This is a genomic window from Pyruvatibacter sp. HU-CL02332 (assembly GCF_040362765.1).
In the GTDB taxonomy this organism is placed as follows: domain Bacteria; phylum Pseudomonadota; class Alphaproteobacteria; order CGMCC-115125; family CGMCC-115125; genus Pyruvatibacter.
The window spans coordinates 1,586,884-1,644,229 of sequence record NZ_BAABWK010000001.1; the positions used below are offsets into that span (position 1 = coordinate 1,586,884).

General features: G+C 60.8%; 53 protein-coding genes (2 of these 53 running past the window's edge). 40 read left to right on the forward strand and 13 right to left on the reverse strand.

The window, feature by feature from the left end:
* Positions 1–320: the 5' portion of a pyridoxamine 5'-phosphate oxidase family protein gene (locus tag ABXH05_RS07520; RefSeq protein ID WP_353560473.1), read on the reverse strand. The gene continues 184 nt to the left of window position 1, outside the view; the window shows 320 of its 504 coding nt (coding positions 1–320); it begins with the start codon at positions 318–320; the stop codon falls past the left edge of the window.
* A gap of 165 nt (positions 321–485) precedes the next feature.
* Here ABXH05_RS07520 and hisB point away from each other — a divergent pair, with 165 nt between their 5' ends.
* The 9 genes from hisB (at position 486) to ABXH05_RS07565 (ending at position 7,976) form a co-directional block, all read left to right on the forward strand.
* The gene (gene hisB / locus ABXH05_RS07525) at positions 486–1,097 is read left to right on the forward strand and encodes an imidazoleglycerol-phosphate dehydratase HisB (protein WP_043950337.1); all 612 of its coding nucleotides are present in this window, start codon (positions 486–488) and stop codon (positions 1,095–1,097) included.
* Positions 1,098–1,112: 15 nt separating this feature from the next.
* Positions 1,113–1,922: a hypothetical protein gene (locus ABXH05_RS07530; protein ID WP_353560474.1), complete on the forward strand. Its 810-nt coding sequence runs from the start codon at positions 1,113–1,115 to the stop codon at positions 1,920–1,922.
* Positions 1,919–2,584: an imidazole glycerol phosphate synthase subunit HisH gene (hisH, locus tag ABXH05_RS07535; RefSeq protein WP_353560475.1), complete on the forward strand. Its 666-nt coding sequence runs from the start codon at positions 1,919–1,921 to the stop codon at positions 2,582–2,584. The genes ABXH05_RS07530 and hisH overlap by 4 nt, the downstream gene beginning before the upstream one ends.
* Positions 2,585–2,588: 4 nt before the next feature.
* The gene (gene hisA / locus ABXH05_RS07540; protein WP_353560476.1) at positions 2,589–3,320 is read left to right on the forward strand and encodes a 1-(5-phosphoribosyl)-5-[(5-phosphoribosylamino)methylideneamino]imidazole-4-carboxamide isomerase; all 732 of its coding nucleotides are present in this window, start codon (positions 2,589–2,591) and stop codon (positions 3,318–3,320) included.
* A complete protein-coding gene (hisF, locus tag ABXH05_RS07545) occupies positions 3,317–4,090 on the forward strand; it encodes an imidazole glycerol phosphate synthase subunit HisF (RefSeq protein ID WP_353560477.1) in 774 nt (257 codons plus the stop codon). Before hisA ends, hisF begins: the two co-directional genes overlap by 4 nt.
* Before the next feature lie 12 nt (positions 4,091–4,102).
* Entirely contained in the window at positions 4,103–5,851 is a 1,749-nt protein-coding gene (locus ABXH05_RS07550; RefSeq protein ID WP_353560478.1) for a CYTH and CHAD domain-containing protein, read from the forward strand.
* A 98-nt stretch (positions 5,852–5,949) separates the two neighbouring features.
* Entirely contained in the window at positions 5,950–7,107 is a 1,158-nt protein-coding gene (locus ABXH05_RS07555; protein ID WP_353560479.1) for a pentapeptide repeat-containing protein, read from the forward strand.
* 108 nt (positions 7,108–7,215) lie between these two features.
* On the forward strand, positions 7,216–7,575 hold the full coding sequence (locus ABXH05_RS07560) for a phosphoribosyl-ATP diphosphatase (protein WP_348136556.1): 360 nt from the start codon (positions 7,216–7,218) through the stop codon (positions 7,573–7,575).
* Between the two features lie 5 nt (positions 7,576–7,580).
* Positions 7,581–7,976: an HIT domain-containing protein gene (locus ABXH05_RS07565; protein WP_353560480.1), complete on the forward strand. Its 396-nt coding sequence runs from the start codon at positions 7,581–7,583 to the stop codon at positions 7,974–7,976.
* A 136-nt stretch (positions 7,977–8,112) separates the two neighbouring features.
* Here ABXH05_RS07565 and ABXH05_RS07570 read toward each other — a convergent pair whose 3' ends face one another.
* A complete protein-coding gene (locus ABXH05_RS07570) occupies positions 8,113–9,105 on the reverse strand; it encodes an adenosine kinase (protein ID WP_353560481.1) in 993 nt (330 codons plus the stop codon).
* 183 nt (positions 9,106–9,288) lie between these two features.
* Between ABXH05_RS07570 and ABXH05_RS07575 the strand changes: the two genes are divergently transcribed.
* Positions 9,289–9,987, forward strand: a complete 699-nt coding sequence (locus ABXH05_RS07575) for an EI24 domain-containing protein (RefSeq protein ID WP_353560482.1) — start codon at positions 9,289–9,291, stop codon at positions 9,985–9,987.
* 32 nt (positions 9,988–10,019) lie between these two features.
* On the forward strand, positions 10,020–10,433 hold the full coding sequence (locus tag ABXH05_RS07580; protein WP_353560483.1) for a hypothetical protein: 414 nt from the start codon (positions 10,020–10,022) through the stop codon (positions 10,431–10,433).
* Here the strand turns inward: ABXH05_RS07580 and nth are convergent.
* The gene (gene nth / locus ABXH05_RS07585; RefSeq protein ID WP_502947723.1) at positions 10,430–11,194 is read right to left on the reverse strand and encodes an endonuclease III; all 765 of its coding nucleotides are present in this window, start codon (positions 11,192–11,194) and stop codon (positions 10,430–10,432) included. The two genes, ABXH05_RS07580 and nth, sit on opposite strands and share 4 nt — an antisense overlap.
* Before the next feature lie 41 nt (positions 11,195–11,235).
* Between nth and ABXH05_RS07590 the strand changes: the two genes are divergently transcribed.
* The gene (locus ABXH05_RS07590; protein ID WP_353560485.1) at positions 11,236–11,748 is read left to right on the forward strand and encodes a DUF2244 domain-containing protein; all 513 of its coding nucleotides are present in this window, start codon (positions 11,236–11,238) and stop codon (positions 11,746–11,748) included.
* 5 nt (positions 11,749–11,753) lie between these two features.
* Here the strand turns inward: ABXH05_RS07590 and ABXH05_RS07595 are convergent, their stop codons facing one another.
* Both ABXH05_RS07595 and dapB read right to left on the reverse strand, forming a co-directional pair.
* Positions 11,754–12,386 (reverse strand): 2,3-bisphosphoglycerate-dependent phosphoglycerate mutase, encoded by a 633-nt coding sequence (locus ABXH05_RS07595; protein WP_353560486.1) that lies wholly within the window; start codon positions 12,384–12,386, stop codon positions 11,754–11,756.
* A gap of 34 nt (positions 12,387–12,420) precedes the next feature.
* Positions 12,421–13,227: a 4-hydroxy-tetrahydrodipicolinate reductase gene (gene dapB / locus ABXH05_RS07600; RefSeq protein ID WP_353560991.1), complete on the reverse strand. Its 807-nt coding sequence runs from the start codon at positions 13,225–13,227 to the stop codon at positions 12,421–12,423.
* Between the two features lie 292 nt (positions 13,228–13,519).
* Between dapB and ABXH05_RS07605 the strand changes: the two genes are divergently transcribed.
* Entirely contained in the window at positions 13,520–14,584 is a 1,065-nt protein-coding gene (locus ABXH05_RS07605) for a sensor histidine kinase (RefSeq protein WP_353560487.1), read from the forward strand.
* On the opposite strand, the gene dnaJ is transcribed toward ABXH05_RS07605, so the two are convergent.
* Both dnaJ and dnaK read right to left on the reverse strand, forming a co-directional pair.
* Positions 14,581–15,744, reverse strand: coding sequence for a molecular chaperone DnaJ (gene dnaJ, locus ABXH05_RS07610; RefSeq protein WP_353560488.1), 1,164 nt, complete (start codon positions 15,742–15,744; stop codon positions 14,581–14,583). The two genes, ABXH05_RS07605 and dnaJ, sit on opposite strands and share 4 nt — an antisense overlap.
* A gap of 106 nt (positions 15,745–15,850) precedes the next feature.
* Positions 15,851–17,809, reverse strand: a complete 1,959-nt coding sequence (gene dnaK, locus ABXH05_RS07615; RefSeq protein WP_353560489.1) for a molecular chaperone DnaK — start codon at positions 17,807–17,809, stop codon at positions 15,851–15,853.
* A 256-nt stretch (positions 17,810–18,065) separates the two neighbouring features.
* Between dnaK and ABXH05_RS07620 the strand changes: the two genes are divergently transcribed.
* Both ABXH05_RS07620 and ABXH05_RS07625 read left to right on the forward strand, forming a co-directional pair.
* Positions 18,066–18,728, forward strand: a complete 663-nt coding sequence (locus tag ABXH05_RS07620) for an alpha-ketoglutarate-dependent dioxygenase AlkB family protein (RefSeq protein ID WP_353560490.1) — start codon at positions 18,066–18,068, stop codon at positions 18,726–18,728.
* Positions 18,729–18,958: 230 nt separating this feature from the next.
* Entirely contained in the window at positions 18,959–20,140 is a 1,182-nt protein-coding gene (locus ABXH05_RS07625) for a DUF3047 domain-containing protein (protein ID WP_353560491.1), read from the forward strand.
* 72 nt (positions 20,141–20,212) lie between these two features.
* Here ABXH05_RS07625 and grpE read toward each other — a convergent pair whose 3' ends face one another.
* Both grpE and hrcA read right to left on the reverse strand, forming a co-directional pair.
* Positions 20,213–20,986, reverse strand: a complete 774-nt coding sequence (gene grpE / locus ABXH05_RS07630) for a nucleotide exchange factor GrpE (protein WP_353560492.1) — start codon at positions 20,984–20,986, stop codon at positions 20,213–20,215.
* Between the two features lie 149 nt (positions 20,987–21,135).
* Complete coding sequence (gene hrcA, locus ABXH05_RS07635) at positions 21,136–22,224, reverse strand: heat-inducible transcriptional repressor HrcA (RefSeq protein ID WP_353560493.1); 1,089 nt, start codon at positions 22,222–22,224, stop codon at positions 21,136–21,138.
* Between the two features lie 212 nt (positions 22,225–22,436).
* On the opposite strand from hrcA, the gene rph reads away from it, so the two are divergent.
* The 3 genes from rph to hemW are packed head-to-tail and all read left to right on the forward strand — an operon-like array spanning position 22,437 to position 24,948.
* Positions 22,437–23,150, forward strand: coding sequence for a ribonuclease PH (gene rph / locus ABXH05_RS07640; protein ID WP_353560494.1), 714 nt, complete (start codon positions 22,437–22,439; stop codon positions 23,148–23,150).
* A 3-nt stretch (positions 23,151–23,153) separates the two neighbouring features.
* Complete coding sequence (gene rdgB / locus ABXH05_RS07645; protein ID WP_353560495.1) at positions 23,154–23,783, forward strand: RdgB/HAM1 family non-canonical purine NTP pyrophosphatase; 630 nt, start codon at positions 23,154–23,156, stop codon at positions 23,781–23,783.
* Positions 23,716–24,948: a radical SAM family heme chaperone HemW gene (gene hemW / locus ABXH05_RS07650; protein WP_353560496.1), complete on the forward strand. Its 1,233-nt coding sequence runs from the start codon at positions 23,716–23,718 to the stop codon at positions 24,946–24,948. Before rdgB ends, hemW begins: the two co-directional genes overlap by 68 nt.
* On the opposite strand, the gene ABXH05_RS07655 is transcribed toward hemW, so the two are convergent.
* Positions 24,945–26,159 carry a penicillin-binding protein activator gene (locus ABXH05_RS07655; protein ID WP_353560497.1) on the reverse strand — a complete coding sequence of 405 codons (1,215 nt, stop codon included), beginning with the start codon at positions 26,157–26,159 and terminating at the stop codon, positions 24,945–24,947. The two genes, hemW and ABXH05_RS07655, sit on opposite strands and share 4 nt — an antisense overlap.
* 184 nt (positions 26,160–26,343) lie before the next feature.
* Between ABXH05_RS07655 and rsmI the strand changes: the two genes are divergently transcribed.
* The 9 genes from rsmI to ABXH05_RS07700 all read left to right on the forward strand — a co-directional run bounded on the left by rsmI (position 26,344) and on the right by ABXH05_RS07700 (position 37,284).
* Positions 26,344–27,282 (forward strand): 16S rRNA (cytidine(1402)-2'-O)-methyltransferase, encoded by a 939-nt coding sequence (rsmI, locus tag ABXH05_RS07660; RefSeq protein ID WP_353560498.1) that lies wholly within the window; start codon positions 26,344–26,346, stop codon positions 27,280–27,282.
* A complete protein-coding gene (locus ABXH05_RS07665; RefSeq protein WP_353560499.1) occupies positions 27,279–27,641 on the forward strand; it encodes a YraN family protein in 363 nt (120 codons plus the stop codon). The genes rsmI and ABXH05_RS07665 overlap by 4 nt, the downstream gene beginning before the upstream one ends.
* Positions 27,642–28,000: 359 nt before the next feature.
* Complete coding sequence (locus ABXH05_RS07670; protein WP_353560500.1) at positions 28,001–28,930, forward strand: BON domain-containing protein; 930 nt, start codon at positions 28,001–28,003, stop codon at positions 28,928–28,930.
* A gap of 71 nt (positions 28,931–29,001) precedes the next feature.
* Positions 29,002–29,913: a transglutaminase family protein gene (locus tag ABXH05_RS07675; RefSeq protein WP_353560501.1), complete on the forward strand. Its 912-nt coding sequence runs from the start codon at positions 29,002–29,004 to the stop codon at positions 29,911–29,913.
* A gap of 175 nt (positions 29,914–30,088) precedes the next feature.
* Positions 30,089–31,030, forward strand: a complete 942-nt coding sequence (gshB, locus tag ABXH05_RS07680; protein ID WP_353560502.1) for a glutathione synthase — start codon at positions 30,089–30,091, stop codon at positions 31,028–31,030.
* Positions 31,031–31,273: 243 nt separating this feature from the next.
* Complete coding sequence (locus tag ABXH05_RS07685) at positions 31,274–32,806, forward strand: YifB family Mg chelatase-like AAA ATPase (RefSeq protein WP_353560503.1); 1,533 nt, start codon at positions 31,274–31,276, stop codon at positions 32,804–32,806.
* Between the two features lie 146 nt (positions 32,807–32,952).
* Positions 32,953–35,136: a PAS domain-containing hybrid sensor histidine kinase/response regulator gene (locus ABXH05_RS07690; protein ID WP_353560504.1), complete on the forward strand. Its 2,184-nt coding sequence runs from the start codon at positions 32,953–32,955 to the stop codon at positions 35,134–35,136.
* 340 nt (positions 35,137–35,476) lie between these two features.
* Positions 35,477–36,661 (forward strand): l-ornithine N(alpha)-acyltransferase, encoded by a 1,185-nt coding sequence (olsB, locus tag ABXH05_RS07695; protein ID WP_353560505.1) that lies wholly within the window; start codon positions 35,477–35,479, stop codon positions 36,659–36,661.
* 131 nt (positions 36,662–36,792) lie between these two features.
* Positions 36,793–37,284: an SRPBCC family protein gene (locus ABXH05_RS07700; protein WP_353560506.1), complete on the forward strand. Its 492-nt coding sequence runs from the start codon at positions 36,793–36,795 to the stop codon at positions 37,282–37,284.
* A 49-nt stretch (positions 37,285–37,333) separates the two neighbouring features.
* Here the strand turns inward: ABXH05_RS07700 and ABXH05_RS07705 are convergent, their stop codons facing one another.
* From ABXH05_RS07705 to ABXH05_RS07715, 3 genes are all read right to left on the reverse strand, one after another.
* Positions 37,334–38,260 (reverse strand): helix-turn-helix transcriptional regulator, encoded by a 927-nt coding sequence (locus tag ABXH05_RS07705; RefSeq protein WP_353560507.1) that lies wholly within the window; start codon positions 38,258–38,260, stop codon positions 37,334–37,336.
* A gap of 50 nt (positions 38,261–38,310) precedes the next feature.
* Complete coding sequence (locus ABXH05_RS07710; RefSeq protein ID WP_353560508.1) at positions 38,311–39,087, reverse strand: DUF4386 family protein; 777 nt, start codon at positions 39,085–39,087, stop codon at positions 38,311–38,313.
* Positions 39,088–39,269: 182 nt separating this feature from the next.
* Entirely contained in the window at positions 39,270–41,543 is a 2,274-nt protein-coding gene (locus ABXH05_RS07715; protein WP_348136585.1) for an NADP-dependent malic enzyme, read from the reverse strand.
* Positions 41,544–41,803: 260 nt separating this feature from the next.
* Between ABXH05_RS07715 and mutS the strand changes: the two genes are divergently transcribed.
* The 13 genes from mutS to miaB all read left to right on the forward strand — a co-directional run.
* Complete coding sequence (mutS, locus tag ABXH05_RS07720) at positions 41,804–44,611, forward strand: DNA mismatch repair protein MutS (protein WP_353560509.1); 2,808 nt, start codon at positions 41,804–41,806, stop codon at positions 44,609–44,611.
* Between the two features lie 153 nt (positions 44,612–44,764).
* Positions 44,765–47,719 (forward strand): [protein-PII] uridylyltransferase, encoded by a 2,955-nt coding sequence (locus ABXH05_RS07725; RefSeq protein ID WP_353560510.1) that lies wholly within the window; start codon positions 44,765–44,767, stop codon positions 47,717–47,719.
* Positions 47,720–47,760: 41 nt separating this feature from the next.
* On the forward strand, positions 47,761–49,320 hold the full coding sequence (murJ, locus tag ABXH05_RS07730; protein WP_353560511.1) for a murein biosynthesis integral membrane protein MurJ: 1,560 nt from the start codon (positions 47,761–47,763) through the stop codon (positions 49,318–49,320).
* Positions 49,321–49,402: 82 nt separating this feature from the next.
* On the forward strand, positions 49,403–50,437 hold the full coding sequence (gene trpS / locus ABXH05_RS07735; RefSeq protein ID WP_348136589.1) for a tryptophan--tRNA ligase: 1,035 nt from the start codon (positions 49,403–49,405) through the stop codon (positions 50,435–50,437).
* 106 nt (positions 50,438–50,543) lie between these two features.
* Positions 50,544–51,584 (forward strand): DUF2333 family protein, encoded by a 1,041-nt coding sequence (locus ABXH05_RS07740; protein WP_353560512.1) that lies wholly within the window; start codon positions 50,544–50,546, stop codon positions 51,582–51,584.
* Positions 51,585–51,636: 52 nt separating this feature from the next.
* On the forward strand, positions 51,637–52,170 hold the full coding sequence (locus ABXH05_RS07745; RefSeq protein ID WP_348136591.1) for a universal stress protein: 534 nt from the start codon (positions 51,637–51,639) through the stop codon (positions 52,168–52,170).
* A 142-nt stretch (positions 52,171–52,312) separates the two neighbouring features.
* Positions 52,313–52,870, forward strand: a complete 558-nt coding sequence (locus tag ABXH05_RS07750) for a NifU family protein (RefSeq protein WP_348136592.1) — start codon at positions 52,313–52,315, stop codon at positions 52,868–52,870.
* Positions 52,871–53,005: 135 nt separating this feature from the next.
* Entirely contained in the window at positions 53,006–53,599 is a 594-nt protein-coding gene (locus tag ABXH05_RS07755; RefSeq protein ID WP_353560513.1) for a malonic semialdehyde reductase, read from the forward strand.
* A gap of 14 nt (positions 53,600–53,613) precedes the next feature.
* The gene (gene tsaB / locus ABXH05_RS07760) at positions 53,614–54,351 is read left to right on the forward strand and encodes a tRNA (adenosine(37)-N6)-threonylcarbamoyltransferase complex dimerization subunit type 1 TsaB (RefSeq protein WP_353560514.1); all 738 of its coding nucleotides are present in this window, start codon (positions 53,614–53,616) and stop codon (positions 54,349–54,351) included.
* A complete protein-coding gene (gene rimI, locus ABXH05_RS07765) occupies positions 54,326–54,844 on the forward strand; it encodes a ribosomal protein S18-alanine N-acetyltransferase (RefSeq protein ID WP_353560515.1) in 519 nt (172 codons plus the stop codon). Before tsaB ends, rimI begins: the two co-directional genes overlap by 26 nt.
* 70 nt (positions 54,845–54,914) lie before the next feature.
* Positions 54,915–55,340: a Fur family transcriptional regulator gene (locus ABXH05_RS07770; protein WP_353560516.1), complete on the forward strand. Its 426-nt coding sequence runs from the start codon at positions 54,915–54,917 to the stop codon at positions 55,338–55,340.
* Between the two features lie 33 nt (positions 55,341–55,373).
* On the forward strand, positions 55,374–56,177 hold the full coding sequence (olsA, locus tag ABXH05_RS07775) for a lyso-ornithine lipid O-acyltransferase (RefSeq protein WP_353560517.1): 804 nt from the start codon (positions 55,374–55,376) through the stop codon (positions 56,175–56,177).
* Positions 56,178–56,409: 232 nt separating this feature from the next.
* Positions 56,410–57,346, forward strand: partial view of a tRNA (N6-isopentenyl adenosine(37)-C2)-methylthiotransferase MiaB gene (miaB, locus tag ABXH05_RS07780; protein WP_353560518.1) — the 5' portion only. Its footprint extends 485 nt past the window's final position; only the first 937 of its 1,422 coding nucleotides appear in the window; the start codon lies at positions 56,410–56,412; its stop codon lies beyond the right edge, outside the window.

The following is a 57,346-nucleotide window of genomic DNA, read 5'->3' on the forward strand; positions in this document are numbered from 1 at the left end:
GGGTCGCGCAGTGAGCGGATAATGTCCGGATCCGTCACAATCCCGGCCTTACCGCGGATTTTGACGCGCCGCTGAGCGGGATAATCCATGAAAAACAGGAACACATTCTCGTTTTCGCCGAGATTTCCAACCGTGACGTAGCGCCGGTTGCCCGCGTAATCCGCAAAGCCCAGCGTCGTTGGCGACATGACCTTCAAAAAGCCTTCCGGTCCGCCACGGTGCTGCACATAGGGGCGGCCTTTTGCATCAGCAGACGCCATATAGAAATGGTTCTGATGGGCAATGAACTTGGCAACGGCGTCGTTGATCTCGGAGGGCATGAGGGTGTCCGGGGTCTTAGGGGTTCCGTGGGAGAAATGCTGTCATGTAACCCCGCATATGGCACCTTGTGCGCGAAGCTGCTAGACCGCGCTTCACACGAGTTTTTGAAGTCCCGCCCGAGGCCCCGATTCTGGGGGCGAACCGGGCCCTGAAGGCAGACGGACATGGACAGCGAACGCGACGGCCGCATCGCCACTGTTGAGCGCAAGACCAAAGAGACGGAAGTCTTCGTTTCGCTCAATCTGGATGGCACCGGAGAGTATGACGTGGATACCGGCATCGGTTTCCTCGACCACATGCTTGAGCAATTGTCCCGCCACTCGCTGATTGATCTCAAAGTGCGCGCCGAGGGCGACCTGCACATTGATTTCCACCACACCACTGAAGATTCCGGCATCGTGATCGGCGAAGCCGTGCTGCAGGCCTTGGGCGATCTCAAAGGCATTACCCGCTACGGCAATGCCATCATCCCCATGGATGAAACCTGCACGCGGGTGACCCTTGATGTGTCGCAGCGCCCGTACCTGATCTGGAAGGTCGATTTCACCAAGCCCAAGCTTGGCGACATGGACACGGAATTGTTCAAGGAATGGTTCCAGGCCTTTGCCCAGGCGGCTGGCATCACGCTGCACATCGAAAACATGTATGGCGAGAACAACCACCACATCGTGGAAAGCTGCTTCAAGGGTCTGGCCCGTGCTCTGCGTCAGGCCATCGAGATTGACCCGCGCAAGGCTGACGCCATTCCCTCCACCAAGGGCGTGCTTGGTAGCTAACCGGCAGATTCGGCCATGATAAGTGCCGCATTCGAAATCATTGTGGTCTTCCTGTTTCTAGCGGTCTTTGCCGTTAGCGTCAGCGCGTCCGCGTTTCAGGTCTGGCGGTCGGTGGCAGGCCGCTTCCGCGGTGATGCGTGGCGCATAGACTTCTACTTTGTCGCCATCGTTGCCTGCGTGCTGCAATTCATACCGGTTGTTATCTGGCTGGATCCGGCCCTGGTTGGCCAGGTCCGCGAGCTGGGGGCTGATGAACTGACCAGCGAACTCGCGGGTTTCATTCCAGCGGTCATCTCCGCGGTGATAGCAACAGTCGGTCCCATTGCTCTGCCCGTGGCCCGTGCCTTTGCCACTGCCCGCATCGACAGGCTGACCTACATCTTCAGCGCCGCATCGATCATCGCACTCCCCTTTGCGCTCGTTCTGGTGACGCTCTACCTGTCCTACCTTGCCGCCACCATCACCCAAACGCCGGCGGACTACCTCTTCATGTTCAGTCTGCAGACGGATTTTCCTGCGTGTCGGCAAACTTTGATTGATTTTATAGGCCTACCGGTGCCACAGACACTGGCAGCTGTTCCCTCCGAAGCAGCGGCTCTTCTGTGGTTCTGGGTGGATATGTCCCTCGCAGCCATACTCTTGGACTTTATGGAAATTTACGGCTGCGGCGTGTCCTACCTTTCCCACGACAGTGACAGCTTTTTGGTCTCCACCCTGGTGTTTGCCTATCGCAGTTTTGCGTCGGTGATGTTCGCCGCCGTGTTGCTCATGCCCGTGCGTCAGATGCTGGCGGCCCGTGCGGATACGGGAGAAAGCCTGTCATGACCGGCCAAAGCACCGTCGCCATCATCGATTACGGGTCCGGCAATCTGCGGTCCGCGGAAAAGTCGTTTGAACGGGCCGCCCGGGAAATCGGCGCGGACGCGGACATCTGCGTCACCAGCTCTCCGGATGTGGTGGCGAAGGCGGACCGTATCGTACTTCCCGGCGTGGGCGCCTTCGCTGACTGTCGCCAGGGCCTCTATGCGGTGGATGGCATGGTCGAGGCGCTGCGTGAGGCGGTCGAAAATCGCGCCGCGCCCTTTCTGGGCATCTGCGTCGGCATGCAGCTGATGGCCACGCGCGGCCTTGAACACGGCACCCATGAGGGCCTGGGCTGGATTCCCGGCGATGTCACCGAAATCACGCCGGACGACGCATCCCTCAAGATCCCCCATATGGGTTGGAACGCGCTGGAACCTGTCGATGTGGCTGGCCAGCCGCATCCGGTTTTTGAGGGTCTTGAGCATGGCGAGCACGCCTACTTCGTGCATTCCTACGCCATCAAGCCCGAGCAGCCTGCCCATGTGCTCGCCCGCGTCCACTATGGCGGTGAAATCACAGCCGCCGTTGGACGTGACAACATGGTTGGCACTCAGTTCCACCCGGAAAAGAGCCAGCTCGTCGGCCTGCGCCTGATCGCCAATTTCCTGCAATGGACGCCATAAGAATATGATCTTGTTTCCTGCCATCGACTTGAAAGACGGCCAATGCGTGCGCCTCGTACAGGGCGACATGGACCGCGCCACGGTATTCTCTGACACGCCCGCCGAGCAGGCCAAAGTCTTTGAGTCACAAGGCTTTGAATGGCTGCATCTGGTCGATTTGAACGGTGCCTTTGAAGGCAAGCCGGTGAATGGGGCTGCGGTCGAGGACATTCTCAAAACCGTGTCCCTGCCGGCTCAACTGGGCGGCGGCATCCGCTCGCTCGCACAGATCGAAGCCTGGCTCGACAAGGGCATTGCCCGCGTCATTCTCGGCACCGCAGCCCTGCGCGACCCTGATCTGGTCAAGGAAGCCTGCAAGACATGGCCGGGCAAGATCGCCGTGGGCATTGATGCCAGGGACGGCTTTGTGGCCGTCGAAGGCTGGGCGGAGGTCTCTGACATTCAAGCGCTTGATCTGGCAAAGCAGTTTGAGGACGCAGGCGTCGCCGCCATCATCTACACGGACATCGCCCGCGACGGCGCCATGCAAGGCATGAATGTCGAGGGCACAGCCCACCTCGCCAACTCAGTTGGCATACCCATCATCGCGTCGGGCGGCGTCACCAATCTGGATGATCTGCATGCCCTCAAGGCCGCCAGGGCGCCGGGCATCGTCGGCGTGATTTCCGGCCGGGCAATCTATGATGGCCGTCTTGACCCGGCCCAGGCGCTTGCCTTGCTGAAGGATGCCGCATGAGCCTCAAAGCCCGCGTCATTCCCTGTCTGGACGTGAAAGACGGCCGCGTCGTCAAAGGCGTGAACTTTGTCGATCTGCGTGATGCCGGCGACCCGGTAGAGGCGGCAACGGCCTATGACGCCGCCGGTGCGGACGAGCTGTGCTTCCTCGATATCACCGCCAGCCATGAAAAACGCGGCACGCTGATTGACGTGGTGCGTCGGACTGCCGAGCGCTGCTTCATGCCCCTGACCGTCGGCGGTGGTGTGCGAACGGTGGAAGATGTGCGCCAGTTGCTGCTGGCCGGCGCTGACAAGGTGGCGGTCAACACGGCGGCGGTGACAAATCCCGATTTTATCAAGGAAGCGGCCGAAAAATTCGGCTCCCAGTGCATTGTCGTGGCCATTGATGCCCGGCGGGTGTCAAAGGAGGGCGAGGCCGACAAATGGGAAATCTTCACCCATGGCGGTCGCACGGAAACCGGCATTGATGCAGTCGAATTTGCGCAGAAAATGGTCGAGCTGGGGGCAGGGGAGCTGCTCATCACCTCCATGGATCGCGACGGCACGCGCTCAGGCTTCGATGTGGCCCTGACCAGCGCCATTGCGGACAGGGTCCGCGTACCGGTGATTGCGTCCGGCGGTGTCGGAAATCTGGATCATCTGGTCGAAGGCGTCCGCGATGGACATGCCACAGGCGTGCTGGCGGCGTCGATTTTTCACTTCGGCGATCACACCGTCAGTGAAGCCAAGGCGCATATGGCGGAGCAAGGCGTCGCAGTACGACCCTGAGCCTGCCCTTGCGTGACCAGAGCCGGCGCGCCATCTTTGGGCATGTCTTCGGCCCGCAAAAATCCGACAAGTAAAACGTCAAAATCCAGCGCGCGCCAGGAAGCGCCCCGCGAAGCCCCCCGCGAGATTGAGCTCGAGCTTGTGGTGGATCCACCAACACTGGCCCGCATTCGCAAGGCCGGGGCACTGTCGCGCCTGCCGATGGTCTTGGGATCAGCGCGCAGCACGGTCCACAACCTCACCTCGTTGTACTGGGACACTCAAAATCATGCGCTGGCCCGCACCGGCATGGCGCTGCGCGTGCGGCGCGACGGGGGGCGGGTGGTGCAGGCCCTCAAGGCGGCGGACAGTCTGGGTCGATCGGGCGGTCTTGTTGCCAATCGGGCAGAAGATGAAGCCATGCGTCCAGCGGCGGATGCGTTTGCCCCGCCCGATCTGTCCTTGGTGGCGGATGAGCAGCTGCGGGCGCGCGCTGCTGCGGCCATAGGCAATGACGACCTGGTCCCGATTTTCGAAAGCGCCATCTCCCGCGTGGCGCGGGTGCTCAGAAGCTCTGGCAACGGGTCCTTTGAGGCGGCCCTTGATCTGGGCGAGGTGCGTCTGCCGCCGTCAGAGGATGGAACGCCGGGCCTGCGAACACCCATCTGCGAGATCGAGCTGGAGCACATCAGCGGGCCTGTCGAGACTCTGTTTGATGTGGCCCGGGCGCTGGCGGACAAGTACCCGATCAAGGTCGGAACCGTCTCCAAAGTGGAGCGCGGGTTCGCTCTCGCTGCCCGGCGCAGCGGTCTCGATCATCCGCGCAAGGGCCCCTCGGTCAAGGCGGGTAGGTCTCCCGTCGAGCCCGGTATGACCACACACACAGCCTATGGTGCATTGCTGGCGCACTGCGCCCGTCAGATGGCAGCCAACCAGTCGGCCATCCTCATCGACCAGAATTCGTCCGGCATCCATCAGATGCGGGTCGCCATGCGGCGCCTGAGGTCGGTCCATGCGGCATTCAAGCCGGTGCGGCCACCGTCGGGCACCACGGAAGTCATCGAGCAGGTAAAGCGCATGTTCAGGCCGCTGGGAACGGCCCGTGATCTCGATATTTTCTGTACCGAAACAATGCCGACACTCCAAAAGGAGGCCGCTGGAGTAGGGCCGTCTCTGGTCCCCCTGGCGGCAGCAGCCCAAGAATTGCGCCGTGAGGCCTGGGCGCGCGCCATCCGCATTGTGGATGACCGTACCTTCACCCACATGCTGCTGGAACTGGGCCATCTGAGCGCCACGGTGAGTGCACCGGACGACGGTAGTGCCACCTCGCCGGCCGCCACGAAAAAGGATGCCTCGCTCGCACAGTTTGCAGTCTCCCGACTGGACCGGCGCTACCGCCAGGTGCTGACGCAGGCACGCGATCTAGAGACCATGGACGACGAGGCGCGCCATGATCTGCGCAAGCGCCTCAAGAGCCTACGATACGAGGCCGCGTTCTTCGCGCCGCTGTGGCCACGCAACCAGGTGAAGGCATTCATGAAGCCTTTGAAGCGGCTGCAGGATGAATTCGGGGCGATCAACGATGCCGCCACCGCAGCGTCAGTCGCTCGGCTTGCGGCAGACCGGATTGGCGGTGACCGCGCCCATGAAGCAGCGGGCTTTGTTGGAGGGTGGTATGCGGCCCGGGCTGATCTGGCTTTTCGGCAGGTGGTCGAAATATGGCCTTTCTTCGAGGAGCTGCCGCGGTTCTGGCAGACGGATCCGCACATAGACCCGAATTAGAGACAATTTGAGTGATTTGATGCGGGCGCATTTAACGCGTGTGGATGCATAAGGAAGGTGACGCGATCCCGAAACCTTCCAACTCCGTGGACCCCCACATGGCCGACGCCGCCGCACAGACTGCCACAAACCCGCCGCAGGCCGCCGTAAAGCCAGCGGATCAGGCTGAAATCTCGGCCGGCGTGGGGGATATGCTGGACTCGCTCACCCACAAGAGCCGGGCTCCGGAAATTGCGCCTGGCACCCGGATTGAGCTGGAGCTTCTCAAGGCGCTCAATGCGCTGCACATCAAATACATCAATGGCGTGCGCGGTGGCCGCAAGATGATCCTGCGCGCCTGCGACCTGTCAAAACTCGATCTTTCAGGCATGAACCTGGAGGGCGCCGACCTCATGGGCTGCTCATTTCGTGGCGCGCGCCTTGAAACCACACGGCTATGCCACGCCAATCTTTTCGGAGCCGATTTCAGCCGCGCAAACCTGACTGATGCAGACTTTGAACGCGCTGACATGCGCGGCGTGTGTCTTGATGAAGCCAATCTGAGCTACGCCAATCTTGCCCAGGCCGATCTGCGGGCCGGGCGGGTGATTGACGCGGAAGAAGCGGCGGACCGGCCGGATTCCGGCGTTGTTTCGATGATCGGTGCCATGCTGCGCGAAACGGACCTGACTGAGGTCCGCATGAAAGAAGCAGACCTGACTGAGGCGCGGATTGTGTCTGCGCGCATGGTGCAAACCGACGCTCGGCAGGTATCCTTCAAACGTGCTCAGCTCAAAGGGGTTGATATGCATGGTGCACAGCTGGCGGATGCCGACTTTGACGGCGCCAGCGTCGACCGCGCCAGTCGAATGAGTGCCAATTTGATGCGGTCTGGGAACATTGCCGCCCTCCCGTCCAAAAGTCTGATTGATGAAAAGCTGGCGCTCCATGAGCGCTGGGTCAAAAGTGACGGAAAACTGGGAACCCGAGGTGATTTCACCGGCCAGGACCTGTCCGGAATGAATCTGTCGCGCCGCATGTTGGCCGCCGCCATTCTCAAGGATGCGATCCTTTTGGACGCCAATCTGATGGGCAGCCGACTTGCCGCTGCAGATCTTTCCGGCGCCAATCTCGGCGGAGCCAAACTTGATAAGGCGGATCTGCGCGGCGCAGACCTGCGTGGTACCTGCACCCGAGGTGCGGCCATGGGCGACGCCAAATCCGGTGAACTCGTTGGAACCGGCCTGCGGACCCGCACGGCAGAACCAGACGCCTAAAGCCGCTGTTTTCTAGGGCCGTAACGGCGAGTTGGCAGCCTATCCGCAAATCTGGTAGGCCTGCGCGGCAGGCAAAAGCCTGTGTCTCGACCCAATACAGGCGTTTGAATGTCCAATTCCAAACAATCTGCAGGCAACCCGAAGGCAGGAACGGAAGTTCTTGATCGCCTGGCTGCGTCCATTGCCTCCCGCAAGGGTGCGGATGCGTCGGAGAGCTATACAGCCAAGCTGCTGAGCCGTGGCATTGAAAAATGCGCACAAAAGCTGGGTGAAGAGGCCGTTGAGACGGTCATCGCTGCGGCGTCACGCGACAAGCCTGAGGCGGTCAAGGAAAGTGCAGACGTGCTCTATCACCTGCTGGTGCTCTGGGCGGCCCTGGATATTGACCCCAGTGAGGTCTATGGCGAGCTTGCCAATCGCGAAGGCACGTCGGGCATCGCTGAAAAAGCCAGCCGCAAGAAGTCCTGACCGCCATGGCTGAGCCCTACGATCACGACAACATCTTCGCCAAGATCCTGCGCGATGAGATCCCGTGCAAACGTGTCTATGAAGACCCGTTTGCCCTGGCGTTCCATGACATCAACCCGCAGGCACCCGTCCATGTGCTGGTTATTCCCAAGGCCCCCTATGTGAGCCTTGATGACTTTCTGGCTGAGGCAACCGACCCCCAGATCACCGGTTTCTTTCGGGCTGTGGGAAAGGTTTCACGTGCTTTGGGACTCGCTGAGAGCGAAGGCGGACAGGGATTTCGCGCCCTGGCCAATGCCGGCGGGGACGCCCATCAGGACGTCCCGCACCTGCATGTGCATCTGTTCGGCGGCAAGCCACTGGGGCCAATGCTCGCCAAACAGCCGGAATCCCCAAAATGACTCGCTAATCGCGAAGGCTTACGGGGCCTAAGGATTCACGAAACCATTCATTCCGGGGCCGGAATTAGCAAGATTCGCGATCTGCTATCGGCGCAGGCCTTGGAAGATTCACAGGCTCTTCTGGTTTGGTGTGAGCTTAGAGCCCTTTTGACGCCACTAGCTCGGCCAAAGCCACTTCCGGACGCGGGCCCATATGCGAAATCACTTCCGAAGCGCAGATCGAGCCCATGCGGCCGCATTCAACCGGGGACCGACCGGTTGACCAGCCAAACATGAAGCCCGCGGCAAACTGATCACCGGCACCGGTGGTGTCCACCAGCGCAGATGGCTTGTCTGCATCGACCACATGAACCTCGCCATCGACCACGATCACTGACCCGGCAGCGGAACGGGTGAGGGCGGCCACCCGGGCCTCGCCACGGACCGCCTGAAGGGCCTCGTCAAAGGTGTCGACCTGATAGAGCGACATGATCTCGGCTTCATTGGCAAACAGGATGTCCACATTGCCCTTCACCAGATCGCGGAACTCGTCGCGGTAGCGATCAACGCAGAAGGAGTCAGACAGCGTGAGAGCAACCTGGCGCTCTGCGTCATGGGCTGCTTTGGCAGCCTTCAGGAAAGCTTCCTTCGCAGCCGGCGGGTCCCACAGATAGCCTTCGAGATAGGTAATGGCTGACCGGGAGATGACTTCCACGTCCACATCGTCCGGCGTCAGGTCCTGAGCGGCACCCAGATAGGTGCTCATGGACCGTTCTGCGTCAGGCGACACCACAATCAGGCAACGCCCTGTCGCCGGGCCGCGATCCGCAGCGGATGTGTCAAAAGCGACACCAAGGGAGCGAATATCGTGGGTAAAGGCCGTGCCCAGCTGGTCATTGCGGACTTTGCCGATGAAAGCAGCCTTGCCGCCCAAAGAGCCGACCCCGGCAATCGTATTGGCAGCAGAGCCACCTGAAACCTGCACGGTCTGGCCAAGGGCGTCATACAGCTCCGTCGCGCGGGCTTCATCCACCAGCGTCATCGCGCCTTTTTCAATGCCATTGGCGACCAGGAACGTGTCTTCTGCATGGGCCAGAACATCGACAATTGCGTTGCCAAGTCCGACAACGTGAAACTCAGGGGCGCTCATCAGCCAAACTCACTTGTTGCGATAGGTGGGAATACCGGTCTGTCAGAACACCTGCGCCATCGCGCTCGGGCTCTGCATCCAGCAGGTATGAAAGGAGCGCGACTATAGAATCCGGATCATGCCCGCGCCACCACCAAAAGGCGCGCCTTTTGCCCTGCCTTTTACATGCCCAAAAGATGAGGCATGGTGCGCTTCATGATCGGCGCATTCGGTAAAACCCTCTCCCAGATTTTCTCCAAACCCTTCCGCAGCATCCTGTGGCGGTCGCTTGGCATGACCCTGCTGTTGCTGGTCACCCTTGGCGCGGTGGGCCTGTGGGGCACCGGCTACATCCCAAATCTGGGCATCGGCTGGGCCGACACGATCATTGATGTGCTTATAGACGCTGCCGTCATCGTTGGGCTCATCTTTCTGGTGATCCCGGTGACCGCCATCTTCATCCCGCTATTCCTGGACGAAGTCGGGCAGGCGGTGGAAGAACGGCACTTTCCTGCCAGTATCGGACCCCGAAAGCAGGGCATCATTGAAGGCCTGTGGCTGGGTATCAAGGGCCTGTTCGTGCTTCTAGCGGTCAACCTGGTGGCGTTGCCGCTTGTCTTCCTGTTGCCAGGCCTCGGCTTTGTGATCTTTCTGGTCGTGAACGGATTTTTGCTGGGCCGCGAATTTTTCGAAGCAGCTGCGGTCCGCCACTACCCCCCGGCGCAGATCAAGCAGCTGCGCAAACGCCATTCTGGCCGGGTATTTATCGCCGGCATGGCAGTTGCGGCATTACTTGCCATCCCGATTGTCAATATTCTCGTGCCCCTGTTCGGTACTGCCTTTATGGTGCACGTGCTTCAGGGGGTGATGACGCGGGACGCGACACTTACGCCCGCCGCCTGACGGTCAGCCTGACCATCTATTGGGAACAAAAAATGCGATCCAAACCGCTTACAGCCCCCAAAACCATCAAGTCGCTAGCCGTGGTTCTGCTCACCGCCGGATTTCTGGCGGCCTGCGCTCCGCAACCCGGTGTCGGGCAATCAACCCTGGTCAGCCCCACACCTCAGCGCACAGTAGTATTACGCCAGGCCCCTGATCCCAAAAGCCTCATCGGTGTAACGCCGCAGGCGGTGGAGCAGCAGCTGGGTGCTCCCGCCTTCGACGGCAGCGACGGCGAAGCGCGCATCTGGCGCTACTCAGGCAGCAACTGCGCTTTGCTTGTCGTTTTCTATCCAGAAGCGGACGGGAGCATAAAATCCACCCACCTGGATGCGCGTCGTCTGCAGGGAGGCTCGACCCCTATCGAGCCGTGCCTGCGTGAAGTGGTCAACGCGCCCCGCGCCTAAGACCCGGCTTTGGGTATTGCCTTGGCTTTAGTTTTCGTCTTGGTTTTTGGCTTTGGTGCAGTTTCAGCTGTCGTCTTGCCTTTGAAGCTGCACAGATCGGCCACATAGCAGGATGGACATTCCGGTTTGCGCGCCTTGCAGATGTAGCGCCCATGCAGAATGAGCCAGTGATGGGCGTGCTGCATGTAGGGTTTGGGAATCCGCTTGAGCAGCTTGAGCTCAACTTCCAGCGGGGTTTTGCCCGGCGCTAGCCCCAGCCGGTTGGACAAACGGAATATGTGCGTGTCCACGGCCATGGTGTCTTCGCCGAACGCCACATTAAGCACCACATTGGCCGTCTTGCGGCCAACGCCCGGCAACGCCTCCAGCGCCTCCCGGTCCCTGGGGACTTCGCCCCCATGTTGTGAGATGAGTTGTTGCGACAGGGCGATCACATTCTTGGCCTTGTTGCGATAAAGCCCGATTGTCTTGATGTAGTCGCGCACCTTTGCTTCGCCGAGCGCAACGATCTGTTCAGGCGTATCAGCAACCGCAAACAACGGTCCCGTGGCCTTGTTGACGCCGATGTCCGTTGCCTGGGCAGACAGCACCACCGCCACCAGCAAGGTGTAGGTGCTGGAGTACTCAAGTTCAGTTTCGGGGTTGGGGCTCTTTTCCTGAAAGCGGCGGAAAAGCTCTTCGCGTATGGCTGGTTTCATGGGGCCGGACTTTACCTCATGCCTGCGATGGGACCACGCGCAATTTGCGTCATCTGGCCGCATCGCCTTGGCAGCACCCCGCCTGCCGCTCTAGCTTCTTACTCATGACCGGTGACCAACAAGAACACGTCTTCTTTGATGCTGTGCTGCATCCCCATCGCTCCCTGCCGCCCAAAGGGTTTCTGGCGGTAATGGTTGCGATCGGCATCATCAGCTTTGTTGCAGGTGGAGCGTTCCTGCTGATGGGCGCGTGGCCGGTATTTGGGTTCTTCGGTCTTGATGTGGCGCTGATCTATTTCGCATTCCGCATGAACTATCGCTCCGGGCGTGTGGTCGAGCATGTGCGGCTGACTGACAAGTCCCTGACCATTGAGCGCGTGCACCCGTCTGGCAAGGCTCAGCACTGGCGGCTGGAGCCCACCTGGGCGCAGGCGCGCATGACGGTGACGGCGCGTGGCCGCACCCTGCGTCTCAAATCCCGGGAGACCTGGGTCGAGATCGGCAAGTTCATGCCGGAAGAAGAACGCGAAAGTTTTGCCGACGCGTTCACTGCAGCCCAAGTCCGACGTCGCGACAACATCGGACTGCTGGGTGCAGAAAACGTGCAGCTCACCTGAGCGGCTTAAGAATAAGTGCGGTCCGCCAGGATCTTCTTGGACAGGACCTTGCCGTCGTCATCCAGCTCATAGGCAATGGGAACGCCGGTTGCGATATTCACTTCGACGATTTCGTCCGGACCCAGATTATCCAGCTGCATGACAAGCGCCCGCAGTGAATTGCCGTGGGCTGCTACGAGCACGCGTGTGCCTGCCAGCACCTTGGGCATAATCTCCGCGTCGAAGTAAGGCAGCACACGCTCGGCCGTCATCTTCAGGCTTTCGCCACCGGGCGGGGGAATGTCGAATGACCGGCGCCAGATATGCACCTGCTCTTCGCCCCATTTTTCGCGGGCGTCATCTTTGTTGAGACCTGCAAGATCGCCATAGTCGCGCTCGTTCAGGGCTTCATTCTCAATCACCGGAATGTCGCTTTGGCCAAGGGCTTCAAGCGCCAGCTTGTTGGTCTCCTGCGCCCGCTTGAGGCCGGATGTGTAGGCCACATCAAACTCAAGGCCGGCAGCCTTCATCAGCACGCCTGCTTCAGCAGCTTCCTTGCGGCCTTGCTCGGTCAGCTCGACATCGCGCCAGCCTGTGAAAAGGTTCTTTTTGTTCCATTCGCTCTGGCCGTGACGGACCAAAACCAGCGTGTGAGCCACGATGCGTCTCCTGTTGAGGTATCAAGTGTTGTTTCTAGAAGTCAGACAGGCCGAGTACGTCCAGCATGTCGAAAGTGCCGGGTCCCTTGCCCTGTCCCCATAGCGCTGCCTTGACCGCGCCGCGTGCGAAGATCGATCGATCCTCGGCAATATGTGTGAGGACAATGCGCTCTTTTTCAGCTGCAAAAATGGCCGAGTGTTCACCCACCACGGAGCCGCCACGCAGGGCTGCAAATCCAATGTCGCCCTGCTTGCGCGCGCCGGTCTGTCCATCGCGTCCACGGTCCGACACATCGCTCAGACTGACGCCGCGCCCGGTTGCAGCGGCTTCGCCAAGCATCAAGGCTGTGCCCGACGGCGCATCCACCTTGTGCCGGTGGTGCATCTCGACGATTTCGATATCCCAGTCCGTATCCAACGCTTGGGCCACCCGCTTGGTCAGCGCCGTCAGCAGATTGACACCCAAGGACATGTTGCCCGCCCGCACAAGGGTTGCGTGGCGTGACGCCGCTTCAAGGCGCGTGTCGTGTTCCGGTGCCAATCCAGTCGTGCCGATCACATGGACAATGCGTGCCTGAGCCGCCAGATCCGCAAATTCAACCGTTGCACCCGGCGCGGTGAAATCAAGCACCGCATCAACCGACGCGAAAACCTCCAGCGCATCGCTGGTGACAGGAACGCCAATCTCGCCGATGCCTGCCAGCATGCCTGCATCGGCACCGATGTCAGCATGGCCGTCGCGCTCGAGTGCGCCGGCTATGGTGCATCCGTCAGTGTCATTGATCGCGTTCAGCAGCGCGCGGCCCATGCGGCCTGCGGCGCCGGTGACTGCAATGCGTATCGGTGCCATCAGAAAAGTCCACTCAGATTGGCTGCATCCTATGTACAGCGTATGGGCGTGCAGTATTTGGTACGCGCGGTTGTATCAGCCAGACCAGCCGCCGCAAAGTACGGACCCTCACACGCCCGCCATGCACTGAAATACAGGCTTAAGTCCTTTCATTCGAGGTTTAATGGTTTGTTGGTGAGATTTGGGCATTCTACTAAAACGAGCAATAGATTCCCAAGGCCCCCATAACGTGTTGTCCACATCTCTCCCATTTTCGATGCCGATCAGGCGGGCGACCGGGTTCATGACCCGGCCGAGGAAAGATGCGCTGATAGCCATTGTCACAGGCATAGGGGGGTTTTTGATATCCGCCAAATATGACCTTGAAGAACGATGGCATGAGGTTGCGGACCGCTACGAGGGGCATCTGCATCTCAATGAGCTACCCATCGCCTTCTTCCTGGCTGGATTGGGCTTTGCCTGGTTTGCTTGGCGCAGGTGGTGTGATTTCCAGCGGGCGGCCACCCAGAGACGCGCCACAAATGATGCGTTGTCGCAGCAGCTTGACCGCAATCAGGAAATCATCGCCGAACTCAGCACGGCCCGCCGGAAGGCCCTGGAGCTTGATCGGACCAAGACCCGGTTTCTGGCCCATATGAGCCATGAACTGCGAACACCTTTGAACGCGATCATGGGTTTTTCGGAGTTGATGCAGCATCAGGTCTGCGGGCCTTTGGGTGACAAACAATATGAAGAATACGTCTCCACCATTCATGAATCCGGACAGCATCTGCTTGAGCTCATAAATGATCTGCTCGACCTGACCCGGATCGAGTCAGGGGACATGACGCCCCAACACGAAATCTGCACCATGCGTGAAGTGGCCCACAGCGCCTGCAAAATGTTGCAGGACCAGGCCGCCGAAGCCGGGGTGCACCTCAATCAGGTCAGCTTGGCGGCAGCGGACATATCCGTGAATGTTGACCGACGGATGATCCGTCAGGTGTTAATCAACCTGATTGCCAACTCAATTCGCCACACACCGCGGACCGGACAGATCAATGTCACCGCATTCAAGGCACCGACCGGGGAAATAGGATTCTCTGTCACCGACACGGGCGAGGGAATGGACCCGCAGACGGTCAAACGTCTGGATCAGGGCTTTGCGGAAGTCGAGAATGCCTTTCGGCGTGAGCACCATGGTGCAGGTCTTGGCCTGCCCCTTTCACGTGCCATTGCACAGGCACATGGCGGGTCCTTGATCATCTCAAGCGCATTGGGCGAAGGCACGACCATTGAGCTTCTTCTGCCCGAAGAAGTCATCGTCGAAACGGCACCGGTGCTTGCAGATCTGCGGCGCGCCAGCTAGCTGGCGGCACCGTTCAAGAACTCTTTCACCCGCGAAAAGAAGCCTTCTGACTCCGGGCTGGTCTTGTCCGTCGATTCACCCTGAAACTCTTCCAGCAGCTTCTTCTGCTTCTTTGTGAGGTTCATGGGTGTTTCCACATTCACCTGAATGTACAGGTCGCCATGCTGCGATGACCGCAGCACCGGCATGCCCTTGCCCTTGAGCCGGAACTGTTTGCCGCTCTGGGTGCCTTCGGGAACCTTGACCTTTACCCGCGCGCCCTTGAGGGACGGTACTTCAATCTCCCCACCCAGCGCCGCTGTCGGCATGGAGATGGGAACGCGACAGAACAGGTCCGCGCCATCGCGCTGGAAGAACTGATGCGGCTTGATTGACAGGAAGATGTAAAGATCACCGGGAGGTCCACCGCGGCCGCCCGCTTCGCCTTCGTTGGAGAGGCGAATGCGCGTGCCATCTTCAACGCCGGACGGAATGTTGACCTGAAGTGTGCGCTCTTTTTCCGTGCGCCCGGCGCCATTGCAGGTATCGCACGGGTCCTGAATAACTTCGCCACGACCACCACAGGTGGGGCAGGTGCGTTCAACGGTGAAGAAGCCCTGTGACGCACGTACTTTGCCCGCGCCATGACACATGCCGCAGGTGGAAGGCGATGTGCCAGGCTTTGCACCGGACCCGGAGCATGTCTCACACGAGACAGCCGTCGGCACTTTGATCTGTGCCGTCTTGCCTTCATTTGCCTCGTCGAGGCTGATTTCCATGTTGTAGCGCAGGTCCGCACCGCGTGTGCGCCCGCCACCACGACGGCCGCCGCCGCCACCGCGCTGCCCGCCGACAAACTCGCCGAACAGATCATCAAAGATGTCGGACATGGAGGACGCAAAGTCCTGCCCGAAACCAGGGCCGCCCTGTCCACCAGGACCACCCGGGCTGCCATGCTCAAACGCCTGATGGCCAAAGCGGTCATAGGCTGCCCGGCTCTGCGGGTCCTTGAGGGCGTCATAGGCTTCGTTCAATTCCTTGAACTTGGCTTCCGCGTCAGGATTGTCCTGGTTCTGGTCCGGGTGATATTTTTTGGCCTGCTTGCGAAAAGCCGACTTCAGCGCCGCATCATCTGCGTCGCGAGGCACACCCAGAATTTCGTAAAAGTCGCGCTTTGACATGGCGTGATATTCCGTAGGCGGAACACTTGCGAAGTCTCCACCTGAAGGCCCCGGCACTGCGGATCACCGCACCACCGGGGCGTATCAGGGTAGACCGGCCAGCGTGTTAAGCCGCGCCGTCCTTCTTGTTGGCGTCATCGCCAGCGTTGTCATCGACTTCGGTGAAGTCAGCGTCAACCACATCATCACCAGCCGGATTGTCGGCAGCTTCAGAGGCAGCGTCTGCGGCTGCGTCCTGGCTGGCCTGTTCCGCCTGGCTTGCCGCATACATGGCTTCGCCCAGCTTCATCGATGCCTGACCCAGCTCTTCAGACTTGGTCTTGATCAGTTCGGGATCAGGATCTTCTGCCTCAAGAGCGGTTTTAACCTCGGCGATGGCTGCCTCAATGGCACCCTTGGTTTCCGCATCCACCTTGTCGCCGTTTTCTTCCAGCGCTTTTTCAGTGGAGTGAACCAGAGCCTCAGCGCCATTGCGCGCTTCGACTGTTTCACGACGCTTCTTGTCGTCTTCAGCGTGGCTTTCAGCATCCTTGACCATCGCGTCAATGTCAGCGTCTGACAGACCGGACGATGCCTGAATGCGGATCGCCTGTTCCTTGCCGGTCGCCTTGTCCTTGGCGGTCACGTTGACGATGCCGTTGGCATCAATATCGAACGCCACTTCCACCTGCGGCACGCCGCGCGGTGCGGGCGGAATGCCCACAAGGTCAAACTGACCGAGGATCTTGTTGTCCGCCGCCATTTCGCGCTCGCCCTGGAACACGCGGATGGTCACCGCGTTCTGATTGTCCTCGGCGGTCGAGAAGGTCTGAGCCTTCTTGGTGGGGATCGTCGTGTTGCGCTCGATGAGGCGTGTGAACACACCACCCAGCGTTTCAATGCCCAGCGACAGCGGTGTCACGTCCAGAAGCAGCACGTCCTTGACGTCGCCCTGCAGAACGCCGGCCTGAATGGCGGCGCCCATGGCCACAACCTCATCCGGGTTCACACCCTTATGCGGCTCCTTGCCAAAGAACTTCTGCACAACTTCCTGGATCTTCGGCATACGTGTCATGCCGCCGACCAGAACAACTTCGTCGATGTCTGATGCCTTGAGGCCTGCGTCTTCCAGCGCCTTCTTGCACGGGTCAACCGTGCGCTGAACCAGCTTGTCCACCAGCTGTTCCAGCTTGGCGCGGGTCAGCTTCATGGTCAGGTGCTTGGGACCGGACGCGTCAGCGGTGATGAACGGCAGGTTCACTTCCGTCTGCGTTGCGGAGGACAGCTCGATCTTGGCTTTTTCAGCGGCTTCTTTCAGACGCTGCAGGGCAAGCTTGTCGCCCTTGAGGTCAATGCCGTTTTCCTTCTTGAACTCTTCAGCCAGGAAATCGACCAGAATCATGTCGAAGTCTTCACCACCAAGGAAGGTGTCACCATTGGTGGACTTCACTTCAAACACGCCGTCGCCGATCTCGAGGATCGACACGTCAAACGTACCACCACCAAGGTCATAGACCGCGATGGTCTGACCGTCGGATTTGTCCAGGCCATAGGCGAGGGCGGCCGCGGTGGGCTCGTTGATGATGCGCAGCACTTCAAGGCCGGCAATCTTGCCGGCATCCTTGGTGGCCTGACGCTGGGCGTCGTCAAAGTAGGCAGGAACCGTGATCACGGCCTGCTCAACTGTTTCGCCAAGATAGCTCTCAGCGGTCTCTTTCATCTTTTGCAGAATGAAAGCCGAGACCTGCTGGGGAGAATACTTCTCGCCATGGGCTTCTACCCAGGCCGCGCCATTGTCCGCCTCGACGATGGAGTAGGGCACCATGCCCTTGTCCTTTTTGACCGTCGGGTCGTTGATGCGGCGGCCGATGAGGCGCTTGATCGCAAAAAGCGTGTTTTCAGGGTTGGTGACAGCCTGGCGCTTGGCCGGCTGGCCTGTCAGGCGTTCGCCTTCAGCCGTAAAGGCCACCATGGAAGGCGTCGTGCGTGCGCCTTCTGAATTCTCAATAACTTTCGGGTTGGACCCGTCCATGACCGCAATGCACGAATTTGTCGTGCCAAGGTCAATGCCGATGACTTTCGCCATTTACTTCGTCTCCACGTTACTTTTAGGCGGACCAGGAATGCTGCGGCCTTACTCTTCAAGCACCGAACTGCATCCGTGTTGCGGGACCTATACGCGCCTAAACGGCAAACGTCAGGCCCTGCAGGTCCCCTCGTGTTGAACCTACAAAAAAGCGTGTCCAAAAAGACCCGCAACTTCAGAGCGGTATATAAGTAGCGGCAGGGTGCACTGCAACAGGCCTGCGACAGTTTTCCAGCGAAAGAGTGTGATTCAGCCAATGGCCCCAGCGTCAGAGCACCAGGCGGCAAAAGTCCCGATTTCCAGCCAAAAGCTGGAGATTGCGTCCGGGGTCACGCTGCTGTCCGGCGCCTTGGACACAGCCTCACAGACAACCCTGCTGGGCGAAATCCGCAAAATCTCAAGCAAAGCCCCGCTTTATACCCCCACCATGCCGCGCACCGGCAAGCCGTGGACCGTCCGCATGACCAATTGCGGCCCCCTGGGCTGGGTCTCGGACCGCTCAGGTTATCGCTACCAGCCAAATCACCCCGAAACCGGCGATCCATGGCCTGCCATCCCCCAGATGCTGCTGGACCTGTGGGACGAGGTCACCGGCTATCCGGCCCCGCCCGAATGCTGCCTGGTCAATTTCTATGCTGACAAAGCCCGCATGGGCCTGCACCGAGACGAAGACGAGGAGGCACTGGACGCCCCCGTCCTCTCCGTCTCGCTGGGCGACACCGCCACCTTCCGCCTCGGCGGGCTGGAACGCAAAGGCAAGACCCAGAGCTTCAAGCTCCACTCCGGCGACGTCCTCCTCATCGGCGGCGACAACCGCCTCGCCTATCACGGCATTGATCGGGTCTTCCCCAGCACCTCAACGCTGCTCAAGGATGGCGGCCGCATCAACCTCACGCTGCGGCGGGTGACAAAGCCCTGACAGCCCTCTGTTTTGGTGCATGCAGCACGGTGCTGGTCTAAGCTCGTCGCAACAACAGCGGGCGGTGGGTCACCGCAACGCCGCGTGGATTGTCCGGTTAAACCGGACAATGGCGAAATTGGTCTGTTGGTGGTGACCCGCAGCGTGGGCCCTGTCCTGGGGCTCACCAAAGTATCCCCGCCATCCTCCGGCTTGACCGGGGGATCCATGGCGGCAAGAGGGGACAAGAGATGGGTGCAGCGCACGATATCGGTGTGGCTTTCAAACGCTGGCGCTATGTCAGCAAACACGGCAAGGCCGACGCGCCCATGTCCGGCGACGACTTTCGCGCCCAGGCGCAGCCGCTGATTGATGCCGCAGCGGAACATATTGCCGAAGCAGCCTTCATTGATCTGCCGCCTTCGCGGATGCCGTGGACATCAACGGACATTGTGCTGGAAGACGGCGACGAGGTGACGTTGCTGTCGGTCGGGCGGCTGTGGCTGAGCCGGGGCCTGGACATCTGGGTCGGCCCGCAGTTTCAGGTCTGGGGCCGGGTCGGGGAAACAGGCGAGGTCTTCAACGGCACCCGCGAGAGCATGACGGTGACCGCGTCGGACACGGGCGCGACGGGTGGCCGCCTTTATCTTGGCGGACAGTTCCCCGGGCAGTTCTCTGAAAAGACCGGCCGCATGATGCCCGACCTCAATGCCTATGAGGGCGCTGACGGCGAATTCACCGTGCTGGCCATTCGGTGGCGCGGCTTGGCAGCGGATGGACTTGCGGCCATGGCACAAGCGGGTGACGTGAACGGCTTGGTGTCAGGGGAGCAGGATCGCCTTGAAAAACCGAACACGCCGCCGGCCGGCTGGAACCATCTGTGGTTCCTGGGCCAGAATGATATCTATACGGAGCAATCTGGCACCAATGGCAGTTCAGACGACCACGCCTGCATCCACTGCCATACCGACAAGAATGTCGGCATCCTGCAAAAGGAAACCCCGTTCGAGCTGACGCCGGACACGCAGATTTCATGGGACTGGAAAGTAGACGCGATCCCCTCCGCCCTGCCGGAGGATACCGCGGCCAGCCATGACTACATTTCCATCGCCGTCGAGTTCGAAAACGGCCGCGACATTACGTATTACTGGAGTAACGATTTGCCGATAGGCAAAGCCTATTGGTGCCCCTTGCCGACGTGGAAAGATCGCGAGTTCCACGTTGTGGTTCGCTCCGGAGAGGGCGACTTGAAAAAATGGCTCAGCGAAAAACGTAATCTGTATACGGATTATGAGCAGTATATGGGCGCACCGCCCGAACGGATTGTTCGCGTGTGGTTCATTGCCAACAGCCTGTTCCAGCGTATTCCCGGCACAGCGGATTTTCGCAACATCCAGTTGGTGAACAAAAGTGACAGCCTGCGGGTGCTTTAGCCGCGCATGTGAGGACACAAAAAAGGCCAGCTGCGAAGCTGGCCTTTTGCGTGTCGTGAAAGGCCGAGAGCCTTACGCTTTGGTGTCGATCTTTGAGCCCGGTGTTGGCTTTTCCGGGTCCGCTGACTCAGGCGCCGGGTCGGCAGGGGCTTCCGGTGCAGCTTCTGCTGCGGGTTGCGGGGCGACGGCAGGGCCGCCCTTGGAGATGCCGACCATGGCCGGGCGCAGCAGACGATCGCCGATCACATAGCCGGTCGCGACCACTTCCATGACGGTGCCCGCCGGACGGGTGGGGTCGGGGGCTTCAAACATCGCCTGATGCAGATTGGGGTCAAACTTCTCCCCATGCGGATTGATGGCTTTGACGCCGTGGCGCTCCATCACGGACAGAAATTCCCTCTCGGTCATTTCCACGCCTTCGATGAGGTTGCGGACCGGCTCGGGCGCGCCCTGGCGATCTTCCTCAGACAGGGTGTCGATGGCCCGGCGCATATTGTCGCCGACGCTCAGGATATCGCGGGCAAAACTCGTCATGGCGTATTTGCTGGCGTCCTGCTTGTCGCGCTCGGCGCGCTTGCGGGTATTTTCAGCGTCCGCCACGGCGCGCAGCAAGCGGTCGCGCAGGTCATTCACCTGGGACTCAAGCTCGGCAATCTGGGCTTCGGGCGACAGCAGGGCATCAGCCGCTGCTTCCAGCGCTTCCTTGGATGTGGGCTCGCCACCTTCCGCCCATGGCGTGTCGCCTGCAGCATCCTGCGCAGCGGCAGCCTCGTCAGCCGGTGTTTCCGGCGCGCCGTCACTTTCGGGCATGTTCTGGGGGTCTTGCGGGTCTTTGGGGTCACTCATCAGAACGTCACCATCTGGAATACGGGGTGGAATGCCGGGATGCTGGGGCGCTTGTAAGCCAAGCAGCCGCCCGTGTGAACCATCCCGAAAAAACGATTATGGCAGCTATCTAGGGGCACGGAGGCAATCTGTGAAGCCCCCATCTGCCCCTAGCTCACAAGCTGGGTCACCAGCCGGGCGGTATAGTCCACCATGGGGATGACCCGGGCATAATTGAGCCGCGTGGGACCGACCACGCCCAGCACGCCGACAATCTCGTTATCCGCATTTGTGTAAGGCGAGACGATGACCGAAGAGCCCGACAGCGAAAACAGCTTGGTTTCCGAGCCGATGAAGATCCGAACCCCGTCGGCATCTTCCGCCATGGTCAAAAGCTCCAGCAGCTCTTCCTTGGTCTCCAGATCATCAAACAGCTTTCGCACACGCTCGAGATCATCCAGCGCCTGCACGTCTTCCAGCAGATTGCCGCGTCCGCGCACGATCAGCGATCGTTCAGCGGTGCCGGTGACCGAGTCCGTGCCGGACCACACCGCCAGACCTGCTTCAACCACCTGGGCGGTCAGGGCATCAAGCTCGGCCTTGCGGGCGGAGATTTCCTGCCGGACCTGCCGCTGGGCATCGCCAAAGCTGCGGCCTTTGAGGCGCGCATTGAGATAGTTGGAGGCCATGGTGAGTGATGAGGCCGGCATATCCACCGGCGTATCAATGATCCGGTTTTCCACCAGCCCGTCTTCAAAAACGATCACCGCAAGGGTCTGCCCCGGCGCCACCGGCACAAACTCAAGCTGCTTGAGCCGCGCCTCGCGCTTGGGCGCCACCACAAGTCCCGCACACTGGGACAGGCCCGAGAGCGTCTGGGAGACCTGCGCCAGCGCGTCATCCACCGCCTGATTGGAGCCTGTCATCTGGGCTTCAATACCGGCGCGTTCGTCATCGCTGAGATCGCCCACCTGCAGCAGCGCATCCACAAAAAGCCGCAGCCCGGCCTCGGTCGGCATGCGACCAGCGGAGGTATGCGGGGAGGAGAGCAGGCCCAGATCCTCAAGATCCGCCATGACATTGCGAATGGAGGCAGGCGACAGGGACGCGCCATTCACCAGTCCGGTCTTGGACAGGGTGCGCGAGCCCACAGGCCCGCCTGTTTCCAGATAGGTCTCCACAAGCTGGCGGAACACATCCCGCGAGCGTTGATTGAGTTCGAGCAGCGCGTTGGGTCCGTCGGACGTAAAGTCAGACATAAAGCTGTGTCGTCTCCCAAGGGTGCGGGCGGCCAGGCCCGCAAAATGACCTATCTCTCGTCAAATCTAGGAATGCCGCCGCATTCCGTCAATTTCGCGCGCCTCTCATTCCCTGCTTGCCCACAGGCGGTGCGAACGATAGGAAGTGGCCAACTTTGCTGGCCGATCAAGCGCCAGCCTACACGTCTTTTCATATAAGCACTGGAGTTCCCATGCGCCCGTCAGGCCGCCGTCCCGATCAAATGCGTTCCGTATCCTTCGAGCCGGGCTTCTCCAAGCACGCGGAAGGCTCCTGCCTTGTGCGCTTTGGCGACACCCATGTGCTGGTGACCGCCAGCCTTGAAGAGCGTGTGCCGCCTTTCCTGCGCAATTCGGGCCGCGGCTGGGTCACAGCTGAATACGGCATGCTGCCCCGCGCGACGGGCGATCGCATGCGCCGCGAAGCCTCTGCTGGCAAGCAGTCCGGCCGCACTCAGGAAATCCAGCGTCTCATCGGCCGCTCTTTGCGCGCGGTGGTTGACCTTGAAGCCATGGGCGAACGCCAGGTGTCGGTCGATTGCGACGTCATTCAGGCCGATGGCGGCACCCGCACAGCCTCCATCACCGGCGCATGGGTTGCCCTGCACCAGTGCTTCAGCTGGATGAAAGAGCGCGAGATGATCAAGGAAATCCCCTTGAAAGATCACGTGGCCGCCATCTCCTGTGGCATCTATCAGGGCACGGGCGTGTCTGATCTTGATTACGCTGAAGATTCAACAGCCGACACCGACGCCAATTTCGTGATGACCGGCTCCGGCGGCATTGTCGAAATTCAGGGCACAGCCGAAGGCGATCCCTTCACCGAGACACAGTTCAATGAGCTGATGGGTCTGGCCAAGGCCTCGATCCGCGATCTGGTGGAAATGCAGAAGCAGACGGTGGCCTGACCCATGCCGCATCGCCGTTTCGCAGCTGGCAAGCTGGTTGTCGCCAGCCACAATGAAGGCAAGGTCAAGGAGATCCGCGCCCTGCTCGAACCGTTTGGTGTCGAGACGGTGTCCGCGGCAGAACTTGACCTGCCCGAGCCGGAAGAAACGGAAAAGACCTTCAAGGGCAACGCGGAACTCAAGGCGCTTGCCGCTGCACGGGCGGCAGACATGCCCGCCCTGTCAGACGATAGCGGGCTTGCGGTGGATATCCTTGACGGCGAGCCCGGCATCTATTCGGCCCGCTGGGCTGAAACTGGTGAGGGCCGGGACTTCGGCGTTGCCATGACCCGCGTCGAAAAAGAGATGTGCGAGAAGAACGGCGGGCCGGAAGGCAACCGCAAGGCCCGCTTTATCTGCGCACTCACACTGGCCTGGGCCGACGGCCACGTTGAAACCTTCGAAGGCAGTGTCGCAGGCGCGCTTGTCTGGCCGGGTCGCGGCACCCGCGGCTTCGGCTATGATCCGGTGTTCCAGCCCGATGGGCACAAGATCACTTTTGGTGAGATGGATCCGGCGGCCAAACATGCAATCTCCCACCGCGCCCACGCCTTCGAGCAACTCATCGACGCGTGCTTTGCCCGCAAGAGCTGAGCCAGGTTCAGGCCAGAAACGGTCAGGTGAGCAGCCTTTTGGCGTCTACGTCCATTGGCCGTTCTGTCAGGCCAAATGCCCCTATTGTGATTTCAACAGCCACGTAAAACAGGGCGTTGATCAGGCGCGCTATGCCAGGGCCCTGATCCGCGAACTGACGACTATGGCGCAACGCATGCCTGGGCGGACGGTCAGCAGCATCTTCTTTGGCGGCGGCACGCCCTCACTGATGGATGTGACAACTGTCTCGTCATTGCTGGATGCGATCGGCAGCCTGTGGACAGTTTCTGACGACGTTGAAATTACCCTCGAAGCAAACCCCACCAGCGTCGAAGCGGATCGCTTTCGCGGCTACCGCACCGCAGGGGTCAATCGTGTGTCGCTGGGCGTCCAGGCCATGGACGACGCGAGCCTCAAGGCGCTTGGCAGATTGCATACAGCGCAGGAGGCACTGACGGCGGTGGCGCTGGCCCGTGACACTTTTGAGCGCGTGTCGTTTGACCTCATTTACGCCCGCCCTCACCAGACCATCGATGACTGGCGGCGCGAATTGACCGACGCACTTGCCTACACCGCCGGTCACATGTCGCTCTATCAGCTGACCATCGAGGAAGGCACACCCTTTGCGGCGTTGCACGCAGCTGGCCGACTGGAGACACCGTCTGAGGACGTGGGCGCAGCCATGTACGAAGTGACTCAGGAATTGTGCGAGGCGGCCGGGCTTCGCGCCTACGAAGTGTCGAACCATGCAAGGCCGGGAGACGAAAGCCGCCACAACCTCGTCTATTGGCAGGGCGACCCCTATGCGGCCGCAGGTCCCGGTGCCCATGGCCGATTGCTGGACGATGGCAAATGGATCTCAACCCAGACCCATGATGACCCCATGCGGTGGCTGACCGAAGTTGAGAAAACCGGGTCCGGCCTGGCTGTGGATGAACATGTGGATAACCCCGACAGAGCGGTGGAAATCCTCTTGATGGGTCTAAGGCTAACGACCGGCGTGCATCAATCGCAGCTTCCAGCACTTCTGGGTGACCTGATTGACAGCCAGGCTGTCAAAGACCTTGCAGCCGAAGGATTGCTGCTCGCCCATGGGGATAACCTGCGGGTGACCAACAAGGGCCGCCCGGTACTCAACGCCATCCTGCGCGAGATACTGGTCTAGAAAACCGGGCCACCTGTGAGGGACGTTGGGGCCGGGCTTACGACAACAAAGCCGCCCGGGCGCACTTCCATGACCGCAAGGCCACGCTCGTTGAGGCCTTCCTGCGTAAACCGGAACACACCGTCGATTCCGGCAAAGCCGTCTTCGGCTGTCAGCTCGCTGACCGTGTAACGCTGTCCGGGCTGACCGCCCGACAAGGCAATCGACAGGCTCATGGCGTCATAGGCCAGACTTGAAATCCGGTGTGGCTTCGACCCGAACACGCGCTCGTAGCGATCCTGAAAGGCCTTGCGGGTTTCAGGCGGAGGCGCTGCAAACCAGCCACCAACCAGTGATGGTTCACGCAGCACAGAAGGGTCATCCCACAGACCGGTGCCAATGAACTTCACTTGGCGTGGGTCAACATCGTAGTAGGGCAGAAGCGGTGCGAGGCCCTGCAGCTCGGTGCCGCCCGCGGGCAATAGCACAACGTCGTAGGTGTCCTTGAGTTTCGCCAGCCGCTCGGCTGGGGCCAGCATGCCGTCCGTTGTGGGGGTGTAGCTTTCTGTTGCCGCCAGTTCAGCACCACGAGCAATAACCGCCTGGCCAAACTGGTTGCGCACCCGCTGGCCGTACTCGCTTTGCGGCAGCATGGCTGCAAAGCGCTGATGGCCTTCAAGCACCGCAAAATCAACAACGCGCTCTATGTCTTCTTCCGGCAGGAAGCTCAGCAGGTAAACCCCGCCGCCAGCCACATTGCGGTCCGTTGAAAACGCAATGACCGGCACGCCGGCAGATTGGGCAGGACCCGCAACAGCCGCCACGGAGGACGCAAACAACGGCCCCAGAATGATATCGGCGCCCTCGCTGATGGCTTCCCGCGTTGCCTGGGCCGCCTTGGCGGGATCACCGGACGTGTCCTTTGGAATCAGCAACACATTTGGGTTGTCAAACTCAAACAGCGCCAGCTGCGCGGCGTTGAGCATGGCATCGCCGACAGGGGCCGCGCCGCCGGAGAGCGGTAGCAGAATGGCGACGCGCACAGGCTCATTGGCATCCAGATGGCGCGGCTTCAAAAAGCCGCTCGTATTGCGGTCAGCGGGGTTCTGCGGCGGCGGGGTAATCGCTACGTCCGGTGTGGTGGGTCGTTGCGGCGGTGGTGTCGGCTGGTTGCCGGAGCTGGTGCAGGCCACCAGGACCAGAGCCAGGGCACCCACAAGTCCGGTGCGCATTACGTGTTTCGCTGAATTCACCAAATCCGATACTCCAAACCCACATCTTCCAACCCGCCACATGTATGGCGGCCAGCACCCGATCGCATACTGCCCCGATAACCAGTGCTATGCAGCTATATACGCGTCACTTAACAGATAACAGCTTTCTTGCCAGCACTGTCCGCGTACCCTATGGGGCAGCATGACCACGAACAAAGACATATCGTCCGCTTCCGGCAACAATGCGGCAGGAAAGCAGGCGCGTCCCCTCGCGCCGGGCCTGCATATTGCTGCGACCCCCATCGGCAACGCCCGGGATGTCAGCCTGCGGCTGCTTGATGCCCTCGCCGGGGCGGATCTCGTTTTGTGCGAAGACACCCGCGAAACGGCGAAACTGCTGAACATTCATGGCATCTCAGCCAAGCTTGAGAGCTATCACGAGCACAATGCGGAGCGTATGCGGCCGCGCATTCTGGCCCGCCTTGCGGATGGCGCCGCCATTCTTTTGGTCAGCGATGCAGGCACGCCTTTGGTGTCAGACCCCGGCTACAAGCTGGTGCGCGATGTCATTGCAGAAGACCATCCGGTGACCGCATTGCCCGGACCGTCCTCGGTTCTCGCCGCCCTGTGCGTGGCCGGACTGCCCACGGACCGGTTCTTTTTTCAGGGTTTTTTGCCTGCCAAACAGGGCGCCCGCGCCCGCACCATCGCCGAACTGGCACCGGTGCCGGCAACGCTTGTCATTCTCGAAGCCGCCAAACGTATTGAACCGACGCTCGCTGCGCTGGCGGAGGGGCTGGGCCCCCGGGAAGCAGCGGTCACCCGCGAACTGACAAAGCGGTTTGAGGAGGTGCGACGCGGCACGCTGCCGGATTTGGCAGAGCACTACGCCGCTGAAGGCCCGCCGCGCGGCGAGGTGGTTCTCGTCATTGCGCCTCCGCAAGAGCTGGAGGCCGACGACAACGCGCTTGATGCAGCCCTGAAGGATGCCATGCGCTCCCAAAGCGCCAGCCGCGCAGCGGCAGAGGTTGCAAAGGCACTCAACATGCCGCGCAAACGCGCCTATGCCCGCGCGCTGGAGTTGTCTGCGGTGGATGACGCCACCGAAGATGAAGCTCCCGGACATGAAGATGGCGAATGAACAGTAAGCGTCAGGCCGCAGAAGCCCGCGGCCGCCGCGCTGAAACCCTTGCCGCCTGGATGCTGCGGCTCAAGGGATACCGCATTGTTGCCACGCGGTTGCGCACACCTCTGGGCGAGATCGACCTTGTTGCCAAACGGGGCAAGTTGCTTGTCATCGTCGAAGTGAAGACCCGCGCCAGTGCTGACGAGGCCATTGCCTCGGTCTCCGCGCGGCAGCAGCAACGCCTTGCCGCGGCCGCCGGCTGGGTGCCGTCATGGAGGCCTGGTTTGGCCGACTGCGATATCCGGTTTGACGTGGTGGCAATGGCACCGGGCCGATGGCCCCAACACATCCAGAACGCGTGGATTTCCAACTAACGTTTCGCCCCCGTGCTGCGATCTGGTATGAAGGGTTTGTCCAAAACGAATCAGTTGCATGAAGATGCTGCTGAAAGACATGGTCCCGTAACACCTCGCGAACAGAAGGTGGGGGCCGGTCAGTCGGGACATCCGCCCTCAAGAAAAGCAGGGCACGCCACAACAGACAAAAGTCTGGGGCACCTCGGCCAAGGATGGCCATCCAATAGGGACGTCATTATCCGGCAACCACTTGTCCGCGCGCGGCCATCGCGAGCGGGTTCACTGCCGCATGTCACTTCGCTGTTTGCGGGTCGGCGTGCGGTGATCCGTGGTTGAGGCACTCACCCAGTGCCTCCTGTCTGCAGGTGACATGTCTCATGACCAAGTCAATCAACATGACCCGCTTCTTCCCCGTCTTCGCCATTGGTGCAGCGCTGGCCATGGCCGCGTGCTCACCCATCGGCATGGCGGTTGGTGCCGGAGCGACCGCTGGCATCGCAGCCTTTCAGGAGCGTCCCATCGGCGAGGCGCTGGATGACACGGAAATCAAGCTCGGCCTGATGGACCGGCTGATAAAAAGCGACAACGGGCTGTTCTCCGATGTGACGACCAATGTCATGGAAGGCCGCGTCATGCTGACAGGCCTTGTGCAGCACCCTGAAGACCGCGCGGAAGCAGGCAAGATTGCCTGGACGGTGCCCGGCGTCCGCGAAGTGATCAATGAAGTCGAGATTGCCGATCGCTCGACTTTTGAAGCCCTGCCAGCGGATGGCTGGATCGGCACCAAGCTGACAGCCCGGCTGCTGACGGATTTCAGCATTTCAGACATCAACTACGAAACCGATGTCACCAACGGCTCGGTCTACATTCTGGGCATTGGTCAGGACGCCGCCGAGATTGACCGCGTCGCAGCCCATGCGCGCGACATCAATGGCGTCAAACGCGTCGTGATGCACGCCATCACGGTAGACGATCATCGCCGCATGGCGGACGCCCGGCCACCCAGCGCTCCGGCGGTACAGCCATTTGAACGCCAACCGTCTGGCGATCGGCAGGGCCATACCCTGTCTGAAAGCAATGAAACAGCGGATCTGCTCACCGGCCAGCCGCCGCTGCGCACGGACATGTCGGCCTATGAGGATGCTGCGGCCATCGAAACCGCCAGTACCCAGCCCTCTTACTACTCAGCGCCTGCGCGCGAGCCGTATTATGAGCCCGCATACAGCCAGCCCGCCTCGTCCGGCCCGGTATCCCTCTCTCCGCAAAATCGCGGCATTGAGAGTCGCGACTTAGCGCCAATCAGATGAGGGCGCTATCATACACCCGTCGTGGTGACGTCGAGGCCCGGCGGCACCAGTTCTCTGCGGGAAAGCAATCCATGACGCCTGAGCTTGATCGCATTCTGCGCGCTGCCGGTGAGGCGGCTGACGATGCCCTGGACCTGGCGCACACAGCGCTGGCCCTTGGCGCTGCCGACATGCCTGACCTGGTGCTGGACCCCTATCACGCCCATCTCGCCCGCATCGTCAGCGACGTGGCGGCGCGCGCCAAAGCCCTTGAGACACCCGACGCCCAGTCGGCTGATCCCACACGGCGCGAGGCCGCCCGCACCCGCGCGCAGGCACAGGCTCTGGCAGACGTGATCGCCGGTGACTTTGGCTATGACGGCGACCGCGTGACCTATGACGACATGGCGAATGCCAATCTGGTGCGGGTGATTGATCGCAAGCGCGGCCTGCCGGTGGCGTTGGGTCTGCTCTACATCCATGCCGGGCGCGCCAATGGCTGGGCTGTGTCCGGCGTCAATTTCCCCGGTCATTTCCTGGTGCGCCTCAATGGCGTCGTGCAGGGTGGTCCGCCGCCTGTGATGATCGACCCGTTCTCCGGCGGGCAGGTGCTGGACGAGGACGCCATCACCTCGTTGCTGGCCCGGGTTCAGGGTCTTGAGGATGATCAGGACGACCCGAGCATGGCCGATCTTGAGCGCGCTTTGGCGCCTGTCTCAGCGCGCGCCGTTTTGTTACGGCTCCAAAACAATATCTATTCCCGCGCCTCTCAGGCCCGCGATCTCACCCGGGCCGACGCCATCCTGTCCCGCATGACCGCCATTGCGCCACGTGATCCGGCGCTGTGGCTGGAGCGCGGCAGCCTTGATGGCGAGACGGGCAGTTTGATGTCCGCCCGCAAAGCCTATGCGCGCGCCGCCGAGCTGGCGCTGGCAGAGGGCCGTGGCCAGATTGCCCGCGAGGCCAAGTCCCGCGCCGACAAACTGCGTATGAGCCTGAACTAGTCTTCCAACGGGTCCCGAAACCGATGTTTGGCAGCGCATGCACAACGTTGCCCATTGACCTTGGGGGGCCGCACCCCGACATTCCGCCCGAACCAGAACACAACGCAAAATCTGGCCGGGCTTGAACCGGCCCCAGAAGAACCGGCCCAAGACAACCGGTGGAGCAGGGCGGCATATGACTCTCAAAGTAGCAATTCAGACGGACCCGGTAGCAGCCTTCGACATTCAGGGGGACTCAACCTTCCGCCTCGCGCTGGAAGCCCAGGCCCGCGGCCATGAGCTTTCTTATTATCTGCCACGTGACCTGTCGCTGCACGACGGCAAGGTGCTCGCCCACACACGACCGCTTGAGGTGCGTGACACGCAGGGTGATCATTTCACCCACGGCAACTCAGTTGTCACTGACATGCGCGATGTCGATGTGGTGCTCATGCGGCAGGATCCGCCCTTCGACATGAGCTACATCACCGCCACCCACATTCTGGATCACATCCACCCCCATACTCTGGTGGTGAACGACCCGACCCATGTCCGCAACGCACCGGAAAAGCTGTTTGTCACCGAGTTTGACGGTGTGATGCCACCGACCCTGATCTCGTCAAACGAGCAGGATATCAAGGCTTTCCGAGCAGAACATGGCGATATCATCCTCAAACCGCTCTACGGCAATGGCGGTGCGGGCGTCTTTCGCGTCAAAAAGGACGACGAGAACATGGCGTCGCTCCTTGAGATGTTCACCCAGATGTACCGTGAGCCATTGATCGCGCAGGCCTATCTGCCAGCCGTGCGCGCGGGCGACAAACGCATCATTCTGGTGGACGGCGAAATTGCCGGTGCAATCAACCGGGTCCCGGCTGCCGGTGAAAGCCGCTCCAACATGCATGTGGGTGGACGCCCAGAAGCAACCAAGTTGACAGATCGCGAGCGCGAGATCTGCGCCATCATCGGACCGGAGCTCAAACGGCGCGGTCTGATCTTTGTCGGCATTGATGTCATTGGCGACTACATGACCGAAATCAACGTCACCTCACCGACGGGGCTGCGCGAGATCGAACGCTTCGACGGCACCAATATCGCCGCCATGATCTGGGATGTCATCGAAGCCAAGCGGGCCTGAGGCACCGTCTGACACGCCCTTAAGGCTGCCCAATTTCGTTCCATTCGTTAACGCCAAAGGTTAACATACTCCCATCAAGAAGAACGTGCGTTCCTATAATGTTCGTGTTACGGTCCATTTTACAGAAGTGGATTGGGGATAATCCTACTCGGTTGTCAAGTTGACCTCGACTTGCGGAACATTTGCAGGCGACGTCTCAACGAGGCAGCTCGGCATTTAAATCCTGGGTGCGAGGGCAGGACGATGGTGGCGCGGATCAATACTGTCGCCTTTGAAGGCGTTGAGGCACGAGATGTAGGTGTCCAGGTCCAGATTTCGCCTGGCGTCCCCGCTTTCACCGTTGTGGGCCTGGGTGACAAGGCAGTTGCCGAAAGCCGCGAACGGGTACGCGCCGCTCTCACCGCCATCGGTCTGGCGCTGCCGCCCAAGCGCATCACCGTCAATCTGGCGCCCGCCGACCTTCCCAAGGAAGGCAGCCATTATGATCTGCCCATCGCCCTTGCCCTGATGACCGCTCTGGGCGTTATCCCGCAGGACGCCATGGATGGGTTGTGTGTGCTCGGCGAGCTTGGTCTGGACGGCAGCATTGCGCCGGTCACTGGTGCCTTGCCAGCCGCGATTGCTGCCAATGCAGCTGATCGCGGCCTTGTCTGTCCCGAGACCTGCGGGCCGGAAGCGGCCTGGGCCGGGGACATTGAGATCATTGCGCCCGCAACGCTTCTTGAGTTCGTCAATCACATCAAGGGTGTTCAGGTCCTGCCTGTGCCACGGCCCGGCACGCCGCCGCAGGTGGGCACGGTGCCAGACATGGCGGACATCAAGGGCCAGGAAACCGCCAAGCGTGCGCTCGAAGTGGCCGCCGCCGGGGCGCACAATCTGCTGTTCGTTGGCCCTCCGGGCGCGGGCAAGTCGATGCTGGCCAGCCGGTTGCCCGGCATTCTGCCGCCCATGACCCCCAAAGAGATGCTGGACGTCGCCATGGTGGCGTCCGTTGCCGGTGTTTTGGAAGGTGGAGCCCTCAGTCCCGATCGGCCTTTTAGGGCACCGCATCATTCAGCGTCCATGGCCGCCCTTGTGGGCGGTGGCATCAAGGCCAAGCCCGGCGAAGTCTCGTTGGCCCATAACGGCGTGCTGTTTCTCGATGAATTGGCCGAATTTGCCCGCCCGGTGCTTGATGCCTTGCGGCAACCCCTGGAAACAGGCTCTGCCGTCATCGCCCGGGCCAACCACCATGTGAGCTATCCGGCCCGCGTGCAGCTGGTCGCTGCCATGAATCCCTGCCGCTGCGGCTTTGCCAGTGAGCCCGGCTTGGCCTGCGGGCGCCTGCCGCGCTGTGCTCAGGACTATCAAACGAGGGTCTCAGGCCCGCTGATGGACCGAATTGACATCCAGCTTGACGTGCCACCGGTTTCCGCTGCCGACATGCGCCATGGGGTGGCCGGTGAACCAAGCGCTGCCATTGCGGCACGGGTCAAAGCCGCCCGCGAAATCCAGACACAGCGATATGCTGAGCTGACAGACGGACAGAACATCATCACCAACGCTCAGGCGGACGGTCGGGTGTTGGAAAAAGTTGTTCAACTGGATACGGCGGGCCTTGATCTGATGGACAAGGCAGCGGAGTCCATGCGCCTGTCCGCGCGCGGATATGTGCGCGTATTGCGTGTGGCCCGCACCCTTTGTGATCTTGAAGGTGGTGGTCCCGTGACCCGGGCCCATCTGGCTGAAGCCCTGAGTTTCCGCCGGGCGCCCGCGCAGACCATTGTTGCTGCGTGAGGCCGGTTGAGTGACCCAATTTGGCAAAAACGGCAGAATTGCTACGAATTTCGCTCCGAGTTAACGCGATCTTCAGGGGCCCATGACAATTCTAGGCAGATCGTCCGGACGCCGTTTTAGCGGCGGGTTTCAGGAGCTGCCGATTTATGCCTTTTGGCCTTCCCTCCAAATCTGGCCAGACACCGTCACGCCAGCACATGCCGGGTCGGCGTGGGACTGTGGCGCGCGCGTGGCTGGGCTCGCTTGGGGAAAGAACCAAAGCGTTGATCCGCAAGGCAACGGGCCTTGAAGGCGAGTATCGTGAACTCGTGTCCCTGCGCAGCGAAGCGCACCTGCTGCGCGGGCTTCTGGCTGGTCAGGCAGACATCATCTTCAGGCGCAATACCAGAGGCCAGCTGACATTCGTCAACGATGTGTTTTGCGATACGTTCGGCGTGACGCGCGAACAGGTCCTGGGCCGTCCATTCACCCCCCATGTAGATGCCAGCACCGGCGAAGGCCTCCTCGGCAAGGCGCCAACGGTTGAAGCTGCTCAGGGGGCCGGTGGCGCACAAAAGTTCCGCATCCGAACTGATCAGCGCATCAAGACGCTAGGCGGCTGGCGGTGGATTGGCTGGGAAGAGCTTCCGATCCGCGACGACAATGGCCGCCTGGTCGAAATTCAGTGCGCGGGCCGTGACATCACCGAGCGCAAGAACACCGAACGCGACCTCGCCCGGGCCCGCGATGAAGCTGAACAGGCCAATCAGGGCAAGTCCGCCTTCCTTGCCACCATCAGCCACGAAATCCGCACGCCGATGAACGGCATCATCGGCATCTCGGCATTGCTAAGCGAAACAACCCTGTCGCCGGAGCAGGCCAACTATGTGCAGGCCGTGCGGCGCTCCGGCCGTGCCTTGCTCCGCCTGATTGACGACATTCTTGATTTTTCAAAAGTAGAAGCAGGCCATCTGGAGCTGGAGCAACATCCCTTCTCCCTAGAGGAGATGGCGCAGGGCCTTGCGGAGCTTCTTGCGCCGCGCGCCCAGCAACGCGGCATCAGCCTGTCCACGGTTCTGGACCCCACCTTGCCCATGCAGGTCATTGGCGATCAGGGCCGCCTGCATCAGGTGTTTGCAAATCTCGTCGGCAACGCCATCAAATTCACCGACAAGGGCGGCGTCACGCTCGTGCTGCGGCGCGGACAGTCCCCGTCATCGGATGGCCAGACGGCCATTCTCGAAGCGCAGGTCATCGATACCGGCATCGGTATGGGTGAAGAAGACCAGCGCATCGTGTTTGAAGAATTCCAGCAGGCGCGGGCGGCTGCTGCCCAGCGCCGCGGCGGCACCGGGCTTGGTCTGGCAATTTCGCGCCGCCTTGTCAGCACCATGAACGGCACGATCTCTTTGAAGAGCGCACCTGGCCGTGGCACCACTTTCTCGGTGTCCATTCCCATGCCGATTGCTGACGCAGAACCGCTCGGAGATGACACGAGCCTCGCAGACATAACTTGCACTGTGGCGATTGAAGGCCACGAGGCGGAAGCTGTTGCCGAAGTCATCCGCCAGCACGGCGGCACGCCGAATATGGTTGCGGACACGCTCCCGATCCGCGACCAGATTGCCAACACCGAGGTTCTGATCGCCGATGCGGCACTCCTGACCGAAGACGGCGTTGAGACGTTGCGCGGCGCCAATCCCAACCTGCGCATCCTTGCCGCTTCTCTGGCGGGCGATCGGGCGCAGGCTTTGGCCGTGACGACGCGGGCCGACTTCTCGGTAGACGGATATGTTCTGTTGCCTGCGCGCCGTCAGACACTGATTGCTGTCATCCGTGATGACGCAAGCCTTAGTGATGGCGCTGGCGAGCACACTGCGTCACACCTCACAGGCGATGAAGACCCCGACATACTGGTTCCCGATGGCTCTGCCGGCAGCGGTGAGCCGACCGGCCGCCGGGTGCTGTTGGCGGAAGACAATGACGTCAACGCATTGCTGACGGTGAGTGTTCTTGAACGCGACGGCCATGAAGTCATCCGCGTCCTCAATGGGCGGGAAGCAGTTGAGGCCCTCAACACCCAGGCCCGGTTCGACATTGTTCTCATGGACATGCATATGCCGGAGATGGATGGCGTCGAAGCGACCCGTGCCCTGCGCGATCATGGCCATGGCGTGCATGTAGTGGCGCTTACGGCAAACGCCTATTCAGAAGACCGTCAGATGTGTCTGGATGCCGGAATGGACGACTACCTCTCCAAACCTGTCGAGCCTGAAGCCCTTCGCGATATCCTGATCAACCTCGAGGCGGTGGACGTCACCGCAGACGAGAGCCTGCCAAAAGCCGGCTGACAGCGCTTTTGCGCCTCTTTGACGCCCGCAACCCTTTACCCGTAGCCGGCGGAAATCCCAAGAAAACTGACAATAAATTCAATCTGTTAGGCCCTCGGAGCCAACGGTGATAGAATTGTGGGGTCGATTTTGACCGGCAATCGCGCCTGTCAGAGTGACACCGTGGCGTCACATTGACGTGGCAATGCCATCACCGGCTTCAGATATTGAATGTTTTGGTGTCGTTGCCGTGTGCGCGCACAGGCTAATAGGGCTGGACAACGGCCCGAATTCTGCTGACAAGCAGAGAGCAGCACCGGGCGGGAATAATCACCTCCGGGCGCAACAGGGAGTACCGGGTTTGTTCAAGCAGCTTGCCGTGGCCGGACTGCGCCGAGGATTTGGTGCCGTCAAAGCCCTGCGCTCCCGCTATACCCGCCGCCGACGCATGCGCACGCGCAGCTTGCTGCGGTTGACCCGTGGCTTTGTTGCCCGCAGCCGCTATGGCCATCACCTTGGTATGTCCCAGCATGCGCGTACGCCCAAGACACGTCGTGTCTTCTGGGGCTTTGAACCCCGCCACATGAGACCTTCCCAGAATCCGGCTCTTGCCAAACTCTCCGGCAAGCCCGTCAACCGCGCTGCGCGCTACTCGGGCAAATATGGCCCGCCGCCGCGTCCCCTGGCTCGCCGTAAATCTCTGGAAGTGCGCGTCGCGGAAACAGAAGCTGAAGTCCGCGCTGCCCAGCGCCTGCGCTACAAGGTCTTCTATGAAGAGATGTCCGCTCAGGCGAGCCCGCGCATGGCCGCAGAGCGCCGCGACTTTGATCACTTCGATGCCTTTGCAGACCACCTGCTGGTGATCGACCACTCCCGCATCCCCGAGGACTACTCAGGCCGTGGCGTTCCCGAAGATGCCATCGTCGGCACCTATCGGCTGATGCGCCAGGAAGTGGCCGAGGCAAATGGCGGGTTTTACACCGCCAATGAATTCGACATTGAGCCATGGGTTACCGCTGCGGGACCCGACACCCGCTTCTTGGAACTTGGCCGGTCGTGCGTGCACATCGACCACCGCTCGCGGCCGACGCTTGAGCTGATGTGGCATGCCATCATCAGCTATCTGGTGCACTACGAACTCGACATCATGTTTGGCTGCGCAAGTCTTGAGGGCACCAACCCGGACGAGCTGGCGCTGCCCCTGTCCTTCATGCACCACTATTGCCGCGGCGATGTGGAAACCACCCCGCCCGTGCGTGCACGCGACGAACTGTTTGTCGATATGAACCGCATGCCCAAGGACGACGTGGAAGCCAGAAAAGGCCTGCGTGCCCTGCCGCCCCTCATCAAGGGTTATCTGCGGGCCGGTGCCACCATCGGCGACGGCGCGGTGGTTGATGAGCAGTTCGGTACAACCGACGTGCTCATTGTGTTCCCAGCCAACCAGATCAGCGACCGCTACCGCGACAAGTTCGGCAAGGGCGACATGCGCAACGACGGTCTGCCAGCCGACGACAGCCAGACCAGCAAATCGGCCAGTCTCTAGACAGGCATAACCCCGGTGATACTCCCTACCTGCGGACCACAATTGGCGTAATGCTTCAATAGTCAACGAGCAGCAACAGGCAGTCTGAGGGCGTAACCCCCCTGTGTCTGATCGAGCCGTCTGGAGCTGCCATGTCCCCCCGCTTATGCATCACTTCCATATCATTTACCTGCCTGTTGACTGCGTGCACCACGCTGAAGGAAATCGATACAAGCATTGATATCGATGCGCCGCCATGCACGGTCTATGCAACGCTGGCGGACTTTGGGAACTACGCGCTTTGGAATCCCTATCACGTACGTGTCGCGGGCAGCGGCGTTGTCGGAGAAGGTCTGGAGGTGCGTGTTTCGCGCCCGGATGGCGTGGTGGTGGATGTCCCACACGTCCGGTTGCTCGAGGCAGAGCCCTGTCAGTCTTTGGCCTGGGGTGGTGGGATCAACGGCATCTTTGCCGGGGAACATCGCTTCGATCTTGAGCAGCGTGAAGATGGCAATACCCATCTGTCACATACAGAGGTTTTCAGTGGTCTGTTCATTGGCTTTGCCGATTTGCCGGTGCCGGTTCTGACCGAAGGCTACGAGAGAATGAATGAAGCCTTGCGTCGCGAGGTTGAGGGAAAATAGCCACTCGCCACTAGCCACTCGCCACTCGCCACTCGCCAGTCATTGCGCGTCAGCCGGTAGTTGTCTGCGACATATGCCGGAACGCTTGGGGCGTTACATTCGCAGAGCGCAGGAAATCCCGCTGGAAGTGAGCCTGGTCCGCGTAGCCACAACAGTATCCGATTTCTGCTAACCCTATTTCAGTATGCGTAAGGTGACGGGTCGCCACACGAATACGCGCCCGCCGGAGCACGGTCGAGAATGTCCGGTGCTCCGCCAAGAGTCGCCGTTGCAAGGTACGCGGCGACAGTGCCATGCAGTGCGCGGCGTCAGCGACTTTCCAGCTGCGCCCAATGTCAGCAGCCAGCACATCAGTCAGGCGGTCACTGAATGGAACAGTGATGGCCGCATCCTGAGGCGGTTGCACACGATACCTGCTGCTGCTCCAGCAGATTCGGAAATGCGAAAGAGCTTGGTTGCTTGGCAGGTTCAACTGGCGAAGCGTCTCGGGCTTGTGGGTCTTTCCATCCACTTCCAAGCATACTTCCTGCAGGCCGATCAAACCCGCAAGGCCGACAAGCACACCAGCGATAAGGCAGTTTTCTCCGACGGTCGTAGGCGCCTTGGCGCTCTCACTCTCGCGCGTACAATTCCATGCAGCGCTCCCCTCACAGACAATCCGTGTGCGGTGCGCATGGTGGTAGTAGCGCTCCATCCGCATCCACTTGTCTGCCAGTGTTGCTGCCTGCTGAGGTTGCCTCAGGATTGCCAGGGTGGGTGTTTCATCCGCCAGGCCCAGGTGTTGCCCAACGTCCAGCAACAGACCGGTCCCCTGTTCATGTACAGCGCGCTGGATCAGCCGCCGTTTCAGATCATCATCTAAAGTCGCTCGGTCAAAGGGATCTGGCCTCACCAGATCAACCACAAGATCCGGCATCTGGTGTTCAAGAACCCCGATCAAAAGGCTTACAAGGCCCGTATGTGTAAAACTAGCCATCAGCCCATGCTGACCCCGGCCTGTTCAATAATGTCGTTTCCCCAAAGTGGTTATAGAATGGCCGGCACCGTCATGCCCGCAAAAAGCAGGACGCCGATGCTGGCCACGTACGCACCCATCCCTGGAAAGCTGGCGGCATCGTTTCGGCGCCACAGCATGATTGCCAGTAGAATATGCCAGGCTCCCAGCAGCGGGAAGCCAAATGCCACCAGCACATCAAGCACGTCTCCGGATACGCCAATTTGCTCTCCGGCAAGCAGCAGCATCAAGGCAGAAAGCACCAGACCACACCACCCGAATCCAGCGCTTAGACCGGGCATTTTGCGGAGGATGAGGCTGGTGGCCGCAAGCCAGACCGCCCAGCATAAATTGGCAATGTGCTCTCCCACCAACATGCCCGCATAGTGGTTGAAGGCCCCCTCCAACATGGCGGCCATTGCGGCTTTGTCCGGGTCCGCTGCCTCAGAAACCAGCCACGGAATAAGAATGACCCATCGTCCAAAACCCAAAGCCTGACAGAGCCCGGCCAGAGTGCCGAATACAAGCAGGAGAAGAGCCCGGGTTGGGGCATGCGGCTGAAGCAGTTGATGCAGAAGCACCGAAAGCAGGATTTGTGTCAGCCCGGTCATGGTGAGTGCCCAATAGGTCGGGCGGATCACGTCCGAATTGGCTGAGAACAGAGCAAAGCGTTCAGCTGCGGGGTATCGCAACACCTCGGGAAAATCGAATGCAGGTCCAAGGATGGAAAACCCTGCAAACATGATGACGATATGAAGACCGAGAAAGAGCGCGGTGGTGCGGTCAAGACGGCGAGAGGGGCTGTGCATCGGGTGCTCCTAAGAACAATGGTCCCGATAGGGTGCCCGCTTAGGCCGCACAGATATTGAAAGATCGCGCCACCCGTCGCGTCTCGCACCAGACATTTTTTGCCCGTAGTCGCACCCCGGTGGCCTTCAATCGACCGGACTTGAGGGTGCTCATCCGCCTCGTACGGAGATTGCCGTTTTAATTAAGTATCCAGGCCGTAAGCGGCGATTGCTGCAAGGTTCACCAGATCTGAAACCGCAGCCCCCATGGGTGCAATCTGCACGGACTTTTCAAGTCCCACCAGCAGTGGCCCGATGATCGACGCGCCGCCCAGCTCCGACAGCATTTTTGTGGAAATCGATGCCGAGTGGATGGCCGGCATCACCAGCACATTTGCAGGTTCGGTCAGCCGGCAGAACGGATACATGCTCATGGCGTCGCGGTTAAGCGCCACGTCCGCAGACATTTCACCGTCATACTCAAAGTCACGCTGCTTCTGATCCAGGATCTCCACTGCTTCGCGTACACGCTCGGAGCGCTCGCCCATCGGGTGACCGAATGTGGAATAGGCCAGCAGGGCCACGCGCGGCTCATAGCCAAGACGGCGGGCAACATCCGCACTCTCGATGGCAATGTCGGCGAGTTCTTGAGCTGTCGGCATGTCATGCACATTGGTGTCCGCCACCAGTACCGTGCGCCCGCGCGCAACCACCATGGACATGCCCATGGCGCGCTTGCCTGGCGCATCGTCAATGACACGACGTACGTCACCAAGCGCAACGGAGTAGGAGCGTGTCACACCGGTAATCAAGGCATCCGCATCGCCGGCAGAGACCATGGACGCTGCAAAGATGTTGCGGTCGTTGAACACCATGCGCGTACAGTCACGCGCGAGGTAGCCACGCCGCTGCAGCTTGTCATAAAGCGCGTCCGCATAGTCAGGTGCCGCATCAGACGTGCGCTGGTTGATGATCTCGATGCCCGTCTCGTCTTCAAGCCCGACATCTTTCATCTGTCCACGGATGATTTCCTCGCGGCCCAGTAGAATGGGTGTACCCAGTCCCTGGTCGCGGAACGCGATGGCTGCCCGCACGACCTTGCTTTCTTCGCCTTCCGCAAAGACAACGCGCTTTGGTTCGCGGCGCACACGCTCGACGATAAAGCCAAGCGACGCCGCCGTCGGGTCAAGGCGCACAGTCAGCTCATGGATATAGCTTTCCATATCGATGATCGGACGCTGGGCAACACCGGATTCCATCGCGGCTTTTGCAACCGCTGTCGGCACCGTCGTGATGAGGCGCGGATCAAACGGCACGGGAATGATGTAATCCTTGCCGTAACGAGGCCGCATGCCGTGATAGGCCGCAGCCACTTCGTCCGGCACGTCTTCGCGCGCCAGGGTGGCCAGCGCTTCAGCAGCTGCAATCTTCATGGCGTCATTGATGGTGGATGCCCGCACATCCAGTGCACCGCGGAAGATGTAGGGGAACCCAAGAACGTTGTTCACCTGATTGGGGTAGTCCGAGCGGCCTGTCGCCATGATGACGTCATCACGCACTTCATGAGCTTCTTCCGGTGTAATCTCCGGGTCCGGATTGGCCATGGCAAAAATGATCGGGCTGGGGGCCATGGAGGCAACCATGTCCGGTGTCAGCGCGCCTTTGACGGACACGCCAAAGAACGCATCCGCGCCGTCCATCGCTTCTTCAAGCGTGCGTTTGTCGGTGGGGGCAGCGTGCGCTGACTTCCACTGGTTCATGCCCTCCTGGCGGCCCTGATAGATCACACCCTTGGTGTCGCACAAAAGCGCGTTTTCAGTTTTGACGCCCATGGCTTTGACGAGCTCAAGGCAGGCAATGCCCGCCGAGCCTGCGCCGTTGACCACGAGTTTCATGTCTTCAAATTTGCGGCCTGTCAGATGACAGGCATTGATGAGACCCGCAGCTGCAATGATGGCAGTGCCGTGCTGGTCATCATGGAACACGGGAATGTCCATGAGTTCGCGCAGGCGCTCTTCCACCATGAAGCACTCAGGCGCCTTGATGTCTTCAAGGTTGATGCCGCCAAAGGATGGTCCCAGATAGCGCACCGCATTGATGAATGCGTCCGCGTCGTCGGTATCGACTTCAAGGTCGATTGAATCCACATCCGCAAACCGCTTGAAAAGAACCGCCTTGCCTTCCATCACCGGTTTGGACGCCAGCGCCCCCAGATTGCCCAGGCCCAGAATGGCCGTGCCGTTCGAGATCACGGCAACAAGGTTGCCCTTGGCGGTGTAATCGTAGGCAGTCGCAGGATTGTCAGCGATGGCGCGCACGGGCGCGGCCACGCCCGGCGAATAGGCCAGCGACAGGTCGCGCTGACTGGCCATCGGCTTGGTTGGTGTGATTTCCAGCTTGCCCGGACGGCCTTCGGAGTGAAACAGCAGGGCTTCTTCGTCTGTGTAGCGGCGGCGGCCGCCGGAGCCTTCGGTCATGGGTCAAGAAGCCTTGTGTTGGAGGCCGCGCCAATGCTGGCAGCGGTCGCATAAATCAGTGTTGTTTGACGCAGGGGCAGCAAAGGATGGACGCCATCCACGCATGTGCCGGGGCAGGTGGTGTAGCCGAGGGGTGAAGCTATAGGCAAGCCCGCCTTAGGCCACAAGCTTTACGCCCCTCACAATGGGTCAAATATGCACCCCTCAGCGTGTGACGGAGGCTCGCGGTCAGGCCCGCCGCCTGATAGTCTCCGCCGGCTATGACCCCGCCCGTAATCAAAGAAACAGCGCCCGCCGCCCCGCTCAAATCTGAGCCGGTGACGGCGGCTGCCCGCGCTGCTGCGCCCCAGGCCACGCCGATGATGGCGCAATATATGGAGATCAAGCAGGCCCATGAGGACTGCGTCCTGTTCTACCGGATGGGCGATTTCTATGAGTTGTTCTTTGACGATGCGGTCAAAGCGTCAGCGGCACTCGATATTGCGCTGACCAAACGCGGCAAGCATCTGGGTGAGGACATTCCCATGTGCGGCGTGCCGGTGCATGCAGCGGACGCCTATCTCTCCCGGCTGATCCGCAAGGGGTTCCGGGTCGCGGTCTGTGAGCAGACGGAAGATCCCGCAGAGGCCAAGAAGCGTGGCTCCAAATCCGTTGTGGCCCGCGCCGTGGTTCGAATTGTCACACCGGGCACCCTGACCGAAGACGCCCTGCTGGATGCCCGCGATACGAACCTCCTCGCAGCCCTTGCTCGGGTGCGCGCGGATGGCAGCCAGACGCTTGGTCTGGCCTACGCGGATGTATCAACCGGCTCCTTTCATGTGGAAGCGGTTGAGGCGACGGCCCTGGCGGCAGCCTTGGCCCGCCTGAGCCCCAGCGAACTTGTGATGCATGATGGCCTGCTGGCGGATGAGCTGATCGCTGACGCTATTCAGGGTGTGGGCACCCCTCTGACACCTCTGCGGGCCTCGGCGTTTGACAGTGACAATGCCCGGCGTCGCCTTGAGACGCTGTTTGGCGTCAAAGCTCTTGAAGGCTTTGGTGATTTCAGCCGGGCGGAAATCGCCGCCGCCGGCGCGCTGGTGGATTATGTGACGCTGACCCAGGCAGGCGCCGCGCCTGCGCTATCGCCCCCCAAAACCACCAGCGAACAAGGGCTGATGGCGATTGATGCTGCCACCCGCCAAAGCCTTGAGCTGACCCGGGGCCCCGACGGCGGCCGTGACGGCAGCCTGCTCGCCATCATGGATGCAACGGTGACAGCCGCAGGTGCGCGCGCCCTCAAGCAGCGGGTTGCCGCTCCGCTTGCGGACCCGGCCCCGATCAACAAGCGACTGGCGGCTGTGATGCTGTTTGCAGAGCAGACCCGGTTGCGCGCGGATATGCGCGACTGCCTGCGCGGCGTGCCTGATCTTGAGCGCGCCTTGTCCCGGCTTGCATTGGGCCGTGGCGGCCCGCGTGATCTAGGGGCCGTCGCTGCAGCCATCAAAGGCGGTGCGGATGTTGCCGCACTGCTTGACCCACAGGCGGGCAGGGCACCCGATTTTCCGCCCTTGCCTGAAGATGTCAGCGCGGCGGCAACGCGTCTGGAGACGACGCGGACAGGATCAGCTTCTGCACTCGGCGTTCTGCTGGGCCGGGCGCTGGTGGACGAGCCGCCGCTGCTGGTCCGCGATGGAGGGTTCATCGCGCCGGGCTATGACGCAGACCTCGATGAGCTGATTTCCCTGCGCGATGGCAGCCGCAAGGTCATTGCCGGGCTTGAGGCGCGCTATCGCGACGAAACAGGCATCAAGACCCTGAAAGTGCGCCACAACAATGTGCTGGGCTATTTCATCGAGGTGTCTGCCACCCAGGCAGACCGGATGATGGAAGGCGAGCTGCAGGAGACCTTCCGCCATCGTCAGACCCTTGCCAGTGCTATGCGATTTTCAACGGTTGAGCTGGCAGAGCTGGATGCAAAAGTCTCGCGGGCTGGCGACGGTGCGCTGGGCCGCGAAAAAGAGCTGTTTGATCAGCTCACCGCAGAAATCAAAGCGATCCCAGATCTGCCGGACATCGCATCTGCGCTGGCGGAACTCGATGTGGCGGCCGCCCTGGCCGATGCCGCGCAGGGCAATAACTGGGCCTGCCCCAAAATCGACGAGTCACTTGCCTTCCATATTGATGCGGGGCGGCACCCGGTGGTTGAGGCCGCGCTCAAACGCCAGGGCAGCGGGGCGTTTATTCCCAATGACTGCAATCTGTCCGGTGATGGCGCAACCGATGAAAAAACCGGAGAGCCCGCGCGGCCTGTATGGCTGCTCACGGGCCCCAACATGGCCGGTAAATCAACATTCCTGCGCCAAAACGCCCTTATTGCGGTGATGGCCCAGGCAGGCAGCTTCGTGCCCGCGGCTGGAGCCCATATTGGCGTTGTGGACCGGCTGTTTTCCCGCGTCGGCGCGTCGGACGATCTGGCCAGGGGCCGCTCGACATTCATGGTCGAAATGGTGGAAACCGCCGCCATTCTCAACCGCGCGACCGACAAATCGCTCGTCATTCTGGATGAGATCGGCCGGGGTACCGCTACCTATGACGGACTTTCCATTGCCTGGGCAACGCTTGAACATCTGCACGAGGTCAATCGCGCCCGCACGCTCTTTGCCACCCACTATCATGAGCTGACAGCGCTTACCTCCACGCTGGACCGGCTGGCCAACGCCACCATGCGCGTGGCCGAGCACGGTCAGGACATCGTGTTTCTGCACGAAGTAGCACCCGGCGCCGCAGACCGCTCCTACGGCATCCATGTGGCCCGTTTGGCCGGGTTGCCGGACGCGGCTTTGGCGCGGGCCGAAGAGGTCCTCAAAGCTTTGGAAGAGGGGGACACAGGCGGGTCTTCAAAGGGCGATCTTGCCGCCGATCTGCCGCTGTTTGCGGCGGCCCCCCGTCCCAAATCCGCCGGTCACGCGCCATCGGGACCAGACCCCATCCGCGAAACCCTGAGCGAAGCAGCTCCTGACGAAATGACCCCGCGTGATGCGCTGGACCTGATTTACGCCCTGCGTCGCAAGCTGAGCGACGATTAATCCTGACCCGGACGAAACGCCCCAGGCAGCGCCTTATCAAAGCGTTATATGGTTAATCCTCACAAATTGGTTTAACGTCGAAATATCTCCTGACGCGCCAATTTCTCGGTAGAGCCCGCGCATTCTGCCGGCGAAAGCGCTATATGTGATCATATGAGTACAGCCAAAAAATCAGTATCCGCTGCCGTAACCCTCTCCCCCGACAAGATCGTCGATGGAGATGCATTGCGCGTTGCCCTGACCGCCTCATTCCGCGAGCACGCGGGCAATGACATGGAGCAGCGGGCCGCTGTTCTGGAGCTGCTGAAAACAACTATGGCTGATGGCCGTGCGGTGATACGCGAGGCGTTGGAAGCCGGCATGAAGGGCATCAAGACGGCCCAGTGCCTGTGCTACCTGCAGGATGTCATCATCCAGGCCCTCTACGACTACTGTCGGGTGCACGCATTCCCGTCCGCACACCACACCGAGGCGGAGAACATCTGCATCGTGGCCGTGGGTGGTTACGGGCGCGGCACGCTGGCGCCTCAGTCAGATATCGACCTGCTGTTCGTGTTGCCGCACAAGCAGACGCCCTGGGGCGAGAGCGTGGTCGAATACATGCTCTACATGCTGTGGGATCTGGGCCTCAAAGTCGGCCACGCGACGCGCTCCGTGAACGAGTGCATTCGCCTGTCGCGCGAAGACATCACCATCCGCACGACCATTCTTGAAGCCCGTTATCTGTGGGGCCATGAGCCTCTGTTTGACGATCTGATGGACGCGTTCTGGAACCAGCTTGTGCCCGGCACGGGCCGCGAGTTTGTGCGCCTCAAGCTTGAAGAGCGCGACGAACGCCACGCCCGCGCCGGCCAGTCCCGCTATCTGGTGGAACCCAACATCAAGGAGAGCAAGGGCGGTCTGCGCGACCTGCAGACGCTGTTCTGGATCGGCAAATATCTCTACGGCGTGCAGGACCCACGTGACCTCGTGAAGAAGGGTGTATTCCGCCAGAGCGAAATGCGCACCTTCATGAAGGCGGACGAGTTTTTATGGGCCGTACGATGCCATCTGCACTTCGTCACCGGCCGTCCTGAAGACCGTCTGAGCTTCGACATCCAGATCGAGATGGCGCGACGGCTAGGCTACACCAGCCATGGCGGCATGAAGGATGTGGAACGCTTCATGAAGCACTACTTCCTTGTCGCCAAGGACGTAGGTGATCTCACCCGCATCTTCTGCGCCACCCTGGAAGACCAGCAGCGCAAGGCGGCACCCGCCTCCAACGCCGCCAACCGTCTGCGCAACCGGCTAGAGCCGTTGATGCAGGCCGTCGGCTTTGGCGCCAAGGTCCGCCGCGGGGCAGCACCCCTGCCGCCGGGCTTTGTGCTTGATGGCGCGCGCATTAATGCGGATACGGAGGATCTGTTCTCCAGCGACCCCGTCAACATCATTCGCCTGTTTCATACGGCAGAAATGAACGGCACGCATATTCACCCTGATGCGCTGCGCCTTGTGCGCCGGTCGCTCAAGCTGGTGGATGCAAGCCTGCGCAAGGACGAGGAAGCCAACCGGCTGTTCTGCGAAATTCTGGTCTCGGAACACACGCCGGACATTGCCCTGCGCCGCATGAACGAAGCAGGCGTGCTGGGCCGCTTCGTGCTCGACTTTGGCCGCATCGTCGCGCTGATGCAGTTCAACATGTATCACCACTACACGGCCGACGAGCATCTGATCTACGCGATCCACATTCTCTCCGGCATTGAAAAGGGCGTCGATGCCGACCAGCACAGGCTGGCCAATGACCTGATGCAGAAAGTACAGTCGCGCAAGGTGATCTATCTCGCCATGTTCCTGCACGACATTGCCAAGGGTCGCCCGGAGGACCACTCCATTGCCGGTGCCAAGATCGCCCGCAAGCTCGGCCCCCGCCTGGGTTTGACGCCGGCGGAGACAGACACTGTTGAATGGCTGGTCCTCGAACACCTGATAATGTCCGACGTCGCCCAGACCCGTGACATCTCCGACCCGCGCACGGTGAAGGACTTTGCCGACAAAGTGCAAAGCCCCGAACGCCTGAAGCTGCTGACCATCCTCACCACAGCGGACATCAAGGCCGTGGGCCCCGGTGTGTGGAACGGCTGGAAGGCGCAGCTGATCGAGCAGCTCTATGATGAAACCCTGCCGCTCCTGTCCGGCAAGAACAAGGCTTTGAGCCGCACCAGCCGCGTCGATGCTGCCAAGGATGCCTTCCGTATACGGATGGCCGATCTTGGTGCACAGCAGGTCGAAGCGCTCATTGCACGCCAGACACCCAGTTACTGGCTGGTGGTGGACCCGGACACCCAGGAACGCCATGCGCGGCTGATGGCCGGTGCAGATGAATCAGGCGGCCCTGAAAGCGTGCTTGAAATCGGCGTGACGCCGCTACCGGACAATGAAGCCACAGAGATCACCGTGCTGACGCCGGACCATGCAGGTCTGTTCTCGCGCATTGCGGGCGCTGTAGACATGACCGGTGCCAACATCGTTGACGCCAAGATTTTCACCACGACGGACGGCATGGCGCTCGATACCTTCTGGGTCCAGTCCGACAATTCCAAGGTGGTGGACGAGGAACGCCGGGTGGCGCGCCTCAAGGAGCTGATCGAGAAAAACCTGCGCGGTCAGACGGTGCCCAAGGACACGATCGCCCGCGAGCGCAAGCGCACCCGCCGTCAGCAGGCCTTTGAAATTGAGCCGCAGGTCATCATCGACAACACGGCGTCGGAGCGTTTCACGCTGATTGAAGTGAATGCCCTGGACCGTCCGGGCATCCTCTATGACCTGACCCGCGCCCTGTTCCACCTGAACCTCACCATCACCTCCGCCCACATCGCCACCTATGGCGAGCGCATCGTTGATGTGTTCTACGTGAAGGACGTGACCGGCGGCAAAGTTGTCCAGGACGGCAAGAAGGAAGCGGTGACCACCGGCCTCATCTCAGCCATCAACTCCCGCCTCAGCCCGCAACCCAAAGACGTCAAGGACCGCGTCCAAAAACGCACCGAACGCCGCGAAGCCGCCCGCGAAACGGGCAAGAAGGCCCGCGCGGCACGGACCAAACGACTCAAGGGTGCGGCTGAATAACGGCCTTGCCTTCGCCCACAAACACCCGCAAGCCTTAGCCCATGAACCTGCTCAAATCCTTCGCCACGGTTGGTGGCATGACCATGATGAGCCGGGTGCTTGGCTTTGTGCGCGATATATTGATCGCGGCGGTGCTGGGCACCGGGCCGGTGGCGGACGCGTTTTTTGTGGCGTTCAAGTTTCCCAATCTGTTTCGGCGCCTGTTTGCGGAAGGGGCGTTCAACTCGGCCTTTGTGCCGCTTTTCGCCAAGCGGCTGGAAGGCGAGGGGGAAAAGTCGGCGCGGCAGTTTGCCGAAGAAGCTTTTGCCGTCCTGCTGACGGTGCTGATTGTCTTTACCGCCATCGCCCAGCTCGCCATGCCCTGGCTGATGTACGGGATTGCGCCGGGCTTTTCCGACACGCCTGACAAGTTCGACATGGCGGTGGTGTTCACCCAGATCGCCTTTCCCTATCTGCTGTTCATGTCGCTGGTAGCGCTTCTCTCCGGTGTGCTGAACTCTCTTGGCAAGTTTGCCGCCGCCGCCTTTGCGCCGGTGCTGCTCAACATCATCCTCATTTCAACGCTGCTGTTTGCAGCGCCCTATTTCGAGAATGCCGGTCTCGCGCTCGTCTGGGGCGTGTCGGCAGCGGGTGTCGCGCAGCTGGCCATGCTCATGTGGGCCGCCCATCGCGCAGGCTTCATGCCGCGCCTGCGGATGCCGAAAATGACGCCCGGCGTAAAGCGCCTCATTGTGCTGGGCATTCCCGGTGTCATCGCTGGCGGCATTGCACAGATCAATCTGCTGATCGGGACGATCATCGCCTCGCTTCAGGACGGGGCCGTCTCGTGGCTCTATTACGCGGACCGGGTCTATCAGCTGCCGCTGGGTGTCATCGGCATCGCCATTGGCATTGTGCTGCTGCCGGATCTGGCGCGGCGGCTGCGGGCGGACGATGAGGGCGGGGCCATGTGGTCCCAGAACCGTGCCATGGAGTTTTCCATGCTGCTGACGCTGCCAGCTGCGGCAGCGCTGATCGCCATTCCCGGTCCCATCATCGAGACCTTGTTCGAGCGCGGTGCGTTTGACGCCGCCGACACCCTCAAGACGCAGATGGCGCTGGCCGCCTTCGCCGTGGGCCTGCCTGCCTTCGTGCTCATCAAGGTGTTTTCGCCTGGCTTCTTTGCGCGGGAGAACACCGTGACGCCCATGCGCTTTGCGGCAGCCGGCATCGCCGTCAACATCGCGGGCTCGTTGATCCTGTTCTACCAGATTGGTTTTGTCGGCATTGCCATCGCCACCTCCATGGCCGCCTGGGTTAATGCCGGGCTGCTGTGGTCCCGGCTTGCCGCCAATGGTCACTACGCGGCCGATGAACGCCTGAAAAAGCGCCTGCCGATGATCCTGATCGCCAGCGCTGCCATGGGGGGACTGCTCTGGGCCACGGCCACCTATGCCGGGCCAACGGCTGCCGCCATGATGCCCGGCGGCTGGACGGCCGAGGCGCTGGGCATTCTGGCGCTCGGCGGTCTCGTGGCAGGCGGCGGGCTGGTTTATGCGCTGCTGTGTCAGATCACCGGGGCGGCACGGCTCTCCGACCTCAAGCAGGCCTTGCGGCGCTAGGCTTCGCGCGCCATAAGACGCGCCTCCCCTGAAATATGGGGCCCGGTGTCCACATCCGGGGTTGAAGCAGCAAGGTCATAAAATGTCTTTCCCAGAACGCGTGTTTTCCGGTGTGCAGCCCACAGGCACACTCACCCTTGGCAACTATCTCGGCGCGCTCAGCCGCTTTTCTGATTATCAGGACAAGTATGAATGCCTGTATTGCGTGGTGGACATGCACGCCATCACCATGTGGCAGGACCCCAAGGAACTGCACGCCAACACCCTGGGCGTGACGGCGGCCTATCTGGCCTCAGGCCTCGACCCGGCCAAGAACATCATCTTCAACCAGAGCCAGGTGCCCGCCCACGCTGAAATGGCATGGGTGTTCAACTGCGTGACGCGCATCGGCTGGTTGAACCGCATGACCCAGTTCAAGGAAAAGGCAGGCAAGAACCGCGAAAACGCGTCTGCCGGCCTTTACGTGTATCCAAGCCTCATGGCGGCAGACATTCTGGTGTACCGGGCAACCCATGTGCCCGTCGGCGATGACCAGAAGCAGCACCTGGAACTTGCCCGCGACATCGCGCAGAAGTTCAACCATGACTACGCGGATGCCATCCGTACACAGACGAATGCGGAAGAATTCTTCCCGCAACCCGAGCCGCTGATCGAAGGCCCGGCCATGCGTGTGATGAGCCTGCGCGACGGCACCAAGAAAATGTCCAAGTCGGACCCGTCCGACAACAGCCGCATCAACATGGATGATGACGCGGACACGATTGCCCAAAAGATCCGCAAGGCAAAGACGGACCCCGAACCGCTTCCCGGCGAGGCAGAAGGCTTTGAGGGTCGTCCGGAGGCGGACAATCTGGTGGGCATTTACGCAGCATTGGCGCAGGAGCCAAAGCTGGCGGTGGTGGACCGGTTCGCCGGCGCGCAGTTCTCCGAGTTCAAGAAGGACCTGACAGAACTGGCCGTGACGGCTCTGGCTCCTGTCTCTGACGAGCTGCGGCGCTTGAAGGCGGATCCGGCCTATCTTGAGAGTGTTCTCAAGGCAGGCTCCGAGCGGGCGGCGGAAATTGCAGAGCCGATCATGAAGGAAACCAAGGCAATTGTGGGCTTTGTCGCCTCCTGAACGGGGCAGCAGGTCTCACTCACTTGATCCAAATACCGGCGTTCTTATGTAGAAGTGGACCCGATACAAGGTCCCTGACACCAACCAAAGAGGCCTAGCCACCTAAATGGGCATGCTCGACAAGGCGCGCGACAGCGCGCAATCCCTGCGCAACAAATGGGCGTATCGCGATACCGGCAGCACGGTGGGGACACCGGCGGGCAAATCGGGCCGGTCCTGGGTGCCCAATATTGAAGGCGTGTGGCTGCGCCGTATTGCCATCGCCCTGGCGATCCTGCTCATCGTCTATTACCCGCTGGGGGCCTGGTGGACCCACAAGGTCGACGACAATCTCAATTTTGAAATTCAGACCGAAGTGCTGCCCGGCCAGAGCCGAGCGGTGGCCATCACCGCTGACCTGATCGACCGGGAGGTCAATCAAAACAACTGGGTCGCCAACAACCCGTTCTTCCTGCCCGCTTCCATTCTCGACAACATGCCCAACTTCCAGAAGGGTGTGGTGGCAGCCCTGGCCCGCTTCTCCTTTGAACTGACGGACCAGCTGGGCCGTACCCGTGGCTCCAGCGAGGCGGACTCAGACCTGCAGTCTGCAGCTGGCCTCCTGCAATATCCCGGTGACGTATGGGTGTGGGACCCGACCGTCTCCCTTGCACCCACGGCCACGTCCGAGGCGCAATACCGCCAGGCCATGCGCAAGCTGCGCACCTACAATTCCCGTCTGGCGGCAGGCGATGCCACCTTCCAGAAGCGCGCTGACAATCTGCTGGCCACGCTTGACCGCATTGCGCTGGACATCGGGTCCACATCTGCCGTGCTCGACCGTCACGTGCTGGAGCGCTCCGGCTTTGCGCTGGATTCGCAGGCAGACGATGTCTTCTATTTCACCAAGGGGCAGGTCTATGGCTACGCCCTGATCCTGCGCGAGCTGCGCCGGGACTTTGATGCGCTCATCGTTGAGCGTGAGTTGGGGGATGCATGGGATGAGCTGACGCTGTCCATGGAGCAGACTGTAGACCTCAACCCCTGGGTCATCATCGACGGGGCTCCGGATTCGCAATTTGTGCCCAGTCACCTGTCAGCGCAGGGCTTTTATCTCCTGCGCGCCCGGACCCAGCTGCGTGAAATCACCAATATTCTCTTGAAATAGTCATTAATCTTGCCGCTTGCGGAGGACGGCCATCCTCGGGCAGCCTTGGGGCATGAACGCAAAGTCAAAAACCGAGTGGTCCGAGCCTATGCCGGATAACCCGGCGCCCAAGGCGCCGCCTGCCCGTAAACGCAAGTTTCTGGTCATTGCCGACGGCTCCGAGGAAGCAACCAAGGCGTTGCACTTTGCCGCCCTGCGCGCAGCCCACACTGGCGGTGCTGTCACCCTGCTGGCTGTGCTCAGCCCGGCGGATTTCCAGCACTGGCTCGGCGTTGAAAACATCATGCGCGAAGAAGCCCGTGCGGAAGCCGAGCATGTGCTGCATAAGCTGGCCGCCCAGGCCTATGACCATTGCGGCGTGCAGGCGGAGTTGATCGTCCGCGAGGGCAAGCTGCGTGAACAAATGGCCCAGCTGATATCCGAAGACCCTGACATTGCGGTCATGGTGCTGGGCGCTGGCACCAGCAAGGAAGGCCCCGGCCCGCTGGTCTCCTCTATCGCAAGCGACGCAGCAGGCGGATTTGGCATCCCGGTCACCATCGTCCCCGGCGATTTGTCCGACGACCAGATCGACCTCCTCGCCTAGCATCCCTAAATCCATGTTTTGCTCATGGTTGAAGATGCGCCCCTTTTGGGCCATCTAAGGGATAACCAACGCCATTAGTCAGGTATTTGCCGCCATTTCCTGAGATTTTTCAGGTCGAGGCGGCCAAGTGGAGTGTCCGCGTATGTTTATCCAGACCGAGTCGACCCCTAATCCCGCCACCATGAAGTTCCTGCCCGGGCAGGACGTCATGCCATCCGGCACAGCTGATTTCACTGACGCAGAGGGCGCCAAAGCATCCCCCCTGGCGGACCGGCTGTTTGGACTGGGCGATATTGAAGGCGTCTTCTTCGGCAGTGATTTTGTGACCGTCACCAAGGCGGACGCTGTGGAATGGAACCACATTCGCCCGTCTGTGCTCGGCGCGATCATGGATCACTTCACCTCCGGTGCACCGCTGATGGCGGAAGGCGCTGAGAACGCGACCGGTCATGCCGCCCCGGCAGACGACGATGATCCGCTGGTGGTCCAGATCAAGGACATCCTCGACACCCGCGTTCGCCCGGCAGTGGCACAGGACGGCGGCGACATCGTTTTCCATGGCTTTGAAGAAGGCGTCGTCTATCTCAACATGATCGGCGCCTGTGCCGGCTGCCCGGCCTCGACCGCTACCCTCAAGAACGGTGTTGAAAACCTGCTCAAGCACTTTGTGCCCGAAGTTCAGGAAGTGCGCGCCGTTTAGGCCCGCCTGCCACACCAATCGGTAAGTTCCTGAGTGGCCTGGCCGTCTCAGACTTCTTTGCGACAAGGCCTATGCGGACGGCATTTTATCGCTAGGTTACGCAACAGACGCCTGAGCCGAGCTGGAGGACACACCATGGCTGCCAAAATCAACACCGCTGCGATCGACCAGATTTTCATGGACGCGCGCACACACAATTTCTGGCTCGACAAGCCGGTGAGCGAAGAAACGATTGCCGAGCTCTATGCCATGATGCGCATGGGGCCAACCTCGGCCAATTGCTCACCTGCCCGTATTGTGTTCGTGCAGTCGGATGAAGCGAAAGCCAAGCTCAAGCCGTTGCTGATGGAAGGCAATCAGGAAAAGACCATGGCCGCGCCAGTCTGCGCCATCATCGGTCATGACGTTGAGTTCTACGAAAAAATTCCCGAACTGTTTCCCCATAACCCGGACGCTAAGAGCTGGTTCAACTGGTCGCCGGAATTTGCCGAGCAGACAGCCTTTCGCAACGGCTCACTGCAGGGTGCGTATTTCATGATCGCGGCCCGCGCGCTGGGCCTTGATTGCGGGCCCATGTCCGGCTTCGACCAGGACGGCGTCAACGAAGCATTCTTTGGCGGCACGACGGTTAAATCCAATTTCCTGTGCAATATCGGCTATGGCAACGACGCCAAGCTTGATCCGCGCTCGCCGCGTCTTGCCTTCGGCGACGCCTGCCAGATCGTCTGAATACGGAACACTTAGTGACCACACCTCCCAGCTCACCACCGAACGACGTTTTCGTTCTTGGATTTGATACCGCCATGGATGCCTGTCAGGTGGCCATCGTGTCACGCACGGGCCACATCGTGGCCAAGGCCCATGAAGAGATGAAGCGCGGCCATGCCGAAGCGCTGATCCCGATGATCGGGGCGGTGCTGGAGGCGGCTGAACTTGGTCTTGAAGACCTGACGCGCATTGGCGTCACCGTCGGGCCGGGCACATTTGCGGGGCTGCGCGTTGGCTTGTCTGCGGCGCGTAGCTTTGGTCTCTCGCACGACATTCCCATTGTTGGCGTCTCGACCCTGGAAGCGGTGGCCGTGACTTTACCGGAGCCTGAAGCCGACCAGCCCTTGCGGGCAGGCGTCATCGCGTTTGATGCGCGCAACGACGAAGTCTATCTGCAGATCGTGGACCCGCTGGGCACACTCGTGGTGGCGCCTTCAGTTGTTGATCTTAAGACCGCCGCCGAAGCAGTGCCGGAAGGTCTGGTGAATTTGTCCGGGTCCGGCGCACCCAAACTGGCGGAAGCGCTGGCGGCCCTTGAGCGCAGTAGCGATGTTGCCGTGGTGGACGAAAGCCTGTGGGCACCCCAGGCAGAGTGGATTGCGCGGCTGGCGCTCGTCGCGCCGGATGATCGCGTAGGCCCGCCGTCACCGCTCTATCTCAGGCCACCGGACGCCAAGGAACCAGAAAATGGCGGAGCGCTTCCCCATGCCTGATGGCGCAAGCTGGTCACCACAGGTGCGCCCCGGCGAAGCACAGGATGTGCCTGCCATGGCGCATATCCATGCATCGGCCTTTGACGAAAAATCTGCCTGGAGTGCGCCGTCGCTGCTGCATCTGGTTGAAACACCCAATGTGTTTTCGCTGATGGCCGAGCGTGACAGCACCCCGGCAGGCTTCGTGTTGATGCGGGTGGCGGCCAATGAAGCCGAAGTTCTGACCATTGCTGTAGATCCCGCTTTCCATCGCCGGGGCATGGCCCGCGCTTTGGTCATGGCGGGGCTGACAGCGGCCCTTGCGGTTGAGTGCGATACGGTGTTTCTCGAGGTTGCGACCGACAATGAGCCCGCAAAAGCCCTTTATCAGAGCATGGGTTTTGATATTGCCGGTGAACGCAAAGCCTATTATGCCCGCCCGTCGGGACCCGCAGTGGATGCCTTGATCCTGCGCTGGACAGCTCAGGAAAGCGATGCATCCGCAAAAGGATGACGTGGCGCGCCCAAAAGACTAGATTGCTATCAACCAACGTAGTTAGGCCGTTTAAGACCGGAAGACGAATATGGACAGGCTAGAAACTCTCTGCATCGAAAAAGGCATGCGCATGACTGAGCAGCGCCGCGTTATCGCGCGTGTTCTGTCAGCAGCCGACGATCATCCGGATGTGGAGGAGCTGTACCGGCGGGCGTCGGAGGTGGATTCCAACATCTCGATAGCAACCGTGTACCGGACCGTTCGGCTGTTTGAGGAAGCAGGCATCCTCGAACGCCATGACTTCCGCGACGGGCGCTCGCGCTACGAACCGGCGACGGATGACCACCACGACCATCTCATCAATGTGCAGACGGGCGATGTCATTGAATTCAACAATGACGAAATTGAACGCCTGCAGGAAATTGTCGCCCGTGAACTTGGCTTCAAGCTGGTGGATCACCGTCTTGAGCTCTACGGCGTGCCTCTGGAAAAGAAGAACACCGCAACCGGCTGACGGTCGGCATAAAGGGCGGGAAAGGCGATACGAATGGGCACCTGGCGCGCCATCCTGCGGGTAGCAGGCTTTGTGGGAATGACCCTGGCAATCATGCCCGTTCAATGGGTGCTGATGCGGTTCAAGCTGCCCGGCTCCTACGCGCTGCCGCTCTACTATCACCGCACCCTGTGCAAACTCATCGGCATCAAAGTCACTGTCAAAGGCACGCCGGTGACAGACAAGCCGGTGCTGATCTGCGCCAATCACACCTCCTATCTTGATATCCCGATCATGAGCACGGTCTTTCCCGTGTCGTTCATTGCCAAGAGCGAAGTGGCGACCTGGCCGTTCTTCGGCCAGATGGCCAAACTCCAGCGCACGGTGTTTGTCGAGCGCGAGCGCCGCACAAAGACTCGTGAACATCGCAACCAGATCCACGGGCGGATCGTTGAAGGCGACACGCTGATCCTTTTTCCTGAAGGCACGTCCAACAACGGCAACTGGGTTTTGCCCTTCAAGAGCGCGTTGATGTCCGTCGCTCAGATGAGCGTGGTGGGGGACGACGGGGCACTAGACGACATGGTGATGGTACAGCCGGTGTCGGTCGCCTATACGCGCCTGCATGGCCTGCCCATGGGGCGGCATTTTAGGCCCTTCTTTGCCTGGTATGGCGACATGGAGCTGGTGCCCCATCTTTGGGAAGTCTTCCAGCTCGGACCGTTTGACGTGGTGATGGAGTTCCATGAGCCCGTCTCCATCACCCAGGCCGGCACTCGCAAGGCCCTGGCGGTCTATTGCGAGGACAAAGTGGCCAACGGTGTGGCCCGTGCCATTTCCGGCCGCGACGCCGCCTGACCCCCCCGCCGCCTGACCCCACGCCTGACTTTGGGCTTTTTTCACAAATCTCCTGCCTGTCATCGCACTGCCATGTCCCCGTGATCATGCTGGTGGCGGGTTTTGGTCAGTTGCTGCCAGGGCACGCATATCTGCCCATTAACGGTGTGAGTTGAGCCAGTGACCAAACCGGCGCATAAATGATGCAGGAACAACCGCTTACATGCATTTCCAAGAGAGATAGACGCTCACTTTGCCGGACGACCGCACACCAGATTCAGCGCCAGAAAACGACAAGCCGCAGCTTTTCATCAAGACCTATGGTTGCCAGATGAATGTCTATGACAGCGACCGCATGTCAGACGCTCTGGCCCCCAAGGGCTACGAAACCGCAAAGGCGCCGGACGCCGCCGACGTCGTGATCCTGAACACCTGCCACATCCGTGAGAATGCAGCCGCCAAGGTCTATTCAGAACTTGGCCGCCTGCGCATTCTCAAAGAAGCCCGCCTCAAGCAGGGCCGTCCCCTGACCATTGGCGTGGCGGGCTGCGTGGCGCAAGCGGAAGGGCAGGAAATGCTCGACCGTGCGCCGGTGGTGGATTTTGTTGTCGGGTCGCAGGCCTATCACAGGCTGCCGCAGCTCGTCGAGCGCGCCAAGGATGGTGAGCGTCTGGTCGAAACAGATTTTCCCACCGAAGACAAATTCGAACACCTGCCGCAGCCATCGAAAAAGGTAACCCTGGGCCGGGGCCCGGCCGCGTTCCTGACGGTGCAGGAAGGCTGTGACAAGTTTTGTACGTTCTGCGTCGTGCCCTATACGCGCGGCTCTGAAGTCTCGCGGCCCATGAGCCAGCTGCTCGATGAAGCGCGCGGCCTTGTGGATGCTGGTGTGCGTGAAATCACGCTGCTGGGTCAAAACGTCAATGCATGGCATGGAAATGGTTTGGGCGATGCCGCCTCCAATCTGGGACGGCTGCTGTTTGCCCTGGCTGAGATCGATGGACTGGAGCGCCTGCGCTACACGACCAGCCATCCACGCGACATGCACGATGATCTGTTTGCGGCCCATCGCGATCTGGACAAGCTGATGCCCTATCTGCATCTGCCGGTGCAGGCGGGCTCCGACAAAATTCTCAAGGCGATGAATCGTCAGCATACGGCGCAAGACTATTTGCAGCTGATCGACAAGC

Coding starts and splice junctions, on each gene's coding strand:
- ABXH05_RS07745 (WP_348136591.1), top strand. CDS start 51,637: ATGAACGCAAAGTCAAAAACCGAGTGGTCCGAGCCTATGCCGGATAAC.
- hemW (WP_353560496.1), top strand. CDS start 23,716: ATGCAATCTCCCACCGCGCCCACGCCTTCGAGCAACTCATCGACGCGT.
- ABXH05_RS07750 (WP_348136592.1), top strand. CDS start 52,313: ATGTTTATCCAGACCGAGTCGACCCCTAATCCCGCCACCATGAAGTTC.
- ABXH05_RS07570 (WP_353560481.1), bottom strand. CDS start 9,105: ATGAGCGCCCCTGAGTTTCACGTTGTCGGACTTGGCAACGCAATTGTC.
- ABXH05_RS07690 (WP_353560504.1), top strand. CDS start 32,953: ATGCCTTTTGGCCTTCCCTCCAAATCTGGCCAGACACCGTCACGCCAG.
- hisB (WP_043950337.1), top strand. CDS start 486: ATGGACAGCGAACGCGACGGCCGCATCGCCACTGTTGAGCGCAAGACC.
- rdgB (WP_353560495.1), top strand. CDS start 23,154: ATGCCGCATCGCCGTTTCGCAGCTGGCAAGCTGGTTGTCGCCAGCCAC.
- hisF (WP_353560477.1), top strand. CDS start 3,317: ATGAGCCTCAAAGCCCGCGTCATTCCCTGTCTGGACGTGAAAGACGGC.
- trpS (WP_348136589.1), top strand. CDS start 49,403: ATGTCTTTCCCAGAACGCGTGTTTTCCGGTGTGCAGCCCACAGGCACA.
- ABXH05_RS07605 (WP_353560487.1), top strand. CDS start 13,520: ATGACCCGGCCGAGGAAAGATGCGCTGATAGCCATTGTCACAGGCATA.
- ABXH05_RS07575 (WP_353560482.1), top strand. CDS start 9,289: ATGGTGCGCTTCATGATCGGCGCATTCGGTAAAACCCTCTCCCAGATT.
- ABXH05_RS07715 (WP_348136585.1), bottom strand. CDS start 41,543: ATGACCGAAGGCTCCGGCGGCCGCCGCCGCTACACAGACGAAGAAGCC.
- ABXH05_RS07670 (WP_353560500.1), top strand. CDS start 28,001: ATGACCAAGTCAATCAACATGACCCGCTTCTTCCCCGTCTTCGCCATT.
- ABXH05_RS07685 (WP_353560503.1), top strand. CDS start 31,274: ATGGTGGCGCGGATCAATACTGTCGCCTTTGAAGGCGTTGAGGCACGA.
- ABXH05_RS07590 (WP_353560485.1), top strand. CDS start 11,236: ATGACCGGTGACCAACAAGAACACGTCTTCTTTGATGCTGTGCTGCAT.
- ABXH05_RS07625 (WP_353560491.1), top strand. CDS start 18,959: ATGGGTGCAGCGCACGATATCGGTGTGGCTTTCAAACGCTGGCGCTAT.
- ABXH05_RS07580 (WP_353560483.1), top strand. CDS start 10,020: ATGCGATCCAAACCGCTTACAGCCCCCAAAACCATCAAGTCGCTAGCC.
- rsmI (WP_353560498.1), top strand. CDS start 26,344: ATGACCACGAACAAAGACATATCGTCCGCTTCCGGCAACAATGCGGCA.
- ABXH05_RS07755 (WP_353560513.1), top strand. CDS start 53,006: ATGGCTGCCAAAATCAACACCGCTGCGATCGACCAGATTTTCATGGAC.
- nth (WP_502947723.1), bottom strand. CDS start 11,194: ATGCGGCCAGATGACGCAAATTGCGCGTGGTCCCATCGCAGGCATGAG.
- hisH (WP_353560475.1), top strand. CDS start 1,919: ATGACCGGCCAAAGCACCGTCGCCATCATCGATTACGGGTCCGGCAAT.
- ABXH05_RS07655 (WP_353560497.1), bottom strand. CDS start 26,159: ATGCGCACCGGACTTGTGGGTGCCCTGGCTCTGGTCCTGGTGGCCTGC.
- gshB (WP_353560502.1), top strand. CDS start 30,089: ATGACTCTCAAAGTAGCAATTCAGACGGACCCGGTAGCAGCCTTCGAC.
- olsA (WP_353560517.1), top strand. CDS start 55,374: ATGGGCACCTGGCGCGCCATCCTGCGGGTAGCAGGCTTTGTGGGAATG.
- ABXH05_RS07740 (WP_353560512.1), top strand. CDS start 50,544: ATGGGCATGCTCGACAAGGCGCGCGACAGCGCGCAATCCCTGCGCAAC.
- ABXH05_RS07700 (WP_353560506.1), top strand. CDS start 36,793: ATGTCCCCCCGCTTATGCATCACTTCCATATCATTTACCTGCCTGTTG.
- grpE (WP_353560492.1), bottom strand. CDS start 20,986: ATGAGTGACCCCAAAGACCCGCAAGACCCCCAGAACATGCCCGAAAGT.
- murJ (WP_353560511.1), top strand. CDS start 47,761: ATGAACCTGCTCAAATCCTTCGCCACGGTTGGTGGCATGACCATGATG.
- ABXH05_RS07675 (WP_353560501.1), top strand. CDS start 29,002: ATGACGCCTGAGCTTGATCGCATTCTGCGCGCTGCCGGTGAGGCGGCT.
- ABXH05_RS07555 (WP_353560479.1), top strand. CDS start 5,950: ATGGCCGACGCCGCCGCACAGACTGCCACAAACCCGCCGCAGGCCGCC.
- ABXH05_RS07770 (WP_353560516.1), top strand. CDS start 54,915: ATGGACAGGCTAGAAACTCTCTGCATCGAAAAAGGCATGCGCATGACT.
- hrcA (WP_353560493.1), bottom strand. CDS start 22,224: ATGTCTGACTTTACGTCCGACGGACCCAACGCGCTGCTCGAACTCAAT.
- ABXH05_RS07620 (WP_353560490.1), top strand. CDS start 18,066: ATGGCCCCAGCGTCAGAGCACCAGGCGGCAAAAGTCCCGATTTCCAGC.
- hisA (WP_353560476.1), top strand. CDS start 2,589: ATGATCTTGTTTCCTGCCATCGACTTGAAAGACGGCCAATGCGTGCGC.
- dnaK (WP_353560489.1), bottom strand. CDS start 17,809: ATGGCGAAAGTCATCGGCATTGACCTTGGCACGACAAATTCGTGCATT.
- ABXH05_RS07560 (WP_348136556.1), top strand. CDS start 7,216: ATGTCCAATTCCAAACAATCTGCAGGCAACCCGAAGGCAGGAACGGAA.
- rimI (WP_353560515.1), top strand. CDS start 54,326: ATGGCGGAGCGCTTCCCCATGCCTGATGGCGCAAGCTGGTCACCACAG.
- rph (WP_353560494.1), top strand. CDS start 22,437: ATGCGCCCGTCAGGCCGCCGTCCCGATCAAATGCGTTCCGTATCCTTC.
- dnaJ (WP_353560488.1), bottom strand. CDS start 15,744: ATGTCAAAGCGCGACTTTTACGAAATTCTGGGTGTGCCTCGCGACGCA.
- ABXH05_RS07710 (WP_353560508.1), bottom strand. CDS start 39,087: ATGCACAGCCCCTCTCGCCGTCTTGACCGCACCACCGCGCTCTTTCTC.
- ABXH05_RS07565 (WP_353560480.1), top strand. CDS start 7,581: ATGGCTGAGCCCTACGATCACGACAACATCTTCGCCAAGATCCTGCGC.
- ABXH05_RS07725 (WP_353560510.1), top strand. CDS start 44,765: ATGAGTACAGCCAAAAAATCAGTATCCGCTGCCGTAACCCTCTCCCCC.
- mutS (WP_353560509.1), top strand. CDS start 41,804: ATGACCCCGCCCGTAATCAAAGAAACAGCGCCCGCCGCCCCGCTCAAA.
- ABXH05_RS07665 (WP_353560499.1), top strand. CDS start 27,279: ATGAACAGTAAGCGTCAGGCCGCAGAAGCCCGCGGCCGCCGCGCTGAA.
- ABXH05_RS07530 (WP_353560474.1), top strand. CDS start 1,113: ATGATAAGTGCCGCATTCGAAATCATTGTGGTCTTCCTGTTTCTAGCG.
- ABXH05_RS07705 (WP_353560507.1), bottom strand. CDS start 38,260: ATGGCTAGTTTTACACATACGGGCCTTGTAAGCCTTTTGATCGGGGTT.